The organism is Pseudoalteromonas sp. G4 (genome assembly GCF_028875915.1).
GTDB lineage: Bacteria > Pseudomonadota > Gammaproteobacteria > Enterobacterales > Alteromonadaceae > Pseudoalteromonas.
Genome location: NZ_JAPEHW010000004.1, coordinates 57,672 through 115,342, shown reverse-complemented (window position 1 = coordinate 115,342; position 57,671 = coordinate 57,672). Strand labels below are relative to the sequence as shown.

The following is a 57,671-nucleotide window of genomic DNA, read 5'->3' as shown; positions in this document are numbered from 1 at the left end:
CAGTGTGTAATTGAAATTCACACTAATTTAACATTATTGCTGTAAATGAATGTTAACAAAGTATTAACTTTGGTTTATTTTAACTTTAACTTTGCGCTAAGACCATGAAAAATAACACTTAAAATTATTGTTAAAATTGCACTATCTATAATTAGCTCAGAAACTGAAGTGAGTTCTTGGATTAAAATCAAGGTGAAAACTACAGATGCCAAGCCTCTTGGGCCAAACCAAGCCAGTAAAATACGTTGTTTGAAAGGTAATGCTGTAAATAATAATGACAGTAAAACAGGTAAAATGCGCATAATAGTTAACGCTAAAATTGCAAAGATAATGGCCTTTAATTCAACACCATTATGTAAATAGGTGAAGGCAAAATTAGCAAAAACAAACCAAATTATTAGTGCACAGGTATTTGCAAGCGCATGGGCATTACTTAAGCGTTGAGGTTTAAAGGCGGATTTAAATTTAATATCAAATAATAAACCAGCAATAAACGCGGCAAAAAATCCACTGCCGCCAAGGGATTGCGTTAATAGATAAATTAAGACAGCGATAGCCACAAAAATAAAAACTTCATTATCTTTGTTATACAAACGGTATTTTTCAGAAAATAACACGACTTTAAAAATAAGCGGACTAACAAAACCTGCTATTAAGGTCGCAATACCTATTTCCTTTATTGCAATAATCATGGTTTTTGATAAATCAGGCGTTTGTTGATTAATCGCTGAATACAGCAGTAATAAGAATATTGGGACAGCTAAACCATCATTTAAACCACTTTCAACATTAACTGCCTCACGTGTTTGTTCAGGTATTTTACTATTTTCAATAAAATTGCTGCTAAGTGCTGCATCTGTAGGAGTTAATATAATTGCTAGCAAAGCAATATGGAGAAATGGCAGCTCTGTAAAGAGTAGGCTTCCAAGTAGGGATCCGAGTGCAAATGTAATGGGTAGTGCAACTAATAACAGTAAAAGAGGGTAAGCATAGCTGTGTGTTAAAACAGCTAATTTTGTTTTTGCAGCATCACTAAATAAAATAAGTGCTAATGTAAGTTCGATATAAATTTGAAATGATGTCAATTCAACATCTATTTTACTGGTGCCATAAAAAACAAAAGAATAAATTAACCCTGCAGTTAACATAAACATGGGGCCAGTAATGTTTAACTGGTGTATTCGCTTGGCAAAGAGTGAATAAGCGATGAGTACGCATGTAATTACGACAAATAAAGTGTATTCATTATGCATCGGTATTTAACTCATTTTCGACAGCTTTAATCATTCTTCTCAATTGCCTGACTTCGTAGCATCCTTCACCGCGTTGCTTATGTAAAAGAGGAGCACTTTTAGATATTTGGCAACCACGTAACAGTACATATTGTTCGGCCATTTTTAAACCTAACGGGCATAACGTGAGAGATTGTAATTGCCCATTCTGATAAAAATAAAATAATTCATTCGAAATATCTAAATGCGCTAATTGGGGATAAAAACCATCAGCTTGTAAAGAAAATGACTGGAGCATCACATTTTTATGTTTTACAAAATAATAGAGAAGTAAATCACGCACGCGATGAATGTCATCTTGACACTTAGCAAACTGTGATTCGATACATTCATATGATACTTCATTAACCTTACTTAATGGCTTTGTTGTGTTGTTTAACACGCTATCGCGTTTTCTAAGTAACTTAATTGGGTTGTCTTTAATGATCTTAGTATCACACAAGTGATTACAAAAATGATTCAGAATTGTATAGGTTGAGGCGCGTGATTCGTAACACGTTGTGGTTTTGATAAAAGGGCGCCAATGTGGGTTATATACCCTTACGTTTTCAACTAATTTAAAACGAGTAGCCTTTCGGGTCATTTGCCAATCTTCAGGTGGTGTTTGCAAGAAGTGCAAATATTCTTTTAATAATGCTTCATCAATATGTGCTAATGTTTGGTTTTGCTGATACCAAAGCCATAACACTAATTTTTCAACTTCATTACGATAGCGGTTGTAGCTATTTGTGTTTTGTAAACCAACTGACAATAAATAACGTAAAACAATCATTAAGTCATTGTATTGCTCATCACTAATTTTACTTAGATGATGATAGTTTTTGTTTTGAAAATGGCTTTGCGCGTAGTCTATTTGGTATGGTAGCTGGCAAAAAGTATCAATTATCGGCTTTATCATTGCTGAGAGCTTCCATTTTACTCATTATTATTTTTTGGAAATTTATGTCGCTTAAACAACGCTATAGTGAACTACCTGAGGTGTTATTTCAATCAATTTGCCCTGAACAAATGACCGAACCTAGTTTAGTTGTTTTCAATAAGGATCTAGCTAAACAATTAGATCTACCAAACGAATTTCGTAATCGAGATATTGATTTTTTAAGTGGTAATAAGGTTATATCTGGCAGTAATCCATTAGCACTTGGTTATGCAGGCCATCAATTTGGCAATTTAGTGCCTCAGCTTGGTGATGGAAGAGCGCATTTATTAGGACAAGTTGCTTCTCATTTAAATTATGATGTGGACTTACAATTAAAAGGCAGTGGTAAAACGAGTTACTCTCGTGGCGGCGATGGAAAGTCAACACTAAGAGCTGCTTTACGTGAATATACAGTGAGTGAATATCTTGCTACTTTGAATATTAAAACATGTCGTAGTTTATATGTTATCGCTGGCAATGAAGCCATTATGCGAAACGAGCCGGAACAGGTAGGATTGGTTTGTCGGGTTGCGAAAAGTCATATCCGTATAGGTAGTTTTCAATTTGCAGCAATGCATCAAGACCCTTTGGTGTTAAAGTCACTCGCTGATTTCACTATAAACACACTCTATCCTGAGTTAATTAATTCACAAAACCCATATCTTTCATTATTTGAATCAGTAGCAAAAAAACTAGCAACACTTGTAGCAAGTTGGATGGCAAATGGCTTTATTCATGGAGTAATGAACACCGATAATATCCTGTTATCTGGTGAGGCAATCGATTTTGGTCCTTGTGCTTTTATGGGAGAATACAATCCAAATCAGGTTTTCAGCTCAATTGATAGGCAGGGGCGTTATGCGTTTCAAAATCAACCAGGAATTATGCACTGGAATTTAGCGCGACTAGCTGAGAGTTTAATTCCGCTTATTGATGGAAATGAAGAAACTGCCATCGAATTACTCTCTGCTGTACTTAATAAATTTCCAACAGAATATGAAAAACACTATCATTTACTTATGTGTGAAAAACTCGCACTCGATTCAGAGAACCCAAATTCAAAAGACCTGATTGTTTCTTTATTAGCATATATGAAAGATGAAAAACTGGATTATCGAAATACATTTACGGTTTTATCAAATATTGAACTAAACAATTTATCAAACGATGTAATCATCTCTTCAAATTGGTACAAATCATGGCAAAAGAATAAGAAGATAGACTTAATTGATAGGATGTGTCATGTTAACCCTAAGAAACATTTTTATAATGTTACAATCGAAAAATTACTCGATTTATGTGTAGCAGAGCCTTTACAAGCATCTAATTATATTGAACTTTATTTTGTATCTCTCGACCAAGACGATAGCGATTTATTGCAAGCAAATAACGCATTTGATGATGCATATCGTACATACTGCGGTACCTAATATAAGTTCAAATTGACATGTCGCTAACTGCTAAACTTACGTCACGGTATTTTTATATTGTTTCATAAATAGTTAGTTAGCGGGCAGTCATGATAGATAAAATCAAAGAGCAAATACGTAAACGTATGTTTTGGGATTTAATCTCACTTTTACTTTTGTTTGCTGCAAGTTATGTTTTATTTTTACTTTTTGATGTGATTGATTGGCTTCACGTACTAAGTCATGAAGTTGGGATCCATGGTATTGCTGAGATAATCCCAACATTATGTATGTTAGCTTTTGGCTTTTCTATATTTTCATATCGTCGTTGGCAAGATACACGTGCGTTATCACTTTACGCAGAAGAACTCTCAATGATCGACCCAATGACAAACTTACCTAATCGTCGTGCAGTTCAACGTATATTAAATCAAATTAATCAAAAGAAAGAGTACCCAGTAGGGGTGTTATTAGTCGATATAGAAGGTTTAGAAAACATACGATCAACACTTGGTCAAACTGTTTTAGAACATGTGATGATAGAAATTTTATATCATATTTCTAAGCATCTTACTGGGGAGCAACTAGTAGCCTATTGGCAAGCTGGGCAATTCGTTTGCCTGTGCCCAGGATTAGAGCATAATGAAACTGAACACTTAAAACAACAATTTGAAGCGATTTCGATAAACCGAGATAAGTTGCTTGGGCAATCGTTAAAATTTAGCTGTGCAGCAAGTTCGGTTTATAACAAAGCCGAGCTTGAAAACCTGTTTAGCGAACTTGAAGAGCAATTAATTTAAAACAAGTACGATAATGTCTTTGTTTTGCAAGCCGTTACATCGATTTGGCAGCGCATTATCATTGTTTTTTTTGAAAATACATTGTTCAAAGCCAAGGGTTTTACACTTATCGTAACAGGCCAATTTTTCAGTCCAGCCTGAATACTCACTCATCATTACATTTAACACCAGGGCACTAAATGCGATAAATGTTATGCCAACAATGAGCAATTGTTTAGGTGCGGATTTCATTTATATTCTCCAACCTTACCCACGTTATTTTAGTCTAGTACATAGTGACTATTTTGTGTTCAATAACTCTAGTGAAAATGATTTTCAATAGCCTTACAAATTGCTTAAACGATTTATCTAGGTTATTGAAATTTTAATATAAAAACGGTCTTGCTGAAGGCTTGTATCTAAATCTGGATTAGCTAAAGTTAAACTACCAAGTAATGTATTGAGTAATCGAAATGAAAGGAAATAAAGAAGTACTCTCAGCGTTAAATCAGGTGCTTACCCATGAGTTAACGTCTATTAATCAATTTTTTCTACATGCTCGGATGTTTAAAAATTGGGGATTAGAAGAACTTAACGAAAAAGCTTATAAAAAATCCATCAAGGATATGAAACAAGCGGATGATTTAATCGAGCGAATTTTGTTTTTAGAGGGGTTACCAAACTTACAACACTTAGAGCGCTTACGTATTGGTGAACACTCGAAAGAAATGCTCGAATGTGACTTAGCGATGCAAATGGATCAAGTTCCTTTGTTAAAACAATCAATTGCTTTATGTGAAGAAAAGCAAGATTACGTTAGCCGTGAGCTGTTAGAAGATATTCTAGAATATGAAGAAGATTATATTGATTGGTTAGAAACGCAACTTTCTCTAATTAACAATATTGGTATTGAAAATTACCTGCAAAGTCAGATTGAGGAGTAGGTTATGAAAGGTAACCAAAAGATTATTGATTTGCTCAATAGACAACTAACGCTTGAACTGACTTCAATGGATCAATACCTTGCACATAGCAAAATTTATGAAGATTGGGGCATTGAAAAACTTCACCACCAGTTGTCACATGAATATGAAGAAGAGTTAGAACACGCTAACAAACTCATTGAGCGTATATTGTTTTTAGAGGGCACACCAGATACAGCATCACGTAAGCCAATCAATGTTGGTAGCAATGTTAAAGAGATGCTCGAGAACGATTTAGCTGCTGAACACACAGTGCAAAAAAGTCTAATCGAGATTATTTCTGTTTGTGAAACTGAAAAAGACTATGTAACAAGAGAAATTTTAGAAAAACTACTCGATGATACCGAAATGGATCATATTTATTGGTTAGAGCAGCATCTTAATTTGATAAATTTAATCGGCTTGCCAAATTATATTCAATCTCAAATGAAACACGAAACACCATAAAAAAGGGGCCTAAATGGCCCTTTTTTAATCTTAAAAATTTTATAGCCATAACCTTACAAGCTAAATAAACGAACAAACTTTTCTAAAATTGCATGAAAATTGCCTTTAAAAGCCATTTCAGCGTACATGTGTATATAAATTTAAATTCAATAATTTCAGTAATATAACCCTGATATGTAATAAAAATATTAATTTTTTTAAATAGAGTAATTGATCTAAGGGAAATTTTATGACGTAATGTATAAAAATTATCTGGTCGGATGAGTAGCCATGAGTTTAAGAACAAGTTTGAAGAAAGTATTACCAAGTATCTCAATTACAGAGCAAGAAGCACTTGATGCAGGTGATGTATGGTTAGAGGGTTCAATTTATCAGGGTAAACCTGATTTTGATGCGCTTCGTGCCGTGCCTGAAGCAAAGCTAAGCCAAGAAGAACAAGCATTCTTGGATGGCCCTGTTGCTCAATTACTTGATATGATTGATGAGACTGAAATTCAGAGCTCAAATCACTTACCTGAAAACATTCTAGAATTTATTAAAGCGAATCGGTTTTTCTCGCTTATTATTCCAAAGCAATATGGTGGTTTAGAGTTTAGCCCTTACGCAAACTCAACAATTGTTGCCACAATTGCAACTAAAAGCACCGCTGTAGCAGTTACGGTTATGGTGCCAAACTCGTTAGGCCCTGGTGAATTATTAATGCACTATGGCACTGAAGAACAACGTCAGCAATACCTACCAAAGTTAGCTATTGGTCAAGACATTCCATGTTTTGCACTTACTAGCCCAGAAGCAGGCTCAGATGCGGGCGGCATTCCAGACCAAGGTATCGTTACCATGGGTGAATACCAAGGTAAGCAAGTACTTGGCCTAGAGCTAACATGGGATAAGCGTTATATCACGCTAGCACCAATTGCTACAGTGCTTGGTTTAGCGGTTAAAGTAAAAGATCCTAATGGTCTTTTAGGTGATGTAGAAGATTTAGGTATCACCTGTGCGTTAATTCCAAAAGATCACCCTGGTGTTGAACTTGGTAATCGTCATAACCCTATGGGAATTAAGTTCTATAACGGCACAACACGTGGCCAAAATGTGTTTGTACCAATGGACTTTATTATTGGTGGTCAAAAAAATATTGGCCGCGGTTGGCAGATGCTTGTGAGTTGTTTAGGTGCAGGTCGCGGTATCTCTTTACCAGCTTTAGGGTGTTCAACAGCACATGTTGCGCTGAAATCTGCTTCTGAATATGCAGCTGTTCGTGAGCAATTTGGTTTAAGCATTGGCTTATTTGAAGGTATTCAAGAAAAGTTAGCGGATATTGCAGGTAAAACATACCTACAAGAAGCAATGCGTGTACTGACAACAGAAGGACTAGGCCTTGGCTTAAAACCATCGGTTGTAACAGCGATTGCTAAATACCACATGACTGAGCTTGGCCGCGATGTACTTAATTCTGCAATGGATATCCAAGCAGGTAAAGCAATTCAATGTGGTCCACAAAATACATTGGCACAAGGTTATCTTGGTCAACCTGTTGCAATCACCGTTGAAGGTGCAAATATTCTTACGCGTAACTTAATGATCTTTGGTCAAGGTGTAATGCGTTGTCACCCACACCTACAAAGTATGGTTGAATCAATTCACAGCATAGATAAAAACGCTGATGCGACGTTCCGTGGCTTACTGACTAAAACGATTGGTTACAGTGTAGGAAACAGCTTAAGTGCATTTACTAAAGGCTTACTGCCTTTCACTGCAGGCGCAAAATCTAAGCTTTCTGAAGTGCGTCAATACGAAAAAGCAGTTAACAAGTTATCTGCAAAACTTGCAGTGTATGCTGATTTCTCACTATTAGTATTAGGTGGCAAACTTAAACAAGCTGAATTACTTTCTGCACGTTTAGGTGATGTAATGAGTTATTTATACGCGGCAATGGCGTCAATTCGTTACTATGAGCAAAAAGTAGCAAGTGAAGACCGTGCACAAGCAGCACCTTATTTCCACTACGCGACACGCTGGGCGATTGCCCAAGCTGAAAACGCAATTGCTGATTTCTTAGCAAACTTCCCGTCAGGTGCAACACGTAAATTTATGCGTCTGATCACCGTAACGTATTCTGAGAAATCAATGCGTATTAGCGATGATTTAGTGCGTGAACTTGCTCATCAGTGTCAGCTAAACTCTAACTTCAAAAAGCAATTAACGCATTTAGTTCACGCATCAAATGGTGATGGTCACGATATCAACCAACAAGCATACCTAGCAAAACTTGATTGCTTAGATATGTTAGCGAAGATTAAAAAATCGCTACGTAAAAAAGAAATCAAAGCAGGCGTTCGTTTTGCTGAAACGCTAGATAATGCACTTGTGGCAAACATTATCACGGCAGATGAATATAAAAAGCTGATTGATTATAACGTGAAACGTGAATTAGCTATTCGTGTTGATGAATTTGATTTTGATATGAACTTATTAAAACCAGAACAAGCAACTTTGAAAAAAGTTAGCTAATAGAATCCTAACGTACTTGCAAAGCCAATCCATGTGATTGGCTTTTTTTATGTTCTTGTTAAAATAGCGCCGTATTTTATAAGAGGTTGAATATGAAATTTTTGTTTTTGGTATTTTTGCTAGTATTTTTGAAGCCAATACACGCGCAAGAGAGTGAACTAGGGCTTGTAATGAAAGAAATGGCGCTAAGCTACAAGCTTGCACGTAAAGCAAAAAGTTCAGAAGAGTTAATGGCACATCTAGCTAATATTGAAAGCGCATTAAAAAAATCGAAGCAAATTGGTTTTAATCGAAAGCAAGAAGAGTCAATAAAAGGCATAGATGAGGTTCTAAAACTGGTAAGTGAAATAAAAAATGCCGGTGGAGATTTAGAGTTAGCACAGAAAAAGTTGCTTAAAATTGATCAACTAAGAAAGCAATATCACAAAATTCATGAGCCTAGTTTTTGGCAGCTAATCTTTGGTAACTAATTGTTAATAAATGTAATAGTGCTTGATTGATATGGATTTTAAACGCATTATAGCCGCGCTTTAATTTACTAAGGTTTTTTAATCTTAGTATTAACATATTTCATCAAAGGGACATTAATGAAAAGCGCCTCATTTATATTTCTGTTATCTACTTTCATTTTTTCATCAAATCTTCATGCTAAAGATAAAAATCAATTTATGTATTTTGGTTTAAGTGCCAAGAATCATAATTACAGTGATTTGAATTTTGCACCTACTATTTCTAAGCAATCACTTGGACAGTTAAAACTAGAAGAATCAAATAACGCAATTGGCGCGAGACTGCTTTCAGGTTATCAATTCAATCGCTATTTGGCGGTAGAACTTGGCATAACTAATTTTGGTGAAGGGGACTTCAAGCTTATCGAGCAAACAACGTCATCCGATGGCAAGAAAAAAACAAATACATTACATAAGGGCGAGTTTAAAACAATAGGCGCTGATATTTCACTCGTCGCAACATACCCTTTTTCTGATTCGATTTTTGTTAAAGCATTAGTTGGTTTACAAGGCTGGGACAATCAATTTGATGTGCTAGAAAAGAGCAACGATAGTTTTAATGTTATAAGCCAAGATGATCGCGGAGCATCATTACTAACAGGCTTTGGTATAGGTTATGGCGTTAGTAAATCAATGGCATTTACTTTAGATTTTGAACAAACAGAAATAGCTGAAATTAAAACAAATTCAGTAAGCATAAACTGGTTGTTTCGATTCTAAGAGGGAGCGTTACGTAAATTGTAACGCTACTGTGCACTGTTAAGGTTATTTAATAATGTGTGTGAATTAGACACACAATTAAGCTGCGCAGGTGGATAACTTAAAGATCTTTCTAATAATCGAATACACTTTTTTAGTTGGTCATCATTTAGCTCTGCATTTTTGGCTAAAAAGTCCACACTCTCTAACGCAACAATTTCATGAATAAAGCCGTTAGCTGTGATCACCCCGTATTTACCAGCTAAAAATAACTGCCAATGATCTTGGATACGTTCTTCTAAATTTTCGAAATAGTCTGAATTAAACTCTAAACCCTTGAGTTGCAGGTGGTTAACGCATTTAGCGTATTGTTGATAAAAGACAGAATACGCTTGTGCAGAACTTAAATCCGAATAGGGCTTTATTAGTTCAATCCACTTTGTATAGCCACGAGCAAAATATTCTTTTTCTTCATTGAAATCAGTAATGCCAAAAAATGAACTTGATTGCACTTGTTTTTTTAAATGGTAGGCAGCATTTGGCAATATACATAAATCAATCCAATCGCTTAATTGTTGTTCTTTAACAAAGGTGTGTGAAGCTAACTGTTTCAATGAATAAAAGTAGTTTTCAAAATACTCTGAGATAATCATAAGATATATTAACTGTATAAATATACAGTTAATATATCTTAATAAAAAAAAAGTACAAGAATTTTTGTATAAGGCCTTTTAGCTACTTACGATCGTCGGTGTTTATGGTTAAAATGTTGCAAAATTTAACAATGAAAAGAATTTATGACTAACGTTGTCTCAATAAAAAAAGCCAGTTTAATCACCGCAATTAAAACACCTTATCTTGCTAATGGCGAAATAGACCTAGCAACATACGATGAGCTTGTTGAAAAGCAAATTGCAGCAGGTGTTGACGGTATCATTGTTGGTGGTACAACTGGTGAAGGTCAATTAATGAATTGGGAAGAGCACCTAATGCTAATAGCGCATAGTGTTAACCAATTTAAAAATAAATTACTTATTATTGGTAATACTGGTAGTAACAATACCAAAGAAGCGATAAAAGCGACTGAATACGGGTTTGCAACGGGTATGGATGCAGCACTGCAAATCAATCCTTATTATGGCCGTTCATCAATTCAAGGTGTAATTGCACATTTTGAAAAAGTGCTCGAAATAGGTCCTGCATTTATTTACAACGTACCAGGGCGTACTGGTCAAGATTTAACACCTGAAATCATTGAGCAACTTGCGCACAGTGAAAATTTTATCGGTGTTAAAGAATGTGCTGGTAATGAACGTATTGCTTATTACGAAAATAAAGGGATTGCCTGTTGGTCAGGAAATGATGATGAAGCGCACGATGCACGCCATAAAGCAAATGCTCATGGTGTAATCTCTGTCACATCAAACTTGATCCCTTCGGTTTTTCGAGAGCTGATGGACAATGAAAATACTCAGTTAAATAATGAATGCCAACAGCTAATTTCTTGGCTGTTTTGTGAACCAAATCCAATTTCAATTAATACAGCGTTGGCCTTAACAGGTGCAGTAAAACCTGTTTTCCGCTTACCTTATGTGCCACTTAATGACAAACAAATTGAGTTTGGACTTGACTTAATGAGTCATTTTAAAGAGCACTTAGTGGGTGATAAACTCACTCAACTTAACCAAAGTGACTTCATTATTACGCCTTAGCTTCAAGTTTAAATACAAGCGACCAGAATGGTCGCTTTTATATCACGTTTCCGCACAACACTATCCTTGTTATAATGTAATTAACTCCCTCAAAAGGTCTTCAAAAATATGAACTTCAAATCCTTTAGCTTTGCCGATTCAATACTTACGGCACTGGATAAAATGGGTTATGAAACACTTACGCCAGTACAAAAAATGGCGATACCGCACGTTCGTCGTGGACACGACGTACTTGCAAGTGCACAAACAGGTACTGGTAAAACAGCAGCCTTTGCATTACCAATTATTCAAAAACTGTTAGATAATCAAGCTGACGGTAACACTATTCGTGCTGTTATTTTAGCGCCAACGCGTGAGTTAGTTGACCAAATTGACCACAACATTAAACAATATTGTGCTTTTAATAATATTAAATCAGTAGCGATTTTTGGCGGTGTTGAACATGACAAACAGATTAACCGTATTCAAAAGGGGTGCGATATTTTAGTTGCAACACCTGGGCGTTTAATCGAGCATTTACGAAAAGGTAATTTGGCACTGAATAATGCATGCCATGTTGTTTTAGATGAAGCTGATCGTATGCTTGATATGGGCTTTCGCTCTGACATCGAAACTATCTTGGAGCAATGTGCTAAACAAAAGCAAACATTATTATTCTCAGCAACTTATCCATCAGCTGTGAAACAATTTGCAACTAAAACATTAGTTCATCCTAAAATTGTACAAGTAAGCCGTGATAACGAAACAGCAAGTACCATCACCCATGTTGCTTACCCAGTTTCAAACGAACGTAAATTGGAACTCCTTTCTGAACTTATTTGCCGTAAAGGTTGGAAACAAGTACTTGTTTTCGTAAATATGAAAGAAGATGTGCAACTTATTGTTGATGAGCTTACACAGTACGGAGTAACGGTTGGTGTAATTCATGGTGACAAAAGCCAAGGCAATCGCCGACGTGCTCTGCGTGAATTCAAAGAAGGTAAAACGACTATTTTAGTGGGTACTGAAGTTGCGGCGCGTGGTTTAGATATTGCTGGATTACCGCGAGTTATCAACTTTGACTTGCCTTACCTTGCAGAAGACTATGTTCACCGTATTGGTCGTACAGGACGCGCTGGCCAAAAAGGCTTTGCAATCTCGTTAGTGAGTCGCGAAGAAGAACATGTACTTGCTCAAATTGAAGATTTAATCCGCGATAAAGTTAAGCGAATTTATTATCCAGGTTTCGAAGTGAGTAACCGCGAAGGTTTGATCAAAAAGATTGGCAAGAAAACATCGTTACAAAAACGCATTCGTTCAAACAGAGCAACGCAATATGGCGCTGAAGCACAAATGCAAAATCGTCAAAAGATCAGAAAAGCATTTAAGAAATAATCTTTAAATTTCGAATTTAGATATACAAATCTAACTATCGAAAATTAAATACAAAAAAGGAGCATTAACTGCTCCTTTTTTTATCTAGTGTTTTAGCTGTAACTACTAAGGCGTATAGTAAATTGGTGAGTTAGGACCAACAGGCATTCCTAACACAAATACCCATAAATAGAATAAACACACCCACCCAATAAAGAAGAACATAGAATACGGTAACATGGTCGCTACTAGCGTACCTATACCCATATCTTTCTTATATTTAGTCGCAACTGCCAATATTAACCCAAAATAGCTCATCATTGGCGTAATCAAGTTTGTTACAGAGTCACCAATACGATAAGCCGCTTGAATAGTTTCTGGTGCGTAACCAATTAGCATAAGCATTGGTACGAAAATCGGTGCTGTAATCGCCCATTGTGCTGATGACGAGCCAAGGCTCAAGTTAACAACGGCACACATAAAAATAAATAACACAAATACTTCAGGACCAGTTAAATTCAGCGCGGTTAACATCGCAGCGCCTTTAACCGCTAAAATAGTGCCTAAATTTGTCCACTTAAAGAATGCAACAAACTGAGCCGCAAAGAATACAAGTACAATATACATTCCCATCGAGCTCATGCTTTTAGACATTGCATCAATAATATCACGGTCATTTTTCATTGAGCCTACAACTCGACCATAAACAAAACCAGGAATTGCAAAGGTAACAAAGATAAATACAACGATGCCTTTTAGAAATGGTGAGCCTGCTACAAGACCTGTTTCAGGGTGACGTAGAATACCGTTTTCAGGCACAATGGTAGTAGCTAACACTGCGCACGTTGCTAAAAACGCTAGACCTGCATAGCGTAAACCTTTGCGTTCAATGTCACTTAAATGGTCAATTTTGTTATCTGAAAGATCAATACTTGCTTCATCATTGTTGTATTTACCTAAACGAGGTTCAACAATTTTTTCAGTAACCCAAGTACCCACAACGGCAATTAAAATTACTGAAATAGCCATAAAGTAATAGTTTGCTTCTGGACCGACTTCATACGTTGGGTCAATCATTTGTGCTGCAGGCGTCGTAATACCGGCAAGAAGAGGATCAATTGTTCCTAGCAAAAGGTTAGCGCTATAACCGCCAGATACACCAGCAAACGCTGCAGCAAGGCCTGCAAGAGGGTGACGTCCAAGACTGTGGAATATCATTGCTGCTAATGGAATTAATACAACATAACCAAGCTCAGATGCTGTATTAGAAAGAATAGCCGCAAAAACTACCATAAAGGTAACTAACCTTTTTGGTGCGCCCATTACCATGCCGCGCATCGCCGCAGATAACATACCAGAATGCTCAGCTACGCTTACACCTAATAATGCAACAAGTACCGTTCCAAGTGGTGCAAACCCAGTAAAGTTTGTAACCAGTCCGGTAACAATACGTTGTAATCCTTCAGCACTCATAAGTGAAACGACTTCAATTACACCATCAGGAGCGCGACCTTTAGCACCTTCAGGACGTGGGTCGATGGCGCTAACTCCCATCCAATCTGCAATTCCACTAAAAATAACAATAGCAACACAGAACATTGCAAATAAGGTTATAGGGTGCGGTAATAAATTACCGAGAAATTCAACCGTGGCTAAAAAGCGATTAAATAGCCCTTTGTTTTGGTTTTCTTGAGAGTTTGCTTCTATCGTTGACATGAATACTAACGGTTAATATAAAAATTGCCGCAACATACCATAGAAGGCACATTTTACCAAGAATGTTGCGGTTAATGGGGGATGGTAAGACCATGTATATTATTTGATAGAATCTAAGTACAAAAACCATTCTTGTTGATATTGAGAAAGTCTTTGGTGCTTTTTACTTGCTATGTGTCTCTTTTCATTTTCATCTGAACTATACGGTCCAACACGACATAGCGCACAATATTTATCATTAATATATTTAAAGGGCGTAAACACTTTCAAAATATCATCGTCTTGTGGTTTGTCAGAATAGGCATATATAAAACCTTCTGTGTCTTTAACTTTCTTATCTCTATCCACATTGCGAATTTGATAATCAGGGAAAAGAGCATAATCAAAAACCTGTTTGCCCATGTGGGTAATATTTGTATCGACAGTTAAATCGGTTTCAATTTGCCAATGAAGATAGGGTTTTACCTCTTTTGACGTGATGTAACTTAAACGCAATCCATTTTCATCAAGAAAATAATTAAAACACGCCTTTAAGTAATCTCTTAATAAAGCACGATTAACAATGTTTTGGCTTGGCGCATTGGTAAAGTCTTCACAGCTTTTAGCGGCAGGCACTAAAGGAAATTGAAAGATTACTAAATCAAATGCGTTTTTAAGTTTATTTGGCCAAGTTGTTTTGTTCGTAATATCAAGCTCAAAAAACACCTTTTCACCTAAATTGGTTAAACCAGAAAGACCGTTATCTTTATATTTTGTGGTCAGTGTTTTTTTATCATCCAAAACAGTCGCACTAAGATTTTTGATTTGATGGTGTTTTTTTAATGAATAGGAGAATGTGAGGTCACCGTCGCCAATGGTCAAAATACGCCAATTTGGATTTAACAACATATTGAACTTAAAAATTACAAAAGAAATATTTTACCATGTAAGCGCAATGCGATAAAAGACAAGCCTTTTAACAGTGGCTGTTTTACAATATACACAAATGATTTAAAGCTAGAAGTTATGAGTGAATTAAAGCGTTTAAATAAATTCATCAGTGAAACCGGTATATGCTCTCGTCGTGAAGCAGACTCTTTAATTGCCGATGGTAAGGTTGTGGTAAATGGTTCTGTTGCAGAAATGGGATTAAAAGTATCCGATTCAGACGACATTATCGTAAATGGTAAACCACTTAAAGCGAAACCAAAACGTGTCTATATCGCTTATAACAAACCGGTAGGTGTAACATGTACTACCGAGAAAAAAATTAAAAGCAATATTGTTTCTGCTGTTAATTACAAGGAACGTATTTTCCCAATCGGACGTTTAGATAGACCGTCAGAAGGACTAATTTTCCTGACTAATGAAGGCGATATCGTTAATAAAATTCTACGTGCAGGTAACAATCACGAAAAAGAATACATTGTTACTGTAGATAAAGACATTGATCAGAACTTCGTTAAAAAAATGAGTTCAGGTATTCCAATTCTCGACACAGTTACTAAACCATGTAAGGTAAAACAGCTTGGTAAAAAACGCTTTAACATCATTTTAACCCAGGGCTTAAACCGACAAATCAGGCGTATGTGTGAATATTTAGGCTATGAAGTCACAAAATTAAAACGCGTGCGTATTATGAACGTCGCTCTAAATGACTTAGCGGTAGGGAACTGGCGTTTTTTGACGGAAGAAGAAATGATGCAAATTAACGCATCAATTGAAAATTCAAGTAAAACGCAAGAGCGCTCAATAGACGTTAATAAAACGCAGCAGCCCTCTAAAAAACATTCAACGAGTAGAAACAAACCATTTACTGCAAAACAAAGTGATTCTAAAAAAGCAAAGCATAAGCCTAAAACTAAACGACTATCAGGCACATTAAGTTTAAAGCGTAATTAAATTACTAAGGTGAGCGAAGCTCACCTTACTACCTCAAAACCCAAATTAAATAAACAATCTTAAAAATTAAGCATTTAAACCATATCTGAACTAAACTTTTTCATTATTTAATAATGAGAATTTACAGTGCGTACGCTTTTTGTCTTTATTATTTTTGTATTGTTTCTTGGCCAATTACTGCCACGCGTAGATTTCTTTAAAACAATTTATGCACTTGACCTTTTAACTAACTTTCAAGTTCAGTTCGCACTGTTTTCTGTACTTTTAAGTACTCTGCTAGGTCTTTGGAACAAGGCATTAATGTTTACACTGCTTATTATTAATGCCCTTGTAATTACTTCTAATTTTAATGGCTATATCAATATTGATTTTTTGTCAGAACAAAAAGAGCAAATAGTAACACGTACTGAACTGCCTCGAATTTCAGTTGTACAATATACCTTTGATGACGACTTAAATAATCAAATAGCCCCAATTTATGAAAAGTTACAATCGCTTAATAAAGACGTGATAGTTTTATTTAATGTAAATGAATTACATAAATCTCAGTTAAAAACACTAAGTGAAGGCAGATTTAGTTACGGGCTAAGACAAAAAGAAGGCTTAGCCAGTAATATTGCGGTGATCACCAAGTTCGCAATATCTTCGAAACGGAAAAACACGTTTTTAGATGAACGAGGTGATATTTTAGAGATGATCTTACTAATAAAAAATCAAAGTGTTAAGTTAACGGTGATGCACCCACCAAAACCAAATTCTGAGTTAAATTGGCAACGCAGAAACTTAATGTTGAATACGCTAGAGGCAATGGAAAGCCGTACAGAAAATGTATTGCCTTATTCTTTGGTGATTTCAGAGTTATACAGCACTATTTGGTCTCGCCATTTTCCAAAGTTAGATACACTGAGAACATGCTCTTCTGCACAAGGGCTGTATGGTTCAAGCTTTATGAATAGTAATTTGAAACTACTAGGAAATCTTGGAGCCTTAAATACAAGTCACTGCTTTTTTAGTTATCGGTTTAAATTGAGTGATCTGGAAAGTACACAAGTTTCCAATTCGCTTAACAATTTTGTTAGTTACCAATTAACGATGCAAAACACTAATTAGCGTTTAATAAAATATTTAATTGCGATTGCAATAGTGAGAAGCAGCGTGCAAATTAACGGAACCATACTAAAGAGTAACCATGTGTCATAACTTACAAGGCTACTCGCGCTGAAAATATTTCTAACATTGCCCGAAAAAATGAGCGATACGGGAAACCACGTAAGTGCGCCATAAAGACCAATATTTGCAATGCTTTGCTCATAAAAAGAATTACCTGCAATTAGTTTTCCCATAGAAGCAATACATACTAATAAAAACATGATAACAAACGAGCGGTAGGGAACATGCCAAAGCATTTCATGTGAATGCTGTAAAAATGCAGCATCAACCAAAAGCAGTAATCCACAACAACTTGCTGCAAAAAGTAAAATGAAAATCAAACTGGCTTTTGACATGAAAAAACTAAAAAGGGCTTTAATGAATTGGCATACTATAGTTAACTAAGCGTTGATTCCAGTGTTTAGTAAATTCTTCACTGTTTAATATGTTACTTAATGTGACATGTAACATTTTATTATCACTTTTCGGAATTAAGAAATGGCGTGAAAATGCATCGTGTTGCTTTGAAGCTATATAATAATCGCTTGAGTTATTTTCGCTTAAATAATAAAAGGTATAAATGCTTAAAATCGCAGTATCAATTCGCTCTTTTTTTAACATATCGAAAAGCTGGCTTTCTGTTTGCGTATCAACTCGTTCGATAATCTGCTGTGTTGCTAACTCATCTATGCCAATATATCTAAAACCTCGAATACCCCCAACGCGTTTACCTCTTAAATCTATAAACTTATGAACCTCAATAGGGTTTTGCCTAAGACTGACAAAGACATCTTTGTCTTGCATTATAGATGGCGACCATAAAAAACGGGTTTGGCTCGCATCTTTAAACCATTTAGGGTTAACGCCAATCACAATACCGTCGAGTTTATTTTGCTCCAAGCGATAATCTAACCGTTTTCTAGGCATATAGATAAGATTAAAGGTATAACCTGAATTCATTTGATTGAGTAAATCAACAAAATCAAAGTATAAACCTGAACGCTCCTTTAAATTGATAATATAAGGAGGCATATAATGATAGGTATAAATATCCACTCTGCTAATTTTGGCATTTACAAATGTGGAAAATACAAACAGCAATAATATTAAGCGTCTCATCCAGTAGCGATATCTTTTTTAATTAATATAAACAAAAGGCTACAAACCGATTGTTGCTGTATGAAGTATAGTAATGTTGCAATAAAAAACGAGCTTAGAGCTCGTTTTTTTAGTTTGAGTTGTTAAATGAATTAACGGGCATTGGTACTTTCAAAAATTTTGTCAGCTGATGCAGCAACAAAACCTGTGTAAATTTCACCATCTGGTTTTACATAACGTAATGCAAATTCATAAAAACAACTTGGAATAGCTTTAACGCCATCACTAAAGTCAACATCTGCTTTGTCTGCAAGTGTTGATGACTGCTCTAATAACACTTCTGGAGAACCTTTAATTTCACCGCCCGAACTATTAAGTTCAAAACCTGCATCTTTAAGTGCATTGTTTACAGCTTCAATTGTCTCGAAGTTCGCAAGGTGATTAATGCTCACAGTAAAGTGATTTGCACGATAACCCCAAGCAGCAGTCCAAGCAGCGTATTCTGATTCAGTCAGTAGTTGTTGATATGTTTCTGAATCAATTTGCCAGTGCGCACCTGAGTATAAGAAATTATCAGCAGTTACTGCGTCTTCATCAATTTGCTCTACTAGTGCGTGAATTGTTTTTTGTAACTCAGGCGAGAATTTTTCAACTAGTAGTTCTGAAATAAACACTTTTGGCTTAGTCGGATCGCTGTGCTCAAAGTGCTTAGCATACAATTTTTTAGCTTCGAAGTGGTACTCACCACATTCTGTATAACCTACAGCTAAAAAGTGCTGTGCTAACTTTTCAAGACCCACTTTTTCGATATTGAATGTTCTTAATGCAATATGGTCATTAATAACATCACTTTGTTGTGTGTCGCCAAGTAGTTTATGGATCTTTACTGCTGAAGGTGTTACTTCTAAATAGCTATTCCATAAATGGTCAAATAATGTATCTACATTGTTGTGCATAATGTTACCTTTAAAGTGATGGCCTAGTTACACAAGCCATCTAATTAATTAAATAAAGTAGGTTTAAGCACGACCTAACTTAATTTTAAAACTCTGATTGAATCGCCAGCTTGTACACCAATTGTATCGGCAATTTCTTGTGATATAACGGCTACATCTGTGCTGTCGTTAATTGCAATATTACAGCTGAATACAGCTTTAAATTCATTTACTTCAAGATTTGAAATGGCAAAAGTATCAACGCTTTGTTGATCACCAATTTCAACTGTTAATAATCTACTTTCTTTAACACTTTTGATGTTATCAAGTTGCGCTTCAACAGTTGGACCTGCATCAAACAAATCAACATAGCCGCGAAATTCAAACCCTTCTTTTTGCAATAATCTTAGCGCAGGTTTTGTATTCTCATGAACGTTACCAATCACCGCTTGCGCTTCTTTACTGAGTAAATTGGCATAAATAGGGTATTTAGGCATAAGTTCAGAAATAAATACTTTATTACCTGTACCAATTAAATGATCTGCGGTGGGAAAATCAATAGTAAAGAAGTGCTCTTGCAGCCATTGCCAAAAAGGTGAATGTCCATTTTTATCTGACACACCGCGCATTTCTGCAATTACTCGGTTTGAAAAGCGTTCTTGATGTTGCGCCATAAATAAAAAACGAATACGAGAAAGAAAACGGCCAGCTAAACCACTTCGATGAGACTCTTTCAAAAACAAAGTACAAATCTCGGTTGCGCCAGTGTAATCATTACACATGCTCAGTATATCAACGGTGTTATATACCCCTAGCGTACTCGAATGGTGAACTGTTTTACCCATATGGTAATGGTAAAGAGGGACATCTAAGCCTACAGCGGCTTCAATTGCTGTTGTACCAACTATTTCTCTATTCTGGGTATCTTCTAAAACAAATAAATAGCCTTCATCTTGAGGTTTATTTACTTGCTTTACAAAACTGTCGACCGCACGTGCAATTTTACGCTCTAGTAAATCGTCACAAACAGGCAATGAAGTAAAGCCATGGCCAGATGCCTTCGCTACTTCTTTTAAAGCAGCAAAGTCATCTGTTTTGATTGGTCTTAATACTAACATAACCAGTAAAGTACTTAACCGTTAACTACAGCCGCAACTGCTTTCTCGAAACGAGCAAGGCCTTCAGCGATATCTTCATTTGGAATAACTAGCGATGGTGTAAAACGAACAACGTCAACACCAGCAACTAATGCCATTAAACCGTTATCAGCAGATGCATTTAAGAAATCACGCGAGCGACCTTTGTATTTATCGTTAAGAACTGCACCAAGTAATAGACCTTTACCACGCACTTCACTAAATACGTCGTATTTTGCGTTAATCGCTTCTAAGCCTTCACGGAACAGCGCTTCTTTCGCTGAAACGCCTTCCAGTACTTCTGCTTGATTAACCGTGTCGAATGCAGCTTCAGCAACAGCACACGCTAATGGGTTACCGCCATAAGTTGAACCATGTGTACCAATCACTAGGTGTTTCGCAATCTCGGTAGTTGTGATCATCGCACCAATTGGGAAACCACCACCCAGTGCTTTCGCAGTAGTTAGAATATCAGGTGTAACACCTAAACCTTGATAAGCGTAGAGTGTTCCTGTACGACCAACACCTGTTTGTACTTCATCAAAAATAAGAAGAGCATTGTGTTTATCACAAAGTTCACGAACACCTTGAATAAACTCTGGCGTTGGTGAAATGATGCCACCTTCACCTTGCAGTGGCTCAAGCATTACAGCACACGTATTATCGTCAATTAATGATGCAAATGCGTCTAGGTCATTGTAATCACAATGTACGATATCACCTGGTTTTGGACCAAATCCATCAGAATAAGCAGCTTGGCCGCCTACAGTTACGGTAAAGAAAGTGCGGCCATGAAAGCCTTTATTGAATGCAATAATTTTTGACTTTTCTACACCGTAATTATCAAGAGCAAAACGACGTGCAAGTTTTAGTGCCGCTTCATTTGATTCAGCGCCAGAGTTTGCAAAATATACTTTATCAGCAAATGTTGACTCAACTAACTTATGAGCTAATCGTAACGCAGGCTCATTTGTCCATACATTTGAAAGGTGCCAAAGCTTATCCGCTTGCGTTTTTAATGCATTAACAAGGGCAGGGTGACAGTGGCCTAGACAGTTAACAGCAATACCACCAGCAAAATCAATAAACTCATTGTTATCTTGATCCCATACTCGAGAACCTTCACCTTTAACAGGGATTACCGACGAAGGTGCGTAGTTAGGTACCATTACATCATCAAATAAAGCACGATTTACAGCCATTACTCTTTCCTCAAACTTGTTCATTAATTTATAAAATTACTTATTCATGCATTATTCGATTTATTCGTGCCACTTTGTAGTTTAAAAATAACCAAAATGACGTTAATATTTATCAAAATAACCAACTTGAATAGCAAAATGTTAAGCGATACAGATAAAAGTTTAATTAGTGCACTAAAAGAAAATGCTCGATTAAGTGTCTCTGACTTAGCGAGAAAGCTTTCTTTGAGTCGTTCTACAATTCAAAATCGTTTAGCTCGGCTCGAAAGTACAGGGGTTATTACAGGCTACAGTGTCAAACTTAGTGAGACATATTTGCAAAATAGGGTGAGTGCCCATGTATCAATTAAGGTTAAGCAAAAACTCACAACACAAACTAACGTTGAGTTAAAGCGGTTTACGGCAATTACGCAGCTTTATGCCATTAGTGGGGAATATGACTTAATCGCGATTGTCGAAGAGAGTTCATTAGAGCAATTAAGTCATACTCTTGATTTAATTGGTAATTTGGATGGGGTGGAAAGAACAACCTCATCCGTAATCCTAGAAACAAAGTTTAAGAGATAACACATTGTTTCTAAAGCTTAACAAGCTAAGCATATTTACTTTCTAATATTAGTTCACCCGCTAAAGGTTCTGGCGTGTGTACGTCTTCAGTTTTAAAGTAAGCTAATAAGCTATTCATATTGGCGGCTCGTTCCGCCATTAAATTAGCGGCAGCCATAGTTTCTTCCGTAATTGCAGAATTTTGCTGGACAATTGTGGCTAAACGCTGAACCACCACATCGACTTCTTTTAAGCTGTTACTTTGATTGCTAGAACTTTCACTTATTAACTCAATGCTTTGGTTCACTTCTTCAACTCTATTAACAATATGATTTAATTTATCTCCAGATGAAATAGCAAATTGACTGCCTAAATGCACTTTATCATTACTGTCTGTAATAATATCGCGAATTTGTTTTGCGGATTTTGCGCTTCTACTTGCAAGTTCACGAACTTCATTTGCTACAACGGCAAACCCTCTACCATTTTCGCCAGCCCGGGCAGCTTCAACAGCAGCATTAAGTGCAAGCAAGTTAGTTTGAAATGCAAGCCCATCTATCACTTCAACGATTTCATTAATGCTCTTACTTGATTGCTCGACATCTTCAATTGAGCGTTGTGTTTGTATAGATAATTCCTTACCTTGTTGCGCTGTTTGAGTTGCACAATTACTTTGTTCAACAGCATTTTTGGACTGCTGAACAACGCCAAAAACTTCTTCTAGCATGGTTTTAGTACTCGCGCTCGCTTGCTCTAAGCTTGCTGCTTGCTCTTCAGTACGCTCACTAATTTCAGTATTACTGACAGAAATTTCTTTAGCGCACTGTTTCACTTCTTCTGCTGAGGATTGAATATTACTGATTACTTCAATTAACTGTTTCGTTGTTTGATTTATATTATGCTGCAACTGATTAAAAATGCCGTTGTAATTGCCGCGCATTTGTTTAGTTAGATCCCCCTTGGAAAGAGCTGAAAGGCTTTGTGATACTTCTTCTATTGCTGCAGATGTAGAAGAAACCGCCTCATTTATATCATTTTTTAATTGAGCTAAATCACCTTTAAAGTCGAGTTCAATAAACTTACTAAAATCGCCATTGCTCATTGCCTCTGCAACAAAACTTAATGAAGTAATGACTTCTTTAATACTTTCAACTGATTCATTTATATTACATTTAAGGTGATGTAACTGACCTTTCATTTCTGAAGTTATTTGTTTCTTGTAGTTACCCTGGCTGATGCCATTCATTACTTCGCTTATATCATTAACAGCGTGATTAACAGACTTAATGCTCATATTTACATCGTCTTTTAAACGTGAAAATTGCCCTGACATTTCACTTTCAACTTGAGAATTAAAATTGCCTTCGCTGACATTTGCCATTACAAAGGAAATTTCATTTATTACTGTAGAAATATTTAAAATGGTTCGGTTTATTTTCTGTTTGAGTTCATTTAGTTGACCATTTAGAGGCACGTTTATTTGTGCTTCTAAATTACCGTCACTTAATTCAGCCATTGCCGTATCTATTGTTGATAAAGCATTATTGATACTAATAACGGATTGATTAATTCCTTGTTTAAGTTCATCTAACTTACCATGACACTTAATATTGACTTGCTGTTTAAAGTCACCTTGAGCCATAGACTTCATAACACAGACAATATCGTTAACCGCTAAATCTAAATTACTTAATGTTGAATTTATATTGTCTTTAAGCGTGTTTAGGTCACCTGACATGGCTAATGAAATTTGTTTATCAAAATGTCCTTGCGACATTGCATTTACAACGGCGTTTAATTCACGCATGGCGCTGTTTAAAGCTTCTGCACTATCATTTGTTGCACGTTTTAGCGAATCAAGCTCACCTTTACACTCAATTGTAATGCGTGCGTTAAAATTACCCTCAGAGAGTTGTTGCATGACTTCATTTGTTTCTGTAATTGAAGTTTGTAAACTTGCTAGTAAGTTATTAAAGGCAAGTGCAGTTTCACCAATTTCATCCCTGTTGATATTAGCTGTGCGTTTTGAAAAATCACCTGTTTTTTCAACACTTTTCATTAACTCTGAGAGGTGTTTAATTGGTGATGATAGGAAGTTAGCAAACTTAGGCGCTACAAACGCAATAACAGCAATCACGATTATTAATACTAGTGTCAATAACAGGGCTAATCTATCAACGGCAGCAAAAGCTTCGCTTTCGTCAATTTCAGCAATGAGTGCCCAATTGGTATCAAGAATGTTAAGTGGGTGGTATGAAGATAAAACGGGGTTGCCATTATAGTCATCGATAATTTTCTGTCCGCTATTGCCTTGTAGCGCTTGCTGAATAGAAAAGGTATCGACTGCGCCTTTTTCAGGAAACTTAAATGAATTAATAACAGAATGATGAACCGGATCTAGATACGAATCAGAACGCATTAATTTGTCAGGGCCTACTAAATAAGTTTCACCACTTTCACCAAGTCCATCACGTTCACTCATAATGGTATTTAATGCGTCAATTGACAGTTGAAAAATTAATGTTGCTTCTGAATTAATTGGCGTTGCGATAAAACTCGCAGGTGCATTATACGAGGGGTAATAAGTTTGATAGTCACTGAAGGCAACGCTTTGCGCTTTTGAAAGTGTTCGTGCTTTTTTAAACACTGTTGCTAGATTACTATCTTTATAAGGTCCGCTTAATAACGAAGTTGCAAAATCGAGTTCTTTGTAAACAGAATAAACAATATCGCCAGAATTATTATCAACAATAAATAAGTCATAAAATTCGTAGTACTCGATAAGTTTTGTAAAATAATCATGATAGAGATTATGGGTTTTATCATAATCATCATTAGCAGCACTTTGTTTAAGTAATTGTTTACTGCCTATTGGATGTGTATTTTGCGTAATAAAACGGGTTTGTAGCGCAATTGCTTTACTATCTAATCTTGTTAAATTAATTTCTAAATTTTTGGCAGAGTTATTACTTTTCTTAAATTCACTAAAAAATGTATTTTGGTAGTATTGTTCTACTTCAGCGCGAGAATAATTTGCTGTACTCACTTGTTCATAACTTTCAATAAAATCGGAAGCAGCGTTTTGTGTTGTCGGATTTAAAGCGGTGGTGATTAATTTAAATTCAACTTGTTTGAAATAACGCTCTAGCGCACTTTGCTTAATACTGCTAATTGCAGAAAGCTGGTTATATACTTGTTCTTTTATTGCATTAGCAGAATTGTAATACGCCAAAACAAACACAAGTAGCAGTGGTATAACTGCTGCAATCAAAAATGACAATGTTAGTTTTTTTGATAAATTAAAGTTTTCATAGCGTTGGCGTAAAGATATTGGTAACGAATTCATAACCATCCTTAGTTCAAGTCCATTAATTAGCAACATTAATTCTAATAATTGAATTAAATCTTCGCTAAAGTCTAAGACAAATTTTAGCTAACGCAATTTAACTTGTACCTATTTTGAATGTATAAATTGTTCTAATTTGTAAAAAGTGGTGGTTATTCTTTACACTTTTTACTTTTATAAATCAATTCAACGGCATTTTTATTCGTTTCTGAAGAGAGTAACTGAAGTGCATTTTGATACGTAAGCCATTTGAAATTTATATGCTCTTTTGGGGCGAGTTTGATATGTGTTTGGCTATCTACTTTAAGATGAAAAACATATTCGGTATTTAGATAACTTCCTTTTTCATATCTAAAACGCCAGTCTTCTCTTATTTCGTATTGATTAGTGATGTTGAGAGGAACTATTTCATAACCTGAAGCCTCACAATTAATGCCTGTCTCTTCAAATACTTCACGATAGGCGCATTCTAGTGCAGACTCATTTTGTTCAATGCAACCGGTTACAGATTGCCAAAATGTTATGTCATCAGCACGTTGAATTAACAGAAATTCATCGTGTGAATTTTCAATAACGACAAGCACTGAGAATGGTCTTTTTAGCATAGGTATACTGCAATTTACGTTTTTTTGCAGTATACCTAATTTAATATTTTTAGGCAGGTTTTACCTTAAACACTAAACTGTAAAGGGCTGGGATAACCAATAATGTCAGCACAGTAGCAAAACCTAATCCAAACATAATTGTAACTGCCATTGATTTAAAGAAGACATCAAACAACAGTGGGATCATACCTAAAATTGTAGTAATTGCTGCCATTGAAACTGGTCTTAATCTACTTAAGGCTGAGTGATATACCGCAATGTAAGGTGCTTTATCTTGGGATAGCTCTAATTCAATTTGATCCATCAATACGATGCCATTTTTTATTAGCATGCCAGACAAACTGAGTAACCCAAGTAAAGCCATAAAACTAAACGGGCTATTCATGGTAAACAAACCAATTGTCACACCAATAACAGCTAATGGCACTGTTGCCCAAATAATGAGGGGCTTTTTAATTGAATTAAATAACAAAACAGTAATGATAAACATCACTAGGTAACCAAGTGGCAAGGAGCCAAAAATAGCTTTTTGTGCTTTCGATGCTGATTCGAATTCGCCGCCCCATTCAAGTTGATAGCCTTGCGGAAGTTGAATATCATCTATCAATGGTTTTACACGTTTTAATAAGTTAGCCGCAGTTTCATTGCCTAAAATATTCGGATCTGCCATAACTGTAATAGTGCGCTTTCTATCACGTCGCAATATAAGGTTGTTCTCCCACTCTGTATTAAAGCCATCAACAATTTGCTCTATTGGTACGTAAATCCCCAGTGTTGGACTAAAAATTTGTAAATCATAGAGTGAATCAACATTAAGACGCTCAGATGCAGGCGAGCGGGTAATGATAGGAAGCATGCGTGTGCCCTCACGATATAAGCCCACTTTACGACCTGACAAGGTTGTTAGTAACAAATTATCTAAATCCGACTTACTGATCCCTAAACGGCGTGCTTTTTGTTCATTGAATTGAGGGCGAATGACTTTAGTTAATTCGCGCCAGTCATGTCTTATATTGTGAGCTTTGCCATCATTCTTAAGAATTTCAATCGCCTGTTCTGCTAAATTGCGTAATACTTTTGGATCGTGACCTTGGAAACGAGCCTCTATTTTTGCATCTGTTGATGGACCAATTTCCATACGTTTTAATTTAATAAATGCATTGTGTAGGTTATCAGCTGCATATTCACGTATTTCTGCGAGTATAGCGTTGAGCGATTCTAAATCAGTAGTACGAATAATCAATTGCCCATAGGCTGGGTGAATTTTTTCTGGTGCATAAGTTAACATAAAGCGCGGGGCACCTTGTCCTACCGTGCTGGTTACTTCAACTACCTGGGGTTTTGCTAATAAATATTGCTCTAGCTTGGCAATATCCTGCTCTGTGGCACGAATATCTGAACCTTGATAACGCCAGTAATCAAGATAAAACATAGGTGTATTTGAAGGTGGGAAAAATGACTGTTTAACATTGCCAAATAATACCAGCGCACCAAGCAATGAAATTAGCATAAAACTGAGCGTTGTTTTTGGCCAAGCTAATACGGTTTTTAATAGTTTGCCATAAATAACAAATAGTTTACCTTGATATAGTTCATCAGTATCAACTTCATTTTCACTTTGCGTGCTTTTCGTTTCTTGCTTAAATAACACGCTTGCTAAGAAAGGCGTTACTGTAATAGCGGTTATCCAACTAAGTAGCAGTGAAATTAATAATACATAAAAAAGACTTCCGGCAAATTCGCCTGTTGCATCTGAACTTAATCCTATTGGAGCAAACGCGGTAATTGCAATTACAGTAGCACCAAGCAACGGCCACTTTGTTTGATCAACAATACTATTTGCTGCCTTTACTTTGCTGTAGCCTTTTTTCAAACCAACTAAAATGCCTTCAGTAATGACAATGGCATTATCCACAAGCATACCAAGCGCTATAATCAGAGCACCAAGTGAGATCCTTTGTAGATCAATTTGCTGCATCATCATAAAAATAAAGGTACCAAATACCGTTATTAGTAAAACTGAACCAATTAATAAGCCACTTCGTAACCCCATAAAAAGAAGCAATACAGCGATTACTATTGATACCGCTTGTACAAGTGATGTTATAAAATCGTCAACTGATTTTTCAACTTCTTTTGGTTGGTTGTAGAGTGTATTAATTTCAATGCCATAAGGGCGTTGATATTCAAGTGACGCTAAATGGTTTGTTAATTTATTACCAATTTCAACAACGTTCACGCCAGATGCAAAGGAGACACCCAGTAGTAACGTTTGTTTGCCAGCATAATGAGTTGGGTTATCTGGGATTTCAGCGTACTCGCGTTTTACTGTAGCCACATCTCCTAAATAAATAATTTCTTTAGCACCGGGCTTTGAAATAAGTAAATCTTCGAGTTCAGATACGTTTTTAAATTCACCTGTAGGATGAAGGCGGATTGATTCGCCCTCAATAGTCACTTTACCTGCATTAGATACTGTATTTTGATTTTGTAGTAACTGGTAAATAACGTTGGCAGAAATTCCAAGTTGTGCCAATTTATGGCTAGATATTTCCACAGTAACTTGCGGTTTTTGCTCACCAGCTACCGTTACTTTACCAACGCCATCAACCAGTACCAATTCACGTCGTAAATAATCAACGTAATTTTCTAATTCTTCATAGGAATAATCGTCACCGCTAATAGAATAAAGCACACCATAAACATCGCCAAAGTCATCCATCACTTTTGAAGGATAAACGCCTGCTGGTAAGGAAGGTGATAAGTCATTAATTTTACGACGCAGTTCATCCCAAATTTGCCTAAGTTGTTCTTTGCGATAGGTACTTTTCATTTCTACCGTGATTTGAGATAAACCAGGAGAGGAAATTGACGTTACATAATCCACATAAGGTAATTGCTGAATCACATTTTCAATTGGGTAGGTAACTTCTTGTTCAACCTGTTCAGGTGATGCGCCAGGGTAACTGGTTATTACCATGGCTTTTTTTAAAGTAAATTCTGGATCTTCCAAACGCCCCAATTGTTGATAAGAAAAATAGCCACCAAATAGCAAAATCAGAATAAACAGCCAACTTATCGTTCGCTTTTCAATTGATAACTGTGCAATGTTCATTTTATAGGCCTCGTTCTTTTGTCCAAGGACGAACAATGCTTTGTGCTGTTAAATGATGAACACCTGCACTAACGATTTGATCTCCAGGATTTAGGCCCTCATTTATCTCAATCCCACTTTTATGGATTTCACCAAGCACTACTTTTACTTTTTCGAGCTTACCGTCGTTGTAGCGCCAAACAAAGGAATCTTCACTTGCGTCACTAAAAACGGCGGTTGTTGGAATAGTAAATTTACGTTGATTTGAATAAAACACTTTATTTAAATCAATCAACACATTTCCTGTCATACCAGCGAGTAAGTTAAAATCTGTTGGCAGGGGCAGTGTAAATACCACACGATAACTTAAAGTAAGTGGATCAGCCTGTGTATCCCATTCTTTTAGAGATAATTCATATGACTTATTCGGGTAGCTATCAAAAACAACATTGGGTTTATAAGTTGTATTTTTGTCAACGCGAGCAACTAATTTTTCAGGAATTTGAATAGTTACATCCATTAAATCACGTGTTTCAATTCGCATAATGTTTTGCTTGGCAACAACACTTTCATAGTTTTTTATAAATACTTTGCTGATTGTGCCTGCAAAAGGCGCTCTTAGCACAGTATATTCTAAATCAGTTTCTGCTTTTTCAAGCGCTGATAATGCAACTTGCATATTGGCTTTTGCCTGATCAAGTTCTGATTGTGATGCAATTCCTTTTGTTTTGAGTGTTTCTGTGCGCTCAAGCTGATTTTTTGCAAGTTTGTAACGTGCTTCACGGTCACTAAGTTGTAGTTTAAAGTCTTCGGGGTCTAACTTTGCTAAGATTTGGCCTTTTTCAACAGATTGTCCAGCAAGTGTTGGAAATGACATAAGTTCACCATTAACTCGAAATGATAAATATGAGCCTTGATTAGCTTCGACTTTTGCTGGAAAACGGCGAATATTGCTACTACCTGTATCTGGTACAGTAAAGAGTTTTACTGGGCGAGAAATTGTACTTTCGGCGATTTCTGGCTGAGGTTCTTTACAAGCAGTGATCAAAATTGCTGGCAATAAGAGTAAAAGGGCGCGCATCTACTTATCCAAAAAGAAATTATTAATAAACTATAGCCAGAATAACCAAAGGCTATGTAAAATTATATTTATTAAATATTACGAACTGTATAAGTTAAACTTATGAAGATTACGCAGTTAACAATTTTAGATGCCATTGTCACATCAGATAGTTTGAAACAAGCTGCAGAAAAGTGTCATAAAACACAGCCTGCGCTTACTATGGCAATGCAAAAGTTAGAAGAAGAGGTTGGTTTTACATTAATTGACCGCTCTGGATATCGTCTTAAATTAACAGAGGCCGGTGAGAGGTTTTATAAACAAGCAAAAAGAGTATTAACAACCTGTGATGAGCTTAATAAAGTCAGTTCAACTTTGGCTTTAGGTTATGAGCCTAAAATATGCATTGCTTACGAGCAACTCGGTGGTGATGCACGCATTAATCAGTTACTAGGTAAAGTCATTAAACAATTTCCGGCCACGCAATTCGAAATATTAGGTGGTTCACGTTTTAAAGCGATTGAAAAACTATCTAAGGGGGAGGTTGATATTGGTATTGGTCCTTGGTTTGATATATTTCATGCATCTGGCGATTTTCAGAGTATTCAATTAAAACCCATAGAAGTCATTTTAGTTGCCTCACCCAGTGTATTACCCAATAAAAAATCAACATTGCTCAGTAGAGAGCTAGATGCAATTCCAAGCCTTACCCTTAAACCAACCGAATTACCTTTTGATGATGACAAACTTTCTTTTGCAAAGGGATCGCAAGTTGTTATGGTAGAGGAATTGGCAACATTAAGGTCTATGTTGTTACAAGGTGTCGGCTGGGGCTTAGCAGCTAAGCATTTTTGTAGTAATGAACTTGCTTCAGGAGAGCTTGTACAAATAGAACTTATTGATGGCGAAGATCAGTTTCATTCAGAACTTAGAGCATTTAGAAGTAACAGTAACTTTTATGGTCCAGTAGCAACAACTATTTGGCAAGGGTTAAAGCGTTTATATCATGACAAATGATGAAAAAAGAGATGCAATTTTGCTTGTTATTGCATCAATACCAAAAGGTAAAGTCGCAACCTATGGCAGTGTAGCTGAAATGGCATCATTAAAAGGGCATGCGCGTTTTGTTGGGTCAATTTTAAAAAAATTACCATCAGGTAGTAAAATCCCGTGGTTTAGGGTCATTAATTCGCAAGGTAAAATCAGTTTTCCAGAAAACGGTGAAAAATTTTGTGAGCAAAAATATAGGTTAGAAAGCGAAGGAATACTGTTCAAAAATAACAAAATTAATTTAAAAAAATACCTTTGGATAGGAAATTAACTGTTTATTGATACTTGCAAATATATAAATTTCTCGCACTCCATGTAATCCATATTACAATTACAAAAAAGCATTATTGATAAATGTGGTATGTTCAAAAAACTGATAGCTAAAGTGTTTCCATCTTTAAAACAAGAAATTGAAGCAAATCATTTCTATTTTGAAAATACCAAACAGGGGGTCAAAAATGAGGGTGAGATCAATTTTAAAAGGGAGCAAATTGAAAGCCCTATAGATTTCAAAAAACCTGCTGCACAAGCATTTATCGATAGTTTTTACGAACTCCTTTTTAATTCATCATTAAATAATACAACGCACGACCCGTTAAGCGATTTAATAGAAAATAAACTTCTACAATTACTTCGCCAACCAAATGAGATTTTAAGCTCACTACCTGTTGTACCAAGTTCTCTAACGGAAGTAATGAATACATTAAATTCCGAAGAGTTTAATGTTGATAAGTTAATTTCTCTAATTAGTGAAGATCCTGTTATTGCAGCTAAAGTACTCGAGCTTGCAAACTCGAGCTTTTATAACCGAAGTAATAAACCTATTTCAGATCTGAAAAATGCCTTTATGTTACTTGGACAAAAAGGATTAATAGAAGGGGTAATTAATGGCTTTGTTACACAAATGGTACCGAGAGCCCAAATTTACTTTAAAAATTACGGTAAAAACTTATGGTTACACAGCCAAATTACCGGCAGGATAAGTAAACAGTTTGTAGCTAAACAGAATCTAAATGCTGAAGAAGCCTATTTAGTTGGCCTTCTCATTAATTTGGGGTGTATGGTTATTTTTCAGTTAATGATTGATGCATTTGCAAGTGTTTGCCCAGATTCTCAACCTAACGCTCATAATTTAAAACGTCTAATTACTGCTTACGGTCAACGTTTAACATTAGACATAGCAAAGCTTTGGCATTTTCCCCGCAATATTTTAGAATCACTTGCTGTACAAACTAAAATTACTGATAAACATGCGTTAATTAATTACAGCAAAAATTACCCAATCGCTGCAGCTGTTTTCGAGGCAAACCAATTAGCCATGTTAACCATTTTAGTGATGCATACTAAACTGAGTCTTGATGAGTTAGATATCGACAAAGCGCTTATTGTTACAAGTGATAAAGACACGGTTATCGAACTAATCCATTCTCTCATTGCTGTTGATTAACACTATTAAGCAAACATTCATTCATACATCAATAAGATATTTAAAAAATTACTGGAGAATGAATATGTTTTGGTATTATTTTTCTATTGTGGTTGCGACTTTACTTTTTGCTTACTCATTAGTTTCTTCTCATTTAAAAACGGTCAAAATAAGCAATGATTAGTTTAAATTAATTAAAATGTTAAGAGGTACTGTACGTTGTCTTACTAAATGCCACTTATTTGCTACTTGTTGAACTTAGATATAATCGCTACACTTCCAGCCATTCTCAATATTCCTGCCTGTTAATGAACAATATCGATACTTTGTTTGGTCAAACTGGTCCTTTTGCACTTGCAATAAAAGGATATGCCCCACGAAAACCACAAATTGATATGGCAAAATCAGTTGCCAATGCAATTATGCATGATAAGCAGGCTATTGTTGAGGCAGGTACAGGCACAGGCAAAACATTTGCTTATTTAGTACCTGCGTTACTTTCTGATAAAAAAGTAATGGTATCGACAGGTTCAAAAGCACTACAAGAACAATTGTTCCATCGAGATTTACCAACGCTTAAAAAAATACTTGGTAAAGGTAAGAAAATAGCGCTACTGAAAGGGCGCTCAAACTATTTATGTATTGAGCGCTTAAATCAGCATGTTACACATGTACCGGTTGACGATCCTGATGTGATGCATCAATTAGCCATGGTTGCCAAGTTTTCATGTGAAACCCGATCAGGGGATATGGCTGACTGTAGTGGCATTGAAGAAGATGCCAAAGTACTACCTTATGTTACCTCAACAGCTGATAACTGTTTAGGTAAAGAATGTCCTTCGTTTCAAGATTGTTTTGTCAGAAAAGCCAGAATAAAAGCAATTGAATCAGACTTAGTGGTTGTGAATCATCATTTGTTTTTAGCTGATGCGGTAGTAAAAGAGTCAGGTTTTGGTGAACTAATCCCTAATGTAAATTGTTATATTTTTGATGAAGCACATCAGCTTCCCAATATTGCCTCTGAATATTTCGCCAGCCGTGTTAGTACCCGAATGGTAATTGAACTAGTTCGTGATATTCGCTTAGTTTATCGTGCGGAATTGTTCGATATGATCCAGCTTGGTAAAACAATTGATAAACTTGAAACCGCAGTGTGGGATTTACGTTTACAATTTCCAAGTGAAAGTCAGCGCGGTGATTGGCAACAAATGATAAAACAGCCTAATGTTTACCGTGCCATTGAACGTGTGATTAATGACATTAGTTTTCTATATCAAGTACTAAAACTCTGTTTAGAACGCAGTGATAAAATAGAAAAGTTATTTGAGCGTACCGCAAGTCTCAAAGGGCAGCTAGAAACAATGTATGAGGCACAAAAGCCAGGGTATAGTTTTTGGTACGAAACAACAAAACGTCATCTTACTTTTAGTATCACACCATTAAATGTCTCGGAGCGTTTCAGGGCACTTATAGATAATGCAACTTCAAGCTGGATTTTTACTTCTGCAACACTTGCTGTTAATGGCGATTTAACGCATTTTGCTAATGATCTTGGTTTAAGTACCTCAATAATGGAAGTCTATGACAGCCCATTTGATTACGAAAATCAGGCGATGTTATGTATACCGCGTTACTTACCTGAGCCAAGTAAATCAGAAATGGGTTTTTCAATAGTAAGTATTGCAAAACAAATGATTAAAGCTGCAAAAGGGCGATGCTTTATCCTCTTTACCAGTTATCGCATGCTTAATTTAGTTGCAGATGGGTTAGCACACAGTGTGGAGTATCCATTAATAGTACAAGGCCAAGCGTCAAAACGTATATTGCTTGAAAAGTTTGTTATGCATGGCAATTCGGTATTGCTTGGTACTGCATCTTTTTGGGAAGGTGTCGATGTGAGAGGTGATGCATTATCTTGTGTTATTATTGATAAGTTACCATTTGCTGCACCGGACGACCCACTTCTTCAAGCAAAAATGAAGTCACACAGCGGACAAGGGCACGACCCTTTTTATTCGTTACAACTACCCAGTGCTGTAATTGCATTAAAACAAGGTGTTGGTCGATTAATACGTGATCAAAAAGACAAAGGCGTATTGGTAATTTGTGATAATCGCCTTGTTACACGGGAATATGGTAGAATCTTCCTCGCCAGTTTACCAAACATGGCGCGAACTCGTGATTTATCCAAAGCGTCAGAATTTTTAGAAGCAATTAAATAACTTATGACAAAAATACTTTTATTAGATGCAGCCACTGAGGCACTTTCTGTGGCATTAAGTTGTGATTTAGAAAATGCACATTTTGAAGTGTGTCCTCAGCAACACAGTCAAAAAATGTTACCGTTAATTGACTCAATACTTAATAAGGGCAACGTTTCTTTAACTGATTTAGATGCAATCGCATTTGGTAGAGGGCCAGGTAGTTTCACAGGTGTACGCGTAGGTGTTTCTGTAACCCAAGGGCTTGCATTCGCTGCTAACTTACCCGTTATCGGTATTTCTAATTTACAAATTATGGCTCAGCAGGCATTTGATAGCTGTGATGTTGATTATGTGATTGCCACAATTGATGCGCGTATGGGTGAAATTTATTATGCAGAGTTTAAGCGTTGCCAAAATGACCTTGCTGAATTTGCATCAAGCGAGCAAGTGTTAAAACCAGAAGACCTTCAATTGCCGAGCATTGACGCATTAGTTGTTGGTACTGGTTGCCAAACTTACAGCGAATATTTTTCTGCCGATAATTTAACGATTAATAATGACATTACATTACCAAATGCGCGTTTTATGGCTAAACAAGCAGAGCTTGAATTAGCAAAGGGTAATACGGTTGCTGCAGCAGATGCGCAGCCTGTTTATGTGCGTGATACTGTAACCTGGAAAAAACTACCGGGAAGAGAGTAAGACCTAACTTAAGTAACTGATTATCATAACGGACTGTTTAACATGACACTCTATTGGAATTTATCAATGTAGAACAACTGCATAAGTAAATTCAGCATAGTTTCTATTTCATTAATAGAAAGCGATATCTGTTCACCTACTTAACAAAATTGGTATAAGAAAATAAAAAGGGTGCGTTAAATGCACCCTCATTTTTATTGTTTAATAAAGTTAATTAACTTACTCGCAATTTCGGTATTATCCAGATGACCTCTAAATTCATCTGCACCTTTACCATACGCTAAAATAGGTACGTCAATTGCGGTATGACCTGAAGTTGTCCATCCGGTATTAGACGCTTTACTAATAAGCATTTTTACATGCTCAACAAGTTGCTTTTTAGCTGATGTTTCGTCAGATTTTTCATTTTTAGCCGTAATTACCTTATTTGCAAGCAACTCAGCTTGGTCTTTATCAAGAGTAATAGCTGTTTTATCCTGCCAGGTAGATAATAAATTGTCTGACTTCATTAATGCCTTGGCAATTTTACTGCCACTTGCTTTGACGCCTTTAATCACATTTGTATGCCAAGAGTAATCACCATTAGCACCAAGAGTTAAGCCGCCAGTGCTATGATCTGCTGTAACCACTAATAATGTGTCTGGATTACTATCTACATAATGTTTGGCTTTCTTAATTGCATTTGCAAAATCGTCCATTTCAGCCATGGCGCAGGCAACATCATTAGCGTGACCACACCAATCTATTTGCGAGCCTTCTAACATGACAAAGAAACCATTTTCTTTATTTTTATCTAATAAAGAGAAGGTTTGTTCTGCCATATCACTAAGACGAGTTGGGTATTGATCAATCGCATAGGCAAATGCTGTTTCTTTAAATAACCCAATAGCAGGTAATGAATTTATGGTGTTTAATTTATCAAAATCACTTTCATAGTGATAACCAGCTTGTTTAAATTCGCTGACTAAATCGCGATCTTCACGGATAAAGTATTTGTAACCACCACCAAGTAGTAAGTCCACAGCAAGCTTGCCATTTATTTTTACATCAATGTAATCGTCGGCAATTTCATTATAATTACGACGGTATTCATTATGCGCAGCAAAACTGGCAGGTGTGGCATGATTTATCTGAGATGTAGCAACAAGTGCAGTTGTTAAACCTTTTGACTTAGCAATTTGCAACATTGTTGTAAGAGGTTTTTTATCAGTATCTACGGCAATTGCACCATTGTAGCTTTTGGTAGCAGTGGATAGAGCAGTAGCACCGGCAGCACTGTCAGTTACTACTGTATCATCATCAGGGCTAGTACGAGCCATGCCAACAAATAACTCATCAAAAATTGTTTTTTCAACGACTTTAGTTGACGGGTCGTCCATATAATATCGATAACCTGCTGTATACGCAGGTCCCATTCCGTCACCAATCATATAAATTATATTTTTAGGCGCTTCTACATTAGCAATAGCAGTTGATGAAAATAACACTGCTGATGCAATTAAAGATTTTTTCATGTGTGTTTAGTTCTATGTTATTTTGGCGACAAACATAACGTATTTACACGTTAAATAACATTTTTATCGGTGAATTCATTGCAACAAAATAGCTTCGAAACATTTTATCAAATCAATGAACTAAAAATTGCGTGTCAAAGGTTACAAAACAATGCAACTAAGGTAATTGCTTTGCATGGTTGGCAAGATAATAGTAATTCTTTTGTACCATTGATGAGTGAACTCTCACATTTTGATTGGTACGCGATTGATTTTCCAGGGCACGGTAAATCAGATTGGCGAAATAGCCAAGCACATTACTACTTTATCGATTATGTTGATGATGTGTTTAGGTTAAAACAGCAAATAGCTGCAAATGAACAGGTCATTATTATAGGCCATTCAATGGGGGCAATGGTTGCTAATCTTTTTGCTGCCTGTTTTCCTGAGCATGTTAAAGCAGTGATAGCAATTGAAGGGATTGCGTGTGTCACAACAGATGAAAATGAAGTGACGACACAATTAAAGAGTGCCATATTAAATCGTACCGAAAACAAACCCAAACGTATATTTTCAAGTTTTGAACAAGTAGTGAGAGCACGTTTAGCTGTAAGTGATTTAAATAAACAAAATGCGTCGCTTTTAATGGAAAGAAATGCAGAACTATTAGAAAATGGTTACAAACTATGCACAGACCCAAAGCTTAAACATCATTCTGGATTTCGTTTTACACCAAATCAGTGTATAGAAATGTGTAAAAATATTTTATCGCCAATGCTCGTAATTAAAGCAACAAATGGGTATTCTCTAGTAAATCAAGGTATTGAAAAATATAGTAAATACTTTTCAAACCTAACGATAAACCAAGTTTCTGGTGGGCATCATTGTCATTTAGAGTACCCCAAAGAAGTAGCTAATAAGGTTAACGTTTACGTAAAGGGTATGTTTTAAATAGTTTGTATAACGTGAATAAATATGTGAACATTAGCCCTTTAGAGTATTTACTCAATTGTTAATTCGCCTTACATGAATTAAGGTTTAAGTTGAACACAAACAATAAATATAAATTATAGGAGCCTATCGTGGAAAAGATTTGGTTGAAGCGTTACCCAGCGGGAGTTCCTGCTGAAATAGATCCACAGCACTATGACTCCCTGCTTGAACTATTTGAAAAAAGCTTTCAAGATTATTCACAGCTTCCAGCCTTTGAAAACATGGGCAAAGTTTTCACATATCAGCAGATGGATGACGCAACAAAGCGATTTGCTTCATATTTGCAAAATCAATTAGGTGTTAAAAAAGGCGATAAAGTTGCTGTAATGATGCCTAATCTATTACAAACACCTATTGCTATCCTAGGCACATTGCGTGCTGGCGCGACAGTTGTAAATGTAAACCCGCTTTACACAACACGTGAGCTTGAACATCAATTAAATGATTCTGAGACTACAACAATCATTATTCTTGCTAATTTTGCGCGCACATTAGAAGAAGCACTGCCACAAACTAACGTTAAAAATATTGTTGTAACTGAAATTGGTGACATGCTTGGTGGTGTTAAAAAGCACCTAGTGAACTTTGTTGTCAAGCATCTTAAGAAAATGGTGCCGGGTTACACACTACCGAATGTGATTGAATTTGCTGATGTTATGAAACGAGGCGATGTAACTAAGTATACACGCCCTGATCTGACACAAGATTGTCTTGCATTCTTACAATATACCGGTGGTACAACGGGTGTATCAAAAGGTGCAATGCTAACCCATGGCAATATGGTAGCAAACCTTGAACAAGTAACTGGTTGTTTAGACCCATTACTTAAGAAAGGTCAAGAAATGGTAGTTACTGCATTACCGCTTTACCATATCTTTGCACTAACAGCGAATTGCTTAACCTTTATGAAATACGGTGGTCACAACTTACTGATCACAAACCCACGTGATATGCAGGGCTTTATCAAAGAGCTTAAAGGTAAAAAATTCACTGTAATGACAGGTGTTAACACCTTATTCAATGGCTTATTAAATTCACCTGGCTTTTCTGAACTAGATTTTTCATCGCTAAAAATTTCGCTTGGCGGTGGTATGGCAGTTCAACGTCCTGTTGCTGAAAAGTGGCAAACGGTTACTGATTCTCGCTTAGTTGAAGGCTACGGTTTAACAGAGTGTGCACCACTTGTAACAGTCAGCCCATATGATCTAGATGGCTTTAACGGTTCAATTGGTCTACCTGCACCAAGTACTGAACTTAAGATTGTTAAAGAAGATGGCACAGAAGCAGAACTTGGTGAATCCGGTGAACTTTGGGTAAAAGGCCCACAAGTCATGAAAGGTTACTATAATCGCCCAGAAGCGACAGCTGATTGTTTAAAAGACGGTTGGTTTGCTACAGGTGACGTTGCAAAATACGATGAAGAAGGTTTCTTCTATATAGTTGACCGTAAAAAAGACATGATTATTGTATCTGGCTTTAACGTATTCCCTAACGAAGTGGAAGAAGTGGTTGCAATGCATGACGGTGTTCTTGAAGTAGCAGCAATTGGTGTACCTCATGAAGTAAGCGGTGAACAAGTTAAGATTTTTGTTGTGAAAAAAGACCAATCACTGACAGAAAAAGATATAATTAAGCATTGTCGTGAAAACTTGACCAATTACAAAGTGCCTAAGTTTGTTGAATTCCGTGAGGATTTACCAAAAACTAACGTCGGTAAAATTTTAAGACGCGCACTTAAAGAAGCAAGTTAATGGGGTAACCCAAAATTTAAAAACCGGCATAAGCCGGTTTTTTTATGAGGAAATACAGTGCAGTACGCATTAATAACAGAACAAGAAAGTCTCGATTTAGCCATCACGGATTATTCAACAAAGCCAATCCTTGCAATAGATACTGAATTTATGCGCCGTCGCACCTTGTATCCAGAGCTTGCCTTACTGCAAATTTATGATGGCAAAACTATTAGTTTAATAGACCCAACAGCCAATCTAGATTTATCAGGCTTTTGGCAGTTAATGGAAAATACTAATATTATTAAAGTATTGCATTCACCTTCTGAAGATCTTGAAGTGTTTTCTCGCCATGGAAATTGTATTCCTAAACCGCTTTTTGACACACAGTTTGCTCTAAGCTTACTTGGTGAGCGCAACTGTGTTGGATTTGCTAATATGGTGGAAATGTTACTTGATGAGCAAATAGATAAAAGTGAATCACGCACTAATTGGTTGCAAAGACCATTAACAAAAGCTCAGCTTGATTACGCTGCTGCAGATGTATTTTATTTAATGCCTTGCTATGACTTAATAGTTGAAAAATTATCTGACCAGAAACAAGCAATTGTTGTAAGCGAAAGCGAATTAATTGCAAATAAACGCGCTTACGATACTCCGCTCGATTTAGCCTATCTTGATATTAAAAATGCATGGCAATTAAACCCGAAACAACTAGCGGTATTACAACAGGTTGCCGGCTGGCGATTAAATCGTGCACGTGAGAAAAATTTAGCGCTTAATTTCATTGTCAAAGAATCAATCATCTTTGAAATTGCAAAGCAACAACCAACACATTTCGGTGCCCTTAAGCGAGTTTGTGAAGGTGATCAAGCGCTTATTAACCGCTATGGTAAAACCCTTATAAATTTAGTGAAGCTTGCGCTTGAAAAAGATGAAAGCGAGTATCCCGCAAAAATAAAACGTTTAATTGATTTTACGGGCTATAAAAAATCACTTAAAGATATGCGAGCTAAATTAGAATCTATCGCTAATCAAAATGACATTCCACTTGATGTACTTGCAAGTAAAAAGCAAATGAACCAATTAATCAGTTGGAAGTGGAAAGGAAAAAGTGAGGAGGCAGGGCAGTTAAAACCTGACCTTATGAGCTCTTGGCGTAAAGATATTGTAGAGGCAGGTTTAAAAGACTGGTTTTAAACTGATATTAAAAAGCCTGCATTAAGCAGGCTTTTTATTACTTTTCGTCTGGCAAGGTAACATTTAGTTCCAATACTGCCAAATCATCTTCATTTTGTTCAAGTTGAACTTGAACCTGATCTTGTTCGATATTAACGTACCGACGGATCACTTCTAAAATGTCTTGCTTTAATTGCGGCAAATAATCTGGAGTGCCACGGCTGGAGCGTTCATGAGCAACAATTATTTGTAAACGCTCTTTTGCTAAACTTGCAGTTGTTTTCTTTTGCGAGCGAAAGTAATCAAGTAATGACACATTAACCTCCAAAAATCCGTTTAAGAAGGCCTTTTTTCTCAGCTTCTAAAAAGCGGAAATCAACCTTTTCACCAAGCAAGCGGTCAATAGCATCTGAATATGCTTTACCTGCATCTGAATCTGAGTCAAGAATAACGGGTTGACCCGAGTTAGATGCATTTAATACCGCTTTTGACTCAGGAATAACACCTAATAGATCAATTGCTAGAATATCTTGTACATCTTCAACTGATAACATTTCACCTGAAGCAACACGCTCAGGGTTATAACGTGTAAGAAGAAGGTGCTCTTTCACATTCTCTAAACCTTCTTCAGCACGTTTCGATTTACTTTGTAAAATTCCTAAAATACGATCAGAGTCACGTACTGATGACACTTCTGGATTGGTTGTTACAATCGCTTCGTCAGCAAAATAAAGTGCCATCATAGCGCCGGCTTCAATACCCGCTGGCGAGTCGCAAATAATAAAGTCGAAGTCTTTCTTAAGCTCATTAAGAACAAGCTCAACGCCTTCTTTTGTCAGTGCATCTTTGTCACGTGTTTGCGACGCTGGTAGTATAAATAACTTTTCTACACGCTTATCTTTTATAAGCGCTTGATTTAAATTAGCTTCATTGTTAATTACATTTACAAAGTCATAAACTACTCGACGTTCACACCCCATAATTAAATCAAGATTACGAAGACCAATATCAAAATCGATAATAACGGTTTTATAGCCTTTTAGGGCAAGTCCTGTTCCAATTGCAGCACTTGATGTGGTTTTACCAACACCGCCTTTACCTGATGTGACAACAATAACTTTTGCCATGAAATTTATCCTTTAAACCAAAGCTGAAATTTTTAATGATTCGTTTTCTAGTGAGATACATGCTGCATTGCCCCATGAATCACCTTGTAATGAGTCGCTTAACCAGTAATTACCATTGATTGAAACAAGTTCGGCATTTAATTTTTGACAAAAGATTACGGACTCCTGGCCCTTTGCCCCTGCAATAGCACGTCCTCTAAGAGTGCCATAAACATGAATATTACCATCGGCAATAACTTCAGCACCTGGACTCACTGAACCGGTAATTATGAGATCACGGTTTTTAGCATACACTTGCTGACCACCACGGACATTACCACTAATAATCTGTGCTGGCACAAAGACTTCTTTTTCAACGATTGAAGTATTAGCCGCAGCTTGTGGTTTTGCCTTTGGTGCTTGATCTTTGCTGTAATTCAAAATTGATAGTTTATGTAATTTTGCAGCAGTGTTTTGTTCTTCAGAACCATTACAAATTCCAACAGGGTTGAGCTGTAAGTCAATTAAAGATTGTTTTAATTTAGCAAAGTCGACATGTTCGTTTGGAATGGTTTGTAAGTTAACGACAATTGGCGCACCAAAGAAAAACTTAGGCACTTGAGCAATTTTTTCGTCCAGTTGACTGATCAGACCGTCAATATCGTTCTTAAATAAGTGCAATACAGACAGTGTAAAAAGGTTCCCTTTTAATTCAAAAATTTGTTCCGACATAATCTCAATTATTATTATAAAAATTACTGGCTGATCTTATTCTAAAATCGAGCCATTAAGCGCAATTTATCTCACTTTTAGTGTATGCCATGGTATAGTGTGATGCAGTGTTACGCAAGAAGTAAAAGGTGATTGAATGCTTAGTGCAGTATATAAAAGTAAAAAAAAGGCAGATACCTATCTGTATGTTGAAAAAAGAGATGATTTTTCAAAAGTTCCGGAACCTTTAATGGCTACTTTTGGTCAACCAAGTTTTGTAATGTTAATTAATTTGGAAAAACGCGAAAAACTCGGTGTCGCTGATCTGGAAAAAGTGAAACAAGAGTTAACTGATAAAGGTTTTTACCTGCAGTTGCCACCCAAACAAGAAAATTTATTAGACGAATTTAGAAAACAAAATGGAGTTTCTCAATAGTGTTAAAACAACTCGCCCTAATCACAGCAAGTATTATTTCGGTCTCTACCTTTGCAGATGAAGAGCAAGCAAAATTTAATCAATATGTTGCAAATTTAAAAGCTGAAGCAATTGAAAAGGGATATAAAAAATCAATTGTTGAAGATGCTTTTGCTACTATCAAATTTAAAAAGAAAGTAATCAAGGCTGATAAAAACCAACCTGAAGTCAAAGAGACATTAGAAACGTATCTTCCTAAACGCGTACCAAAATGGAAAATAGACCGAGCACGTAAGCTTTATAAAGAAAACAAAGAAGTGCTCGAGAAAATTGCTGAGCAATACGGTGTTCAAGCCCGCTTTATCGTAGCACTATGGGGGCTTGAAAGTAATTTTGGTAAAATTCAAGGCTCTACACCTGTTATCTCATCCGTTGTGACTCTTGCCTATGATGGTCGTCGCGAAGATATGTATAAGCGTCAACTTTGGGCCGCATTAACCATCTTAGAAGAGGGGCATATAAGCCTTGAACATTTTAAAGGTTCTTGGGCTGGTGCAATGGGTCAAACCCAATTTATGCCAACATCGTTTAACGCTTACGCTGTGGATTACGACGGAGATGGTAAAAAGGACATTTGGCAAAATAAATACGATGCCTTTGCATCAATCGCCAATTATTTAAAGAAAGCCGGTTGGAATGATAGTTTAACTTGGGGTAGACAAGTTTTATTACCAAATGAATTTGACTCAAGTAATATTTTGCAACGCGGTACCCGCACACGCAAACAGTGGCTTGAGAATTGGTCAAAGTCAGAGCGTGATTTATCAGCATGGCAAGCACTCGGCCTTCGTCGTACAGACGGTTCAGATTTACCACAGGTTGATATAACCGCAGCACTTGTAATGCCAGATGACTTAAACGGTAGAATGTATTTAGCTTACGATAATTATAAGGCGTTAATGCATTGGAATCGCTCTTACTACTTTGCCACATCAGTTGGTTATTTATCCGACAGAATTGGTTACCCTAAAATCTAGCCTTTTTATATATGCTGGCGTTAAGTCCCTATTTAGCGCCATATCTATCCTTCTTTAGTTTCGCTTTTCTAACTTATCTAGCATAAAATAGGCGCCTTAAAATTAGGGGCACATATGTTAGAAGAAAAATTTTGGTTAAATAAATCGTTAGCCGAGATGAACGATGAAGAGTGGGAAGCCGTTTGTGACGGTTGTGGTAAATGCTGCTTACATACCTTTATTGACAGTGATGAACAAGACGACACCTTTGAAAGTACCGATGTACTGCGAGAAGGCGAAGAAATCATCTACACCGCAATTGTTTGTCGATACCTTGATACTAAAAAGTGTTTTTGCACGGAATATGAAAACCGTACCACTTTAGTACCAAGCTGCGTAAAGCTTACGAAAGACAACATCGATAATATTTTCTTTATGCCACCAAGTTGTAGCTACCGTCGTTTACATGAAGGGCGAGGCCTTGCCTCATGGCATCCACTTTTAAATAATGGAAGCAAAGCTGTAATGCACCGTATGGGCATTAGTGTAAAAGGTCGTGTGATGAAAGATAATCAAATCGATATGGAACTATTTGAAGATTACATTGCTGATTGGCCTAAAGAGGATCATGATTAATGTCACGCACAGAAGTTTTGCTGATTAACCCCAAAAGCCCGACAAATGTCGGTGGGGTTATGCGAGCAGCAGGGTGTTATGGTGTTGATAAGGTGTATTACACAGGCAATCGTTATGGTTATGCCCAAAAATTTGCAACAGACACAAAGCAAAGAGTAGAAGAAATCCCACTACAGGCAATTAACGATATATCCGAACTGGTTAAGTCCGATACTAAAATAATTGCAGTTGAATTAATCGATGGAGCTACGCCATTACCGCACTTTTTACACCCTGATAATGCCATTTATGTGCTTGGTCCAGAAGACGGTTCCATACGAAAAAATGTACTTAAGTATTGCGATGATGTGGTGTATGTTCCTACAAATGGTTGTATGAATTTAGCTGCTACAGTGAATGTTGTACTCTATGATCGATTAGCAAAGGCGACTAATACAAACTACTCACGTGAGTTTTTGTTACAAAATAGGGATAACAACAATAAGATTACGTTTAGAAAATAATCTATTGTGTTTTATTTAAAGCTAAAAGAGCAAAGGGAGTTTACAAATGACATTAAAAACTAACTTAGTACGTTTTGTGGTTATGTTTGTTTCGTTTTGTTCTTTGAATCTTGCCGCACAAGAATATGAAAAAGAGTGGGGTATAGGTGCAACGGTAAGACACGCTAGCATTCCATTTGCTACACAAGGTGATACAGTCAGCAGCTTTGTTCCTATGATGTTTTTTAAAAATGATCACTTTTATATTAAAGGATTAGAAGCTGGGGCTTATTTACACGCACAAAGTAATCATCATTTTAATGCGATCACACGTATGCGTTTTTTTGATATTCCATTTGAATATCAGAACCAAGTGCAAGGTGATACCTTCGATTTTGGCGGTCAATACAAATTTAAGCTAGATAATTCGCAGCATCTGGTTAGCGAATTGATGACTGATTTAGAAGGTAATCCTTACCTTAATTTAGGTTATTTGTACAATTACAATAACCATGATTGGGATATAAATCTATCAACCACATTACGTTATAAAAGTGCATCATTTAACAGTCACTATTATGCACTAAACGACCTTACTAATGAAAAAATTGGTGCAGGTGCAGATTTAACAGTGAAAGCGGAAGGACGTTATCACCTAGTGAGTAATTTGTATTTGCTTGGCTCTGCGTCTATTACTGCATTTGATGACAATTTGAAACATACTAATGCAATCGATGATTCATACTCTCACGAACTATTTTTGGGTTTTGCATTTTTTAATAACAAACAAAAAGCGCCCAAACTCATTGATAATAAAGCGTATTGGCGTGTTGCCCACGGATTTGCCACACCTTCCAACATAGGTGACATTCTTCGGGGAGATAGTGAAAAAGATCCATATAATAATCAATTAACCTCGTTATTTTATGGTCATCCATTAACAGATGATTTATTTGGCCTACCTTTAGATATTTATCTCACTCCAGGTGTCGCATGGCATTGGCAGTCAGAAGTACAGTCCAATATTCAAGAGTACGTTGTAGCGATTAAAGCGTATTACACCTTGCCACTTCCATGGAAAATTCGCTTTGGTGTCGCAGAAGGTCTCAGTTATGTATCTAATGTGACCTACATTGAACGCTCCGAAATGGAAAGAAAAGGGTATCGCCCCAGTGAATTGATGAACTATTTAGATTTTTCGTTAGACATTAATTTAGGTGATGTCTTTAATTCACCGGAATTACAAAATACCTGGTTAGGCTACAGTATTCATCACCGTTCTTCTATTTTTGAATCCGCACAACAGTTTGGCAGAATTAAAGGCGGTAGTAACTACAACACTTTGTATTTACAATTTAACTTTTAAAAAAGGCGCCTTTTGGCGCCTTTAAATTTCGTCTAAACGTTATAAACCGTTTCTACCGCCAGCACGATCGATACTACTGCGATTAGATTGCCAATTACTGTTGTTTCTCATGCTCGAAAACAAATTTTCATTGCTGCTGTTGTTTTTGTTGTTAGTAAAATTAACTGAATGAATGTACTGAGTGAAAGTTTCTTTATCCAGTAACAATACACCTTGGTCATTACTAAAATTACGTTTGTTTGCCAAACCGATAAGGTATTGTGCTTTCTCACTATCTTTTGATAGAACATCGCCTTGTTTATGTAATTGTCCCAATAACCAAGTAGCAGCACCAACACCAGCTTTGTGTGCATTTTTTAAATAGCTCAATGCTTGAGCTTGGTCTAACTCTGAATTCGCACCACTAAAAAAACTGTAGCTTGCAAGTGCTTGGGCAGTGGCATTATTTGAATTTGCTGTTGTTATTAATTTGGAAAGCGCTTCATTATCTGCGTTGTTAACTGCAAACGACGAGCCACTCACTAACGCAAGTGATGCAACGATTATTTTTAGATTCATTTTTTATATCCTTTTAAATGAATTGGAATTCTAACACTAAATTACATTTGTGGATTTTTCAACCAATGGTTTTTGAAAGTATATTACGTCAATTATTTAACTCATCTAATCCCACACTAGCTTTTACTGAAAACAACTAAAAGAACATTATTTTGTCATTTAGATGCAAACTCTTGGTTATAAATATTCCTCTAATTCAACATTATTACAGTTTTGTAATTGGCTGCATCCCCTTTAAAACCGTCATTTGAATATTTTATGTTGCAACTTTATGTAGCTGTAATGTAAATGACACGTTTATGCAACCCTTATGTCATTTTGCATCTCTAGACTATGCGCAATCATTTAATAGGGTTACATAAAATGTTTACAACTAAGTTTAGTCGAAAGGTTTTAGTTACTGCTTTAGTGGGTTGTTCACTAACTGCAGTTGCTAATGAACAGCTTAAGCCTGTGATTGACAGTGCTAGCAAAATTAATCAGTCAGCACAAAAATCACAAACTAAAATTGATAAAATTGCCGACACCATGCAAGGACGTTTGCAGCAATTTAAAACCGTTAATAAAGAAATTGACGGTTTAACGATTTATAACAAGCAATTAGAAAAACAAATCGCTAATCAGCTGTTAGAAATGGAAAACATTAACGTTTCAATCGATCAGGTTTCTGTTATTGAACGTCAAATTACCCCGTTAATGTTAAAAATGATTACTTCACTTGAGCAATTTGTAGCTTTAGATGTGCCATTCCTTCCAAAGGAACGTGCTAACCGTTTAGCATCGTTAAAAGAGTTAATGGACCGTGCCGATGTTGCATCTAGTGAAAAATTCCGTCGCGTACTTGAAGCTTATCAAATTGAAGTTGATTACGGTCGTACTATTGAATCTTACACTGGCCTTATCGATGTTGATGGTCAAGAACGTGAAGTAGATTTTCTACGCATTGGTCGACTCGACTTAATTTATTTAACAAAAGATGGCAAAAAAGCAGGTATTTGGAATACCGAGGCGAGTGACTTTGAACGCCTTCCTGATAGCAATATTTCGCAAATCAATAAAGCGATTCGCATTGCTAAAAAGCAACTTGCACCAGATATGCTAACCCTGCCAGTTAAAGCAGTTTAATTCGAGGCCATTATGTTATTAAAGAAATTCGTAAAATCAGTTGTTGCTGCAAGTACACTATTAACAATTAATGCTTTTGCTACAGAACCTGTAAATCTTGATTCACTACTCAAAACGTTAGAACAAGGTAACTACCAACAATCACAAGAAAACCAACAACGTGAAGCTGAGTTTGTAAAAGCAAACAATCAACAAGCAGCGTTACTACGTGCTCGAATTAATGCACGTGATGGCTTAATTAATGATTCAACACGCTTTGAAACGCAATTCGAAGAAAATGAAATTAAATTAGCTAACATGAGCGAAACGCTAAACAAACGAATGGGTTCATTAAAAGAATTGTTCGGTGTATTACAACAAGTTGCTGGTGATACACAAAGCAAATTTATTACGTCGAACGTTTCAGCAGAATTACCTGGTCGTGGTGCTTTTTTAAGTGATCTCGCGCAAAAAATGGGTTCGAGCTCAAAACTCGCGTCAATCGAAGATATTGAAAAAGTGTGGTTCGAATTACAACGCGAAATGACTGAACAAGGCAAAGTATCTCGCTTTAACCGTGACGTTATCGTTGCAGGCGGCGAAAAAGTCAATAAAGAAGTCGTACGTGTTGGTTCATTTAACTTAATTTCTGATGGTAAATATTTAAATTACAATGCGACAACTAACACGTTATCAGAATTAACTCGTCAACCAGCTGCGCGCTTTCAGTCAAGCGCATCGGATTTACAAGCTGCGAATTCTGGATTTGTAGATTTTGCTCTAGACCCAACAGGTGGTTCAATTCTTGGTTTACTTGTTCAGGCGCCAAGCACTGAAGAACAAGTTCACCAAGGTGGTGCGGTAGGTTATGTCATTCTGGCTATTGGTTTAGTTGGTTTACTGATTGCGTTAGAGCGTTTTGTATCACTGATGATTATGGGCGGTAAAATCAAGCGTCAACTTAAAACTGATGTGGCGTCTGATGACAACCCGCTTGGTCGTGTTATGAAAGTAAAAGATCAGTATCCTGATGTTACCTATGACACATTAGAGCTAAAACTTTCTGAAGCTATTTTACGTGAAATGCCGCGTATTACACGTAACCTAACTCTAATTAAGATCATCTCAGTTGTCGCACCGTTATTAGGTCTACTTGGTACGGTTACCGGTATGATTAATACTTTCCAAGCAATTACGTTATTCGGTACTGGTGACCCGAAGCTAATGGCTGGCGGTATTTCAACAGCGCTTGTAACCACAGTGTTAGGCCTTGTTGTTGCAATCCCTACGGTATTTATTTACACACTGCTTAATACTCGCTCTAAAAACCTATTGGTAATTTTACAAGAGCAAAGCGCAGGCATTATTGCTGAGCGCAGTGAGAAAGGTGCGCAGTAAGATGGTTATCTTTGCGGACTTCATCAACGCGATACGTGATTTTCTAGACACCGGCGGCTCTGTGCTGCTGGTGATAGGAATCCTAATTTGCGCTATGTGGTTACTGGTAATTGAACGTTTTTTATATGTTTTCACAACATATCGTTCGAATAAACAATCAGTAATTTCAAATTGGTTTGCACGTGAAGAGCGCAATAGTTGGGAAGCGGAGCAAATTAAACAAGCAAATATTTCGCGTATTAGCTTAAAGCTTAATCACAATTTACCCATGATTAATATGTTGGTTGCTTTATGTCCATTACTTGGATTACTAGGCACAGTCACCGGCATGATTGAGGTATTTAATGTAATGGCAATCACAGGTACAGGCAGTGCACGCTCAATGGCATCGGGTGTATCTAAAGCAACTATCCCAACAATGGCGGGTATGGTTGGTGCACTTTCGGGTGTATTTGCCGCAACGTATTTACAACGTAAAGCAAAGCGTGAAGTTGCGTTGCTTGACGATAAATTGGTCTTAGACCACTAACACCAATTTTAAGAATTTAGGAGCTAGTTATGAGAGCACCATTAGCAAATGTATTTCAAGAAGAAGAAAACGAAGAGATCAATATGACGCCAATGTTGGATGTTGTATTTATCATGCTTATTTTCTTCATTGTAACAGCCACTTTTGTTAAAGAAGCAGGTATTGATGTGAACCGTCCTGAAGCGGCAACAGCAGTTAAAAAAGAACGTGCCAACATCTTAGTTGCGATTTCTGACAAAGGCGAAATTTGGATCAATAAACGCCAAGTAGATGTTCGTGCTGTACAAGCAAACATTGAACGTTTACATGCTGAAAATCCTCAGGGTAGCGTTGTAATCCAGGCAGATAAAAAAGCCACAACTGACACCCTAATTAAGGTGATGGATGCAGCGCGTTCTGCAGGTGTATTTGACGTATCAATTGCGGCTCAGGAAGCGTAGACATGCGTTATTTTATTTCCACTTTAATCGCAATTTTAGTTACTGCATTGTTATTTTTTGGCATGCAAGCACTAATACAAAGTGGTGATGGTGTGGCAAGTGAACCGGTTCAAGGTAACGTTTTAGACTTTGTCAGGCTCAAACAGGAAGAGTCGGTAAAAAAGAAAGAACGTAAGCCGCAAAAGCCACCAAAGCCAAAAGAGCCACCACCACCAATGACACCACAGGCGAGTAGTTCTGATACAACACAAACAGCTAGTAACTTTGATTTTTCTGCGAATGTAGATACCAATGTTGATTTAGCAGCGGGCCTAGCACTTGATTCTGGAGATGGTGAATACCTTCCAATTGTTAAGGTATCACCAGTTTATCCACGTCGAGCATTAAGCCGTGGTATAGAAGGTTATGTGATTGTTGAATTTACAGTAACTAAGTCAGGTACTGTGTCTGCTCCTCGGGTAATACAGGCAGAACCAGAAGAGATATTTAATCGTGCAGCCATGGATGCGGCACTTAAGTTTAAATACAAACCACGTGTTGTAAATGGTGAAGCAGTAGAAGTAGCCGGTGTACAAAACAAGATTACGTTCCAAATTAATGGCTAATCGTTTAAGGCAATGAAAGATTTCATTGCCTTAACCCTGAACTTTAAACGCTGTTAAGTGTGTATAAATAAATAGAGTTAGGTTGAATTACAATGTTGAAAAGAAATTTAATTAGTATTGCATTAGTGAGTTGTGTATTTGGCGCGCCACTAAGCGATGCAATTTTTAATACCGAATTTGCTTCTGTTCAGGCTGAAGAAGTGAAAACAAAGCGTGTACCTGCACTTCGTAACAAAGTGTACACACAATTGGCACGTGCCCAAAAACTTGCTGATGATGGAGATGTTGCAGCGGGTATTGAAGCGCTTGATATCGTTAAGAAAAAATCGTCAAGTATGAACAGCTATGAAATAGCGATGATGTATAACTTTTACGGTTTTATTTATTACAATGAAAATCGTGTTAGCGACGCTATGGCTGCTTTTGAAAACGTCGTGAAACAAGACCCAATACCAGAAAGCTTAAAATTAAATACCATTTTTTCGTTGGCACAACTTGCCATGGCGGAAGGTCAGTTTGACAAAGTAATTAGTTATTTAAATCAGTGGGAATCGCTCAATACGAAACCACCTCAAGCAAATTATTACGAATTAAAAGCAAACGCGAGTTACCAGGCCAAAGATTATAAAAGTGCAGTTCAATTTATTAATACGGCAATCAATTTACATGATGCTGAAAATAAAGATGTTAAAGAGAACTGGTATATATTATTACGTGCTTCTTACTATTCATTAAACCAACCAAAAGAGGTAGTACGCGTACTTGAAGAGATGGTTCTACGTTTCGATAAGCCAGAATATTGGGTGCAACTAGCGGGTATGTATGGCGAAATTGGTCAAGATAATAAACAACTTGCATTAATCGAAACAGCAAAACAACGCGGTTTTTTGAATGACGGTACAAAACTCAAAAACCTTGCGCAAATCTATATGTATTCGGGTCTGGCATACAAAGCAGCAAATGCAATGGAGCTAGGTTTTGAGCAAGGCAACATTGAGAAATCTGCGAAAAACCTTATTTTTGTAGCAGAAGCCTATATGCAAGCACGAGAAGATAAAAAAGCAGTGCCATATTTTATTGCTGCGGCAAAACAAACAGAAAGTGGTGAGTATGATCGCCGCTTAGCAGAAGTTTATCTTAATTTAGAATTGTTTGATGAAGCTGCTGATTCAGCACGTGAAGCCCTAGATAAAGGTGGATTGAAGCAAGAATCTAATGCGTATATTGCGCTTGGTATGGCGCAATATAATTTAGAAAACTTTGATGCGTCTATATTAGCCTTTGAACAAGCAAAGAAATTTAAAAAAGCAGAACGACTTGCTCAACAATGGTTGCAATATGTGAAACGTGAAAAACTTGATAAAGACACATTAAGCAAGGCGTATCTGTAATAGTTTTATAAAATAAAATTTGTAATCAACCTCTAAGGGACCTATATGGTCCCTTATTTCATTGTAAATCAGCAACTTCCGAAAATTGCCATACAACAGCTTCAAATTCACAATTTTAAAAAATCTGACAAGAAACTGTCATCGACACGTTAATTAAGTGTAACCCATTTGACACATAAACCCTCTAACGTATACGCAATTCTAAATTAGTGCATAAGCACACAAAAGCGAAAAAGCTTAAAACTATCAACGGAGAAAACAATGAAACTTTCTGGTTTATTTAAAGTGAGCATGGTTGCGTCAGCATTAACACTTGCAGGTTGTGGCGGTGGCGATATCAATATTACACCAACAACAATTGATAACAGCGTAGACAACTCTGTAACAAACCCAAGCACAGGTACACCAGTAGAAGAAATTTCATGTGCAACTTACACACTAGATGGTGCTGAGTTCACAGGCGAAGCAGAAGGCGTAAATTGTGTTTATAGCCAAGCTTTCGCAAGTAACGCAAAAGATATCACAAGCTCTTTCGTTATTCCTCGTCTTGAAAATGGCGGTGCGCACGTATTTGAAGGTGCATTATTCATCGGTAAAGATGTCGATACATCAACAGGCGCTACAATCGATGATAACGGTCCTACGCTTTCAATTGAAGCTGGCGCTACCATTGCGTTTACAAAGCCTGAAAGCTTTATCCGTATTGCACGTGGTGCAAATATTGAAGCAATCGGTGAAGTAGACAAGCCGATCGTTTTCACGTCAATTGCAGAAGTAGATGGTGACGATGCAACAACTGCACAAATCGGCGACTGGGGTGGTATTCAGGTAAATGGCCGTGGTCATTCAATCCGTTGTTCTGCTGATTCAGCATCACAAGATCTATGTAACCACACTGCTGAAGGTATTGTTTCATACTACGGTGGTAACGACCCACAAGATAACAGCGGTATCTTAAAGCATATTGTTATCAAATACGCAGGTTATGGTGTTGAAGGTGATGAACTGAACGGTCTAACGCTAAATGCTGTAGGTTCAGGTACAACAATTGATTATGTACATGTTCACAACGGTTTTGATGATGGTATCGAATTATTTGGTGGTTCTGTAAACCTTAAGCACATTGTTGTAACTGAAACGGGTGATGACGGTGTTGACTGGGATGAAGGTTGGAAAGGTATGGGTCAATACATCCTTGTTCACTCAAAACAATATGGTAACCACGGTTTTGAAACAGATGGCGCGAAGAAAGATCCACTTTCTGCTGATGGTCAAGGCCTAGTAACAACAGTTTCAAGCCCAATTATTGCAAATGCGACTGTAATTGGTACAGGTTCAGAAGGTGCAGAAGGTCGTCGTACTGGCGCGGGTATGGAAATGAAAGAATGGGGTAAAGCACACATGGCTAATATCCTATTTGCTAACTCTTCAACTGAATCAGGTTCTGCATGTTTAGACTTATACAATGAAAAAGACAAGTCAGGCGCTGCGGGTGTTCACGCAAATGCTAAAAACGGTGACATCAAGTTCGAAAGTGCAATCTTTGCATGTGGTCTTCAATTTGAAGAAGTAAACACAGCACTAGAAGGTGACTTAGCAGGTTTTGATATGGCTGCATGGTTTGCTGCAGGTAGCAATAACCAAAACATCGGTTTTGCAAGCTTCGATAACATCTTTGCAGCAGATGGCGTTTCTACTAAATCAGCAATGATGGATAAAGATGGTAATGCAGTAACAACCGTTGCTAAAGACATGAGCGAAGTTAATTCATTCTTTGATAACGCAGGCTACGTAGGTGCAATCCAAGAAGGTGCAACTGGCGATTGGGCTGAGTTTGTTAAAGCTTCATTAGCACGCGCTGGTCAATAATCTAAGCCAAGTATTCAGTTATGGTGTGGCAACTGCCACACCAATTTATATGTACTATCGGTTTAGAGGATTTAATTATGAAACCAAAAAAGCAATTTAAAGCTAATTTAGTCACGCTTTCAGTGCTTTGTGCGTTTTCGTCATTTTCCTCAATTGCAGATGATAATGAACAAGCACAAGTACAACAGGAAATTGAAGAAGTTGTTGCTACAGCAAGCCGGTTAAAAGGCAGTGCAAGTGCAGTAATTGAAGAGCGTAAAAACCAAGCTTTCGTTGCCGACATCATGGGTGCTGAGCAGATTTCACGTACCGGTGATTCAGATGCAGCTTCTGCACTTCGTCGTGTAACAGGTTTAAGCTTAGTTAACGATAAGTTTATCTACGTACGTGGTCTTGGTGAGCGTTATTCTAGTGTGCGTTTAAATGGTGCATCAGTACCTAGTCCAGACTTAACACGTAGCGTAATTCCACTTGATATTTTCCCATCAAGTATCATTGAATCACTATCAGTTCAAAAAGCGTATTCACCGAATATGCCAGCAGCGTTTGGTGGTGGTGATGTGAATATTCGTACTAAAAGTATTCCTAATGAACGTGTATTCAAAGTGGATATTGGTGCCAGCTACAAAGATACCAACGACAAAGGCTATACCTATGAAGGTGGTAGCGATGATTGGCTAGGCACAGATGATGGTTCACGTGCAATGCCTGGTATAGTGCGCGCTGCGCTTAATCGCTATGTAAACGGCCTTTCTGATATTTCTATTCGTAATATTCGCGATGTTGAATCTAAAGCACTTGGCAGTGACATTGGTCAAGATGCTGCAATTGCGCTTAATAAAGACTTAATTAAAGCATTGCCACGTGATTATGGATTAACGAAAGAAAGTTTAAATCCTGATTTTGGTGTAAAAGCTGTTTACGGCGACCGTTTTGATGATCTATTTGGCTTTGGTGGTTCACTTGGCTTTTTAGCAAGTGTTGCTTATGACAATGAATGGTCAAATTCTGAAGAATTTTCAGCGGTACTTTCTGCGGTTGACGCAGCTGCAACGGGTGATTGTTCGACGAATACATTCGCATGTTATTCTGCCAAAAATAATAAGCAATCGACTAAGAATAATATCAAGCTAAATACCTCGTTTAACTTAGGTTATAAGTTAGATGGCCATGATTTAACAGCAACTTATATGCAACTTCGTGATACTGAAGATGAAGCATCAGTTGCAATTTATCAAGAACCTTCAAAGTCGTTAAGTATCGAAGATGGTCAGGTTCAGCGTAGTCACACTACTTCGTTTGAAGAGCGCCAACTTGATATTCTTCAAGTACGTGGCCAGCATAACTTAACTTGGGGTTTACTAGATGGCTTCGGTGTAGATTGGCATTATACTGATTCAACAGCAACCACTGAGATCCCAGGTGAACTAGAAATCACAGTTCGTGATGAGTATCAAAATGGCCAGTACCAACGCACTTTCTATAATGGTTCGCTTGGTGGTAACCCGTATCTATACCGCTTCGTTGATATGGAAGATCAGGTAGAAAACTGGGGTCTTAATGTTAATAAAGTATTCTACTTTGCAGGGTCTGATTTAGAGCTCTCTGGTGGTGGTTACTTTATCGAAAAAACGCGTGATTACCGTACCGATTTCTTCAACTACCGTTTTGCACAAACACAACAACTTGAGTTAGCGCAAAGTGAAGATCAAGCATTAAATATTGGCAGTTACTTTAGTAACGATAGCATGGTTGATAACACAGATGTTGAAATTCTTTTCCAAGAACCAACAGCTGACGATTACCTTGCAGCACAGATGATTGATGCTTATTTTGGTGCATTTGATTACACCATTAATAATAATTGGCGTTTAAGTGGTGGTGTGCGTTACGAAGACTTCCGTCAAGTAGCTTTAGCGTTTTCACGAAGTGCGTTCGACCCATCATTGCTTGCAGATAAGCTAAGCAGTGAAGCAATCGAACAAGCAACTGTTTTAGAAGATGACTATTTTGGTTCATTATCAATGACCTATAGCCAAGATACATATCAAGTGCGATTTGGTTACGGTAACACAGTGGTTCGCCCTGATTTACGTGAACTTACTCCGGTACAGTATCAAGATCCATTAACAGATTACCGTACTTTGGGTAATCCATATCTTGAATCAAGTTACCTTGATAACTTTGATGCCCGTGTAGAGTTCTACCTTGAAAGTGGTGATAACTACTCAATTGGTGCTTTCTACAAAGATATCGACAGCCCAATTGAAGCACTATTAACAGAAAGTGATGGTCGTTTCACACTGCAATTTGATAATGCAGACAACGCAGTTGTTTATGGTATTGAAGCAGAATGGATGACAGAACTACACGCCGATATGTTAGGTGGTGCGTTCTTTACATCAGGTAACATCACAGTGAGTGACTCTGAAGTAACTATTCTTGAGAGTCAACGTGGTGATTTAACAAATTTAGAACGTCGTATGACAGGGCACTCTAAATACGTAGCAAACTTACAGCTTAACTATGATTCGCATAATGGTAATCATCAAGCGTCTGTAATTTATAACGTATTTGGTGACCGTATCTTAGCGGCAGGTGTTAATAACTTTGATGATGCCTATGAACAACCAATTAATTCATTGGATGTTGTTTATAGTTATTATCCTAACTTTAACTCGACAATTACGTTTAAAGTTAAGAATGTGTTAGGTCAAGACTTTGAAGTTGAGCAAAATGACGTGCTAATTCGTCAAAAAGAAATGCCAACGGAAATCAGTTTAGATTTTTCATATGAGTTTTAATAACCGACACTAAAACCAGTGACTTTCAACTAAACCTAGCGTATTTATATACCTAGCCAAAAAGCTCAACAATTGTTGGGCTT

At 36.9% G+C, this 57,671-nt stretch carries 53 protein-coding genes; 33 read left to right on the top strand and 20 right to left on the bottom strand.

What is annotated here, in order from left to right:
• Window positions 1-74 precede the first annotated feature (74 nt).
• Together ON073_RS03460 and ON073_RS03455 are read right to left on the bottom strand one after the other, a co-directional pair.
• On the bottom strand, window positions 75-1,253 hold the full coding sequence (locus ON073_RS03460) for a cation:proton antiporter domain-containing protein (protein ID WP_274760470.1): 1,179 nt from the start codon (window positions 1,251-1,253) through the stop codon (window positions 75-77).
• Entirely contained in the window at window positions 1,246-2,190 is a 945-nt protein-coding gene (locus ON073_RS03455; protein WP_274760469.1) for a hypothetical protein, read from the bottom strand. Before ON073_RS03455 ends, ON073_RS03460 begins: the two co-directional genes overlap by 8 nt.
• A 44-nt stretch (window positions 2,191-2,234) precedes the next feature.
• Here ON073_RS03455 and ON073_RS03450 point away from each other — a divergent pair, with 44 nt between their 5' ends.
• Together ON073_RS03450 and ON073_RS03445 are read left to right on the top strand one after the other, a co-directional pair.
• Window positions 2,235-3,641 (top strand): protein adenylyltransferase SelO, encoded by a 1,407-nt coding sequence (locus ON073_RS03450; RefSeq protein WP_274760468.1) that lies wholly within the window; start codon window positions 2,235-2,237, stop codon window positions 3,639-3,641.
• Between the two features lie 89 nt (window positions 3,642-3,730).
• Window positions 3,731-4,420, top strand: coding sequence for a diguanylate cyclase domain-containing protein (locus ON073_RS03445; protein ID WP_274760467.1), 690 nt, complete (start codon window positions 3,731-3,733; stop codon window positions 4,418-4,420).
• On the opposite strand, the gene ON073_RS03440 is transcribed toward ON073_RS03445, so the two are convergent.
• On the bottom strand, window positions 4,412-4,651 hold the full coding sequence (locus tag ON073_RS03440; protein WP_274760466.1) for a hypothetical protein: 240 nt from the start codon (window positions 4,649-4,651) through the stop codon (window positions 4,412-4,414). The genes ON073_RS03445 and ON073_RS03440 overlap by 9 nt on opposite strands.
• Window positions 4,652-4,872: 221 nt before the next feature.
• Between ON073_RS03440 and bfr (ON073_RS03435) the strand changes: the two genes are divergently transcribed.
• From bfr (ON073_RS03435) to ON073_RS03415, 5 genes are all read left to right on the top strand, one after another.
• Window positions 4,873-5,343, top strand: a complete 471-nt coding sequence (gene bfr / locus ON073_RS03435) for a bacterioferritin (protein WP_274760465.1) — start codon at window positions 4,873-4,875, stop codon at window positions 5,341-5,343.
• 3 nt (window positions 5,344-5,346) lie between these two features.
• Window positions 5,347-5,829: a bacterioferritin gene (bfr, locus tag ON073_RS03430; RefSeq protein ID WP_274760464.1), complete on the top strand. Its 483-nt coding sequence runs from the start codon at window positions 5,347-5,349 to the stop codon at window positions 5,827-5,829.
• A gap of 270 nt (window positions 5,830-6,099) precedes the next feature.
• Complete coding sequence (locus tag ON073_RS03425) at window positions 6,100-8,340, top strand: acyl-CoA dehydrogenase (RefSeq protein WP_274760463.1); 2,241 nt, start codon at window positions 6,100-6,102, stop codon at window positions 8,338-8,340.
• A 92-nt stretch (window positions 8,341-8,432) separates the two neighbouring features.
• Entirely contained in the window at window positions 8,433-8,810 is a 378-nt protein-coding gene (locus tag ON073_RS03420) for a cytochrome b562 (protein ID WP_274760462.1), read from the top strand.
• 117 nt (window positions 8,811-8,927) lie between these two features.
• Window positions 8,928-9,569, top strand: a complete 642-nt coding sequence (locus ON073_RS03415; protein ID WP_274760461.1) for an outer membrane beta-barrel protein — start codon at window positions 8,928-8,930, stop codon at window positions 9,567-9,569.
• Between the two features lie 26 nt (window positions 9,570-9,595).
• Here the strand turns inward: ON073_RS03415 and ON073_RS03410 are convergent, their stop codons facing one another.
• Complete coding sequence (locus ON073_RS03410) at window positions 9,596-10,201, bottom strand: DUF6058 family natural product biosynthesis protein (RefSeq protein ID WP_274760460.1); 606 nt, start codon at window positions 10,199-10,201, stop codon at window positions 9,596-9,598.
• 144 nt (window positions 10,202-10,345) lie between these two features.
• Between ON073_RS03410 and dapA the strand changes: the two genes are divergently transcribed.
• Together dapA and ON073_RS03400 are read left to right on the top strand one after the other, a co-directional pair.
• Complete coding sequence (gene dapA / locus ON073_RS03405; RefSeq protein WP_274760459.1) at window positions 10,346-11,260, top strand: 4-hydroxy-tetrahydrodipicolinate synthase; 915 nt, start codon at window positions 10,346-10,348, stop codon at window positions 11,258-11,260.
• 108 nt (window positions 11,261-11,368) lie between these two features.
• Window positions 11,369-12,634, top strand: coding sequence for a DEAD/DEAH box helicase (locus ON073_RS03400; RefSeq protein ID WP_274760458.1), 1,266 nt, complete (start codon window positions 11,369-11,371; stop codon window positions 12,632-12,634).
• Window positions 12,635-12,739: 105 nt separating this feature from the next.
• Here ON073_RS03400 and ON073_RS03395 read toward each other — a convergent pair whose 3' ends face one another.
• Window positions 12,740-14,329, bottom strand: coding sequence for an AbgT family transporter (locus ON073_RS03395; protein ID WP_274760457.1), 1,590 nt, complete (start codon window positions 14,327-14,329; stop codon window positions 12,740-12,742).
• Window positions 14,330-14,428: 99 nt separating this feature from the next.
• Window positions 14,429-15,217, bottom strand: a complete 789-nt coding sequence (locus ON073_RS03390) for a Rossmann-like fold-containing protein (protein WP_274760456.1) — start codon at window positions 15,215-15,217, stop codon at window positions 14,429-14,431.
• 117 nt (window positions 15,218-15,334) lie between these two features.
• Here ON073_RS03390 and rluF point away from each other — a divergent pair, with 117 nt between their 5' ends.
• Together rluF and ON073_RS03380 are read left to right on the top strand one after the other, a co-directional pair.
• The gene (rluF, locus tag ON073_RS03385; RefSeq protein WP_274760455.1) at window positions 15,335-16,210 is read left to right on the top strand and encodes a 23S rRNA pseudouridine(2604) synthase RluF; all 876 of its coding nucleotides are present in this window, start codon (window positions 15,335-15,337) and stop codon (window positions 16,208-16,210) included.
• 126 nt (window positions 16,211-16,336) lie between these two features.
• The gene (locus ON073_RS03380) at window positions 16,337-17,320 is read left to right on the top strand and encodes a hypothetical protein (protein WP_274760454.1); all 984 of its coding nucleotides are present in this window, start codon (window positions 16,337-16,339) and stop codon (window positions 17,318-17,320) included.
• Here the strand turns inward: ON073_RS03380 and ON073_RS03375 are convergent.
• The 5 genes from ON073_RS03375 to ON073_RS03355 all read right to left on the bottom strand — a co-directional run bounded on the left by ON073_RS03375 (window position 17,317) and on the right by ON073_RS03355 (window position 21,730).
• A complete protein-coding gene (locus ON073_RS03375) occupies window positions 17,317-17,715 on the bottom strand; it encodes a hypothetical protein (RefSeq protein WP_274760453.1) in 399 nt (132 codons plus the stop codon). The two genes, ON073_RS03380 and ON073_RS03375, sit on opposite strands and share 4 nt — an antisense overlap.
• Window positions 17,716-17,734: 19 nt before the next feature.
• Window positions 17,735-18,478, bottom strand: coding sequence for a substrate-binding periplasmic protein (locus ON073_RS03370; protein WP_274760452.1), 744 nt, complete (start codon window positions 18,476-18,478; stop codon window positions 17,735-17,737).
• A gap of 131 nt (window positions 18,479-18,609) precedes the next feature.
• The gene (locus ON073_RS03365) at window positions 18,610-19,413 is read right to left on the bottom strand and encodes a DUF1338 domain-containing protein (RefSeq protein WP_274760451.1); all 804 of its coding nucleotides are present in this window, start codon (window positions 19,411-19,413) and stop codon (window positions 18,610-18,612) included.
• A 74-nt stretch (window positions 19,414-19,487) separates the two neighbouring features.
• Entirely contained in the window at window positions 19,488-20,510 is a 1,023-nt protein-coding gene (astA, locus tag ON073_RS03360) for an arginine N-succinyltransferase (protein ID WP_274760450.1), read from the bottom strand.
• 14 nt (window positions 20,511-20,524) lie between these two features.
• Entirely contained in the window at window positions 20,525-21,730 is a 1,206-nt protein-coding gene (locus tag ON073_RS03355) for an aspartate aminotransferase family protein (protein ID WP_274760449.1), read from the bottom strand.
• A 138-nt stretch (window positions 21,731-21,868) separates the two neighbouring features.
• Between ON073_RS03355 and ON073_RS03350 the strand changes: the two genes are divergently transcribed.
• Entirely contained in the window at window positions 21,869-22,297 is a 429-nt protein-coding gene (locus ON073_RS03350; RefSeq protein ID WP_274760482.1) for an Lrp/AsnC family transcriptional regulator, read from the top strand.
• Between the two features lie 25 nt (window positions 22,298-22,322).
• Here the strand turns inward: ON073_RS03350 and ON073_RS03345 are convergent, their stop codons facing one another.
• The 4 genes from ON073_RS03345 to ON073_RS03330 form a co-directional block, all read right to left on the bottom strand.
• Complete coding sequence (locus tag ON073_RS03345) at window positions 22,323-25,622, bottom strand: methyl-accepting chemotaxis protein (RefSeq protein WP_274760448.1); 3,300 nt, start codon at window positions 25,620-25,622, stop codon at window positions 22,323-22,325.
• A gap of 152 nt (window positions 25,623-25,774) precedes the next feature.
• Complete coding sequence (gene nudB / locus ON073_RS03340; RefSeq protein ID WP_274760447.1) at window positions 25,775-26,227, bottom strand: dihydroneopterin triphosphate diphosphatase; 453 nt, start codon at window positions 26,225-26,227, stop codon at window positions 25,775-25,777.
• A 49-nt stretch (window positions 26,228-26,276) separates the two neighbouring features.
• Window positions 26,277-29,342 (bottom strand): efflux RND transporter permease subunit, encoded by a 3,066-nt coding sequence (locus tag ON073_RS03335; RefSeq protein WP_274760446.1) that lies wholly within the window; start codon window positions 29,340-29,342, stop codon window positions 26,277-26,279.
• 1 nt (window position 29,343) lies between these two features.
• Entirely contained in the window at window positions 29,344-30,402 is a 1,059-nt protein-coding gene (locus ON073_RS03330; RefSeq protein WP_274760445.1) for an efflux RND transporter periplasmic adaptor subunit, read from the bottom strand.
• Between the two features lie 102 nt (window positions 30,403-30,504).
• Here ON073_RS03330 and ON073_RS03325 point away from each other — a divergent pair, with 102 nt between their 5' ends.
• The 5 genes from ON073_RS03325 to tsaB all read left to right on the top strand — a co-directional run bounded on the left by ON073_RS03325 (window position 30,505) and on the right by tsaB (window position 35,763).
• Window positions 30,505-31,398 (top strand): LysR family transcriptional regulator, encoded by an 894-nt coding sequence (locus ON073_RS03325; protein ID WP_274760444.1) that lies wholly within the window; start codon window positions 30,505-30,507, stop codon window positions 31,396-31,398.
• Entirely contained in the window at window positions 31,388-31,702 is a 315-nt protein-coding gene (locus ON073_RS03320; protein WP_274760443.1) for an MGMT family protein, read from the top strand. The genes ON073_RS03325 and ON073_RS03320 overlap by 11 nt, the downstream gene beginning before the upstream one ends.
• A gap of 90 nt (window positions 31,703-31,792) precedes the next feature.
• Window positions 31,793-32,878: an HDOD domain-containing protein gene (locus ON073_RS03315; protein ID WP_274760442.1), complete on the top strand. Its 1,086-nt coding sequence runs from the start codon at window positions 31,793-31,795 to the stop codon at window positions 32,876-32,878.
• A gap of 287 nt (window positions 32,879-33,165) precedes the next feature.
• On the top strand, window positions 33,166-35,079 hold the full coding sequence (locus ON073_RS03310) for an ATP-dependent DNA helicase (protein WP_274760440.1): 1,914 nt from the start codon (window positions 33,166-33,168) through the stop codon (window positions 35,077-35,079).
• Between the two features lie 3 nt (window positions 35,080-35,082).
• The gene (gene tsaB, locus ON073_RS03305) at window positions 35,083-35,763 is read left to right on the top strand and encodes a tRNA (adenosine(37)-N6)-threonylcarbamoyltransferase complex dimerization subunit type 1 TsaB (protein ID WP_274760439.1); all 681 of its coding nucleotides are present in this window, start codon (window positions 35,083-35,085) and stop codon (window positions 35,761-35,763) included.
• A 194-nt stretch (window positions 35,764-35,957) separates the two neighbouring features.
• On the opposite strand, the gene ON073_RS03300 is transcribed toward tsaB, so the two are convergent.
• Entirely contained in the window at window positions 35,958-37,277 is a 1,320-nt protein-coding gene (locus ON073_RS03300; protein ID WP_274760438.1) for an alkaline phosphatase, read from the bottom strand.
• A 78-nt stretch (window positions 37,278-37,355) separates the two neighbouring features.
• On the opposite strand from ON073_RS03300, the gene ON073_RS03295 reads away from it, so the two are divergent.
• From ON073_RS03295 to rnd, 3 genes are all read left to right on the top strand, one after another.
• Window positions 37,356-38,207: an alpha/beta hydrolase gene (locus ON073_RS03295; protein ID WP_274760437.1), complete on the top strand. Its 852-nt coding sequence runs from the start codon at window positions 37,356-37,358 to the stop codon at window positions 38,205-38,207.
• Between the two features lie 131 nt (window positions 38,208-38,338).
• Window positions 38,339-40,000: a long-chain-fatty-acid--CoA ligase FadD gene (gene fadD / locus ON073_RS03290; RefSeq protein WP_274760436.1), complete on the top strand. Its 1,662-nt coding sequence runs from the start codon at window positions 38,339-38,341 to the stop codon at window positions 39,998-40,000.
• Between the two features lie 57 nt (window positions 40,001-40,057).
• Entirely contained in the window at window positions 40,058-41,179 is a 1,122-nt protein-coding gene (rnd, locus tag ON073_RS03285; protein ID WP_274760435.1) for a ribonuclease D, read from the top strand.
• A gap of 37 nt (window positions 41,180-41,216) precedes the next feature.
• Here rnd and minE read toward each other — a convergent pair whose 3' ends face one another.
• Genes minE through minC form a run of 3 tightly spaced genes read right to left on the bottom strand, consistent with a single transcriptional unit; the run spans window position 41,217 to window position 42,996 of the window.
• Window positions 41,217-41,474 (bottom strand): cell division topological specificity factor MinE, encoded by a 258-nt coding sequence (gene minE / locus ON073_RS03280; protein ID WP_274760434.1) that lies wholly within the window; start codon window positions 41,472-41,474, stop codon window positions 41,217-41,219.
• Window position 41,475: 1 nt separating this feature from the next.
• Window positions 41,476-42,285: a septum site-determining protein MinD gene (gene minD / locus ON073_RS03275; protein ID WP_274760433.1), complete on the bottom strand. Its 810-nt coding sequence runs from the start codon at window positions 42,283-42,285 to the stop codon at window positions 41,476-41,478.
• 12 nt (window positions 42,286-42,297) lie between these two features.
• On the bottom strand, window positions 42,298-42,996 hold the full coding sequence (gene minC / locus ON073_RS03270) for a septum site-determining protein MinC (protein WP_274760432.1): 699 nt from the start codon (window positions 42,994-42,996) through the stop codon (window positions 42,298-42,300).
• 136 nt (window positions 42,997-43,132) lie between these two features.
• On the opposite strand from minC, the gene ON073_RS03265 reads away from it, so the two are divergent.
• The 5 genes from ON073_RS03265 (at window position 43,133) to ON073_RS03245 (ending at window position 46,890) form a co-directional block, all read left to right on the top strand.
• Window positions 43,133-43,411 (top strand): YcgL domain-containing protein, encoded by a 279-nt coding sequence (locus ON073_RS03265; RefSeq protein ID WP_274760431.1) that lies wholly within the window; start codon window positions 43,133-43,135, stop codon window positions 43,409-43,411.
• On the top strand, window positions 43,411-44,427 hold the full coding sequence (locus ON073_RS03260; protein ID WP_274760430.1) for a lytic murein transglycosylase: 1,017 nt from the start codon (window positions 43,411-43,413) through the stop codon (window positions 44,425-44,427). Before ON073_RS03265 ends, ON073_RS03260 begins: the two co-directional genes overlap by 1 nt.
• 114 nt (window positions 44,428-44,541) lie before the next feature.
• The gene (locus ON073_RS03255; RefSeq protein WP_274760429.1) at window positions 44,542-45,042 is read left to right on the top strand and encodes a YcgN family cysteine cluster protein; all 501 of its coding nucleotides are present in this window, start codon (window positions 44,542-44,544) and stop codon (window positions 45,040-45,042) included.
• Window positions 45,042-45,545, top strand: coding sequence for an RNA methyltransferase (locus ON073_RS03250; protein WP_274760428.1), 504 nt, complete (start codon window positions 45,042-45,044; stop codon window positions 45,543-45,545). Before ON073_RS03255 ends, ON073_RS03250 begins: the two co-directional genes overlap by 1 nt.
• Window positions 45,546-45,591: 46 nt before the next feature.
• Window positions 45,592-46,890 (top strand): MipA/OmpV family protein, encoded by a 1,299-nt coding sequence (locus ON073_RS03245; RefSeq protein ID WP_274760427.1) that lies wholly within the window; start codon window positions 45,592-45,594, stop codon window positions 46,888-46,890.
• A gap of 39 nt (window positions 46,891-46,929) precedes the next feature.
• Here the strand turns inward: ON073_RS03245 and ON073_RS03240 are convergent, their stop codons facing one another.
• Entirely contained in the window at window positions 46,930-47,448 is a 519-nt protein-coding gene (locus ON073_RS03240; RefSeq protein WP_274760426.1) for a hypothetical protein, read from the bottom strand.
• A gap of 363 nt (window positions 47,449-47,811) precedes the next feature.
• On the opposite strand from ON073_RS03240, the gene ON073_RS03235 reads away from it, so the two are divergent.
• From ON073_RS03235 to ON073_RS03200, 8 genes are all read left to right on the top strand, one after another.
• Window positions 47,812-48,573, top strand: a complete 762-nt coding sequence (locus ON073_RS03235) for a DUF3450 domain-containing protein (protein ID WP_274760425.1) — start codon at window positions 47,812-47,814, stop codon at window positions 48,571-48,573.
• 12 nt (window positions 48,574-48,585) lie between these two features.
• Window positions 48,586-49,950, top strand: a complete 1,365-nt coding sequence (locus tag ON073_RS03230; RefSeq protein ID WP_274760424.1) for a MotA/TolQ/ExbB proton channel family protein — start codon at window positions 48,586-48,588, stop codon at window positions 49,948-49,950.
• A 1-nt stretch (window position 49,951) separates the two neighbouring features.
• Window positions 49,952-50,479: a MotA/TolQ/ExbB proton channel family protein gene (locus ON073_RS03225; protein ID WP_040135878.1), complete on the top strand. Its 528-nt coding sequence runs from the start codon at window positions 49,952-49,954 to the stop codon at window positions 50,477-50,479.
• A 29-nt stretch (window positions 50,480-50,508) separates the two neighbouring features.
• Window positions 50,509-50,919: an ExbD/TolR family protein gene (locus ON073_RS03220; protein WP_040135876.1), complete on the top strand. Its 411-nt coding sequence runs from the start codon at window positions 50,509-50,511 to the stop codon at window positions 50,917-50,919.
• A gap of 2 nt (window positions 50,920-50,921) precedes the next feature.
• Window positions 50,922-51,524 carry an energy transducer TonB gene (locus tag ON073_RS03215; RefSeq protein ID WP_274760421.1) on the top strand — a complete coding sequence of 201 codons (603 nt, stop codon included), beginning with the start codon at window positions 50,922-50,924 and terminating at the stop codon, window positions 51,522-51,524.
• A 92-nt stretch (window positions 51,525-51,616) separates the two neighbouring features.
• Window positions 51,617-52,915 carry a tetratricopeptide repeat protein gene (locus tag ON073_RS03210; protein ID WP_274760420.1) on the top strand — a complete coding sequence of 433 codons (1,299 nt, stop codon included), beginning with the start codon at window positions 51,617-51,619 and terminating at the stop codon, window positions 52,913-52,915.
• A gap of 261 nt (window positions 52,916-53,176) precedes the next feature.
• Complete coding sequence (locus ON073_RS03205) at window positions 53,177-54,784, top strand: hypothetical protein (RefSeq protein WP_274760419.1); 1,608 nt, start codon at window positions 53,177-53,179, stop codon at window positions 54,782-54,784.
• A 77-nt stretch (window positions 54,785-54,861) separates the two neighbouring features.
• Window positions 54,862-57,588, top strand: a complete 2,727-nt coding sequence (locus tag ON073_RS03200; RefSeq protein WP_274760418.1) for a TonB-dependent receptor plug domain-containing protein — start codon at window positions 54,862-54,864, stop codon at window positions 57,586-57,588.
• Window positions 57,589-57,671 lie beyond the last annotated feature (83 nt).

What these genes read in the sequence shown, in the direction of transcription:
- ON073_RS03460 (WP_274760470.1), bottom strand. Translation starts at nt 1,253, where the DNA reads ATGCATAATGAATACACTTTATTTGTCGTAATTACATGCGTACTCATC.
- ON073_RS03455 (WP_274760469.1), bottom strand. Translation starts at nt 2,190, where the DNA reads ATGATAAAGCCGATAATTGATACTTTTTGCCAGCTACCATACCAAATA.
- ON073_RS03450 (WP_274760468.1), top strand. Translation starts at nt 2,235, where the DNA reads ATGTCGCTTAAACAACGCTATAGTGAACTACCTGAGGTGTTATTTCAA.
- ON073_RS03445 (WP_274760467.1), top strand. Translation starts at nt 3,731, where the DNA reads ATGATAGATAAAATCAAAGAGCAAATACGTAAACGTATGTTTTGGGAT.
- ON073_RS03440 (WP_274760466.1), bottom strand. Translation starts at nt 4,651, where the DNA reads ATGAAATCCGCACCTAAACAATTGCTCATTGTTGGCATAACATTTATC.
- bfr (WP_274760465.1), top strand. Translation starts at nt 4,873, where the DNA reads ATGAAAGGAAATAAAGAAGTACTCTCAGCGTTAAATCAGGTGCTTACC.
- bfr (WP_274760464.1), top strand. Translation starts at nt 5,347, where the DNA reads ATGAAAGGTAACCAAAAGATTATTGATTTGCTCAATAGACAACTAACG.
- ON073_RS03425 (WP_274760463.1), top strand. Translation starts at nt 6,100, where the DNA reads ATGAGTTTAAGAACAAGTTTGAAGAAAGTATTACCAAGTATCTCAATT.
- ON073_RS03420 (WP_274760462.1), top strand. Translation starts at nt 8,433, where the DNA reads ATGAAATTTTTGTTTTTGGTATTTTTGCTAGTATTTTTGAAGCCAATA.
- ON073_RS03415 (WP_274760461.1), top strand. Translation starts at nt 8,928, where the DNA reads ATGAAAAGCGCCTCATTTATATTTCTGTTATCTACTTTCATTTTTTCA.
- ON073_RS03410 (WP_274760460.1), bottom strand. Translation starts at nt 10,201, where the DNA reads ATGATTATCTCAGAGTATTTTGAAAACTACTTTTATTCATTGAAACAG.
- dapA (WP_274760459.1), top strand. Translation starts at nt 10,346, where the DNA reads ATGACTAACGTTGTCTCAATAAAAAAAGCCAGTTTAATCACCGCAATT.
- ON073_RS03400 (WP_274760458.1), top strand. Translation starts at nt 11,369, where the DNA reads ATGAACTTCAAATCCTTTAGCTTTGCCGATTCAATACTTACGGCACTG.
- ON073_RS03395 (WP_274760457.1), bottom strand. Translation starts at nt 14,329, where the DNA reads ATGTCAACGATAGAAGCAAACTCTCAAGAAAACCAAAACAAAGGGCTA.
- ON073_RS03390 (WP_274760456.1), bottom strand. Translation starts at nt 15,217, where the DNA reads ATGTTGTTAAATCCAAATTGGCGTATTTTGACCATTGGCGACGGTGAC.
- rluF (WP_274760455.1), top strand. Translation starts at nt 15,335, where the DNA reads ATGAGTGAATTAAAGCGTTTAAATAAATTCATCAGTGAAACCGGTATA.
- ON073_RS03375 (WP_274760453.1), bottom strand. Translation starts at nt 17,715, where the DNA reads ATGTCAAAAGCCAGTTTGATTTTCATTTTACTTTTTGCAGCAAGTTGT.
- ON073_RS03370 (WP_274760452.1), bottom strand. Translation starts at nt 18,478, where the DNA reads ATGAGACGCTTAATATTATTGCTGTTTGTATTTTCCACATTTGTAAAT.
- ON073_RS03365 (WP_274760451.1), bottom strand. Translation starts at nt 19,413, where the DNA reads ATGCACAACAATGTAGATACATTATTTGACCATTTATGGAATAGCTAT.
- astA (WP_274760450.1), bottom strand. Translation starts at nt 20,510, where the DNA reads ATGTTAGTATTAAGACCAATCAAAACAGATGACTTTGCTGCTTTAAAA.
- ON073_RS03355 (WP_274760449.1), bottom strand. Translation starts at nt 21,730, where the DNA reads ATGGCTGTAAATCGTGCTTTATTTGATGATGTAATGGTACCTAACTAC.
- ON073_RS03350 (WP_274760482.1), top strand. Translation starts at nt 21,869, where the DNA reads ATGTTAAGCGATACAGATAAAAGTTTAATTAGTGCACTAAAAGAAAAT.
- ON073_RS03345 (WP_274760448.1), bottom strand. Translation starts at nt 25,622, where the DNA reads ATGAATTCGTTACCAATATCTTTACGCCAACGCTATGAAAACTTTAAT.
- nudB (WP_274760447.1), bottom strand. Translation starts at nt 26,227, where the DNA reads ATGCTAAAAAGACCATTCTCAGTGCTTGTCGTTATTGAAAATTCACAC.
- ON073_RS03335 (WP_274760446.1), bottom strand. Translation starts at nt 29,342, where the DNA reads ATGAACATTGCACAGTTATCAATTGAAAAGCGAACGATAAGTTGGCTG.
- ON073_RS03330 (WP_274760445.1), bottom strand. Translation starts at nt 30,402, where the DNA reads ATGCGCGCCCTTTTACTCTTATTGCCAGCAATTTTGATCACTGCTTGT.
- ON073_RS03325 (WP_274760444.1), top strand. Translation starts at nt 30,505, where the DNA reads ATGAAGATTACGCAGTTAACAATTTTAGATGCCATTGTCACATCAGAT.
- ON073_RS03320 (WP_274760443.1), top strand. Translation starts at nt 31,388, where the DNA reads ATGACAAATGATGAAAAAAGAGATGCAATTTTGCTTGTTATTGCATCA.
- ON073_RS03315 (WP_274760442.1), top strand. Translation starts at nt 31,793, where the DNA reads ATGTTCAAAAAACTGATAGCTAAAGTGTTTCCATCTTTAAAACAAGAA.
- ON073_RS03310 (WP_274760440.1), top strand. Translation starts at nt 33,166, where the DNA reads ATGAACAATATCGATACTTTGTTTGGTCAAACTGGTCCTTTTGCACTT.
- tsaB (WP_274760439.1), top strand. Translation starts at nt 35,083, where the DNA reads ATGACAAAAATACTTTTATTAGATGCAGCCACTGAGGCACTTTCTGTG.
- ON073_RS03300 (WP_274760438.1), bottom strand. Translation starts at nt 37,277, where the DNA reads ATGAAAAAATCTTTAATTGCATCAGCAGTGTTATTTTCATCAACTGCT.
- minD (WP_274760433.1), bottom strand. Translation starts at nt 42,285, where the DNA reads ATGGCAAAAGTTATTGTTGTCACATCAGGTAAAGGCGGTGTTGGTAAA.
- minC (WP_274760432.1), bottom strand. Translation starts at nt 42,996, where the DNA reads ATGTCGGAACAAATTTTTGAATTAAAAGGGAACCTTTTTACACTGTCT.
- ON073_RS03265 (WP_274760431.1), top strand. Translation starts at nt 43,133, where the DNA reads ATGCTTAGTGCAGTATATAAAAGTAAAAAAAAGGCAGATACCTATCTG.
- ON073_RS03255 (WP_274760429.1), top strand. Translation starts at nt 44,542, where the DNA reads ATGTTAGAAGAAAAATTTTGGTTAAATAAATCGTTAGCCGAGATGAAC.
- ON073_RS03250 (WP_274760428.1), top strand. Translation starts at nt 45,042, where the DNA reads ATGTCACGCACAGAAGTTTTGCTGATTAACCCCAAAAGCCCGACAAAT.
- ON073_RS03245 (WP_274760427.1), top strand. Translation starts at nt 45,592, where the DNA reads ATGACATTAAAAACTAACTTAGTACGTTTTGTGGTTATGTTTGTTTCG.
- ON073_RS03240 (WP_274760426.1), bottom strand. Translation starts at nt 47,448, where the DNA reads ATGAATCTAAAAATAATCGTTGCATCACTTGCGTTAGTGAGTGGCTCG.
- ON073_RS03235 (WP_274760425.1), top strand. Translation starts at nt 47,812, where the DNA reads ATGTTTACAACTAAGTTTAGTCGAAAGGTTTTAGTTACTGCTTTAGTG.
- ON073_RS03230 (WP_274760424.1), top strand. Translation starts at nt 48,586, where the DNA reads ATGTTATTAAAGAAATTCGTAAAATCAGTTGTTGCTGCAAGTACACTA.
- ON073_RS03225 (WP_040135878.1), top strand. Translation starts at nt 49,952, where the DNA reads ATGGTTATCTTTGCGGACTTCATCAACGCGATACGTGATTTTCTAGAC.
- ON073_RS03220 (WP_040135876.1), top strand. Translation starts at nt 50,509, where the DNA reads ATGAGAGCACCATTAGCAAATGTATTTCAAGAAGAAGAAAACGAAGAG.
- ON073_RS03215 (WP_274760421.1), top strand. Translation starts at nt 50,922, where the DNA reads ATGCGTTATTTTATTTCCACTTTAATCGCAATTTTAGTTACTGCATTG.
- ON073_RS03210 (WP_274760420.1), top strand. Translation starts at nt 51,617, where the DNA reads ATGTTGAAAAGAAATTTAATTAGTATTGCATTAGTGAGTTGTGTATTT.
- ON073_RS03205 (WP_274760419.1), top strand. Translation starts at nt 53,177, where the DNA reads ATGAAACTTTCTGGTTTATTTAAAGTGAGCATGGTTGCGTCAGCATTA.
- ON073_RS03200 (WP_274760418.1), top strand. Translation starts at nt 54,862, where the DNA reads ATGAAACCAAAAAAGCAATTTAAAGCTAATTTAGTCACGCTTTCAGTG.